The 56,775-nt window shown below is 64.9% G+C and carries 42 protein-coding genes, 3 other RNA genes and 1 pseudogene; 19 read left to right on the top strand and 27 right to left on the bottom strand.

Translation table 11 applies throughout. The features are described from left to right. Positions 1-87: 87 nt before the first annotated feature. Both XdyCFBP7245_RS17490 and XdyCFBP7245_RS17485 read right to left on the bottom strand, forming a co-directional pair. A complete protein-coding gene (locus XdyCFBP7245_RS17490) occupies positions 88-741 on the bottom strand; it encodes a hypothetical protein (RefSeq protein WP_244907848.1) in 654 nt (217 codons plus the stop codon). A 210-nt stretch (positions 742-951) separates the two neighbouring features. Continuing rightward, positions 952-3,081 (bottom strand): ankyrin repeat domain-containing protein, encoded by a 2,130-nt coding sequence (locus tag XdyCFBP7245_RS17485; protein WP_104616780.1) that lies wholly within the window; start codon positions 3,079-3,081, stop codon positions 952-954. A gap of 283 nt (positions 3,082-3,364) precedes the next feature. On the opposite strand from XdyCFBP7245_RS17485, the gene XdyCFBP7245_RS17480 reads away from it, so the two are divergent. Then, entirely contained in the window at positions 3,365-4,285 is a 921-nt protein-coding gene (locus tag XdyCFBP7245_RS17480; RefSeq protein ID WP_104616779.1) for a hypothetical protein, read from the top strand. A 163-nt stretch (positions 4,286-4,448) separates the two neighbouring features. On the opposite strand, the gene XdyCFBP7245_RS24555 is transcribed toward XdyCFBP7245_RS17480, so the two are convergent. Together XdyCFBP7245_RS24555 and XdyCFBP7245_RS24550 are read right to left on the bottom strand one after the other, a co-directional pair. Beyond that, entirely contained in the window at positions 4,449-5,216 is a 768-nt protein-coding gene (locus XdyCFBP7245_RS24555; protein ID WP_244907847.1) for a hypothetical protein, read from the bottom strand. Positions 5,217-5,288: 72 nt separating this feature from the next. After that, entirely contained in the window at positions 5,289-5,852 is a 564-nt protein-coding gene (locus XdyCFBP7245_RS24550) for a hypothetical protein (RefSeq protein ID WP_244907846.1), read from the bottom strand. A 382-nt stretch (positions 5,853-6,234) separates the two neighbouring features. Here XdyCFBP7245_RS24550 and XdyCFBP7245_RS17470 point away from each other — a divergent pair, with 382 nt between their 5' ends. After that, entirely contained in the window at positions 6,235-6,771 is a 537-nt protein-coding gene (locus XdyCFBP7245_RS17470) for a hypothetical protein (protein WP_372469621.1), read from the top strand. Further along, on the top strand, positions 6,713-7,207 hold the full coding sequence (locus XdyCFBP7245_RS24860; protein WP_104616777.1) for an excalibur calcium-binding domain-containing protein: 495 nt from the start codon (positions 6,713-6,715) through the stop codon (positions 7,205-7,207). The genes XdyCFBP7245_RS17470 and XdyCFBP7245_RS24860 overlap by 59 nt, the downstream gene beginning before the upstream one ends. Positions 7,208-7,310: 103 nt before the next feature. Here the strand turns inward: XdyCFBP7245_RS24860 and XdyCFBP7245_RS17460 are convergent, their stop codons facing one another. After that, positions 7,311-8,900, bottom strand: coding sequence for an SDR family NAD(P)-dependent oxidoreductase (locus XdyCFBP7245_RS17460; RefSeq protein WP_104616776.1), 1,590 nt, complete (start codon positions 8,898-8,900; stop codon positions 7,311-7,313). A 445-nt stretch (positions 8,901-9,345) separates the two neighbouring features. Between XdyCFBP7245_RS17460 and XdyCFBP7245_RS17455 the strand changes: the two genes are divergently transcribed. Continuing rightward, positions 9,346-10,320 (top strand): glutathione S-transferase family protein, encoded by a 975-nt coding sequence (locus XdyCFBP7245_RS17455; RefSeq protein ID WP_104616775.1) that lies wholly within the window; start codon positions 9,346-9,348, stop codon positions 10,318-10,320. Positions 10,321-10,341: 21 nt separating this feature from the next. On the opposite strand, the gene XdyCFBP7245_RS17450 is transcribed toward XdyCFBP7245_RS17455, so the two are convergent. From XdyCFBP7245_RS17450 to XdyCFBP7245_RS17425, 6 genes are all read right to left on the bottom strand, one after another. Next, positions 10,342-10,803 carry a DUF4126 family protein gene (locus tag XdyCFBP7245_RS17450; protein ID WP_170068696.1) on the bottom strand — a complete coding sequence of 154 codons (462 nt, stop codon included), beginning with the start codon at positions 10,801-10,803 and terminating at the stop codon, positions 10,342-10,344. 295 nt (positions 10,804-11,098) lie between these two features. Then, the gene (locus tag XdyCFBP7245_RS17445) at positions 11,099-12,028 is read right to left on the bottom strand and encodes a CPBP family intramembrane glutamic endopeptidase (RefSeq protein ID WP_104616774.1); all 930 of its coding nucleotides are present in this window, start codon (positions 12,026-12,028) and stop codon (positions 11,099-11,101) included. A gap of 24 nt (positions 12,029-12,052) precedes the next feature. Next, positions 12,053-12,538 carry a MarR family winged helix-turn-helix transcriptional regulator gene (locus XdyCFBP7245_RS17440; protein ID WP_104616773.1) on the bottom strand — a complete coding sequence of 162 codons (486 nt, stop codon included), beginning with the start codon at positions 12,536-12,538 and terminating at the stop codon, positions 12,053-12,055. Between the two features lie 61 nt (positions 12,539-12,599). Continuing rightward, the gene (locus XdyCFBP7245_RS17435) at positions 12,600-12,800 is read right to left on the bottom strand and encodes a hypothetical protein (protein ID WP_244907845.1); all 201 of its coding nucleotides are present in this window, start codon (positions 12,798-12,800) and stop codon (positions 12,600-12,602) included. A 32-nt stretch (positions 12,801-12,832) separates the two neighbouring features. After that, positions 12,833-13,777: an alpha/beta hydrolase gene (locus tag XdyCFBP7245_RS17430; RefSeq protein WP_244907851.1), complete on the bottom strand. Its 945-nt coding sequence runs from the start codon at positions 13,775-13,777 to the stop codon at positions 12,833-12,835. Positions 13,778-14,054: 277 nt separating this feature from the next. After that, positions 14,055-14,690, bottom strand: coding sequence for a YiiX/YebB-like N1pC/P60 family cysteine hydrolase (locus XdyCFBP7245_RS17425; RefSeq protein ID WP_104616787.1), 636 nt, complete (start codon positions 14,688-14,690; stop codon positions 14,055-14,057). Between the two features lie 211 nt (positions 14,691-14,901). On the opposite strand from XdyCFBP7245_RS17425, the gene XdyCFBP7245_RS17420 reads away from it, so the two are divergent. Then, positions 14,902-15,237: a DUF3817 domain-containing protein gene (locus tag XdyCFBP7245_RS17420; RefSeq protein ID WP_170068695.1), complete on the top strand. Its 336-nt coding sequence runs from the start codon at positions 14,902-14,904 to the stop codon at positions 15,235-15,237. Between the two features lie 167 nt (positions 15,238-15,404). Then, positions 15,405-17,375, top strand: coding sequence for an alpha/beta hydrolase family protein (locus XdyCFBP7245_RS17415; protein WP_104616771.1), 1,971 nt, complete (start codon positions 15,405-15,407; stop codon positions 17,373-17,375). Positions 17,376-17,758: 383 nt separating this feature from the next. Here the strand turns inward: XdyCFBP7245_RS17415 and XdyCFBP7245_RS17410 are convergent, their stop codons facing one another. After that, positions 17,759-20,086 (bottom strand): S9 family peptidase, encoded by a 2,328-nt coding sequence (locus tag XdyCFBP7245_RS17410; protein ID WP_104616770.1) that lies wholly within the window; start codon positions 20,084-20,086, stop codon positions 17,759-17,761. A 417-nt stretch (positions 20,087-20,503) separates the two neighbouring features. On the opposite strand from XdyCFBP7245_RS17410, the gene XdyCFBP7245_RS17405 reads away from it, so the two are divergent. Further along, on the top strand, positions 20,504-21,937 hold the full coding sequence (locus XdyCFBP7245_RS17405) for a GAD-like domain-containing protein (protein ID WP_104616769.1): 1,434 nt from the start codon (positions 20,504-20,506) through the stop codon (positions 21,935-21,937). Between the two features lie 51 nt (positions 21,938-21,988). Here the strand turns inward: XdyCFBP7245_RS17405 and XdyCFBP7245_RS17400 are convergent, their stop codons facing one another. Then, a complete protein-coding gene (locus tag XdyCFBP7245_RS17400; protein WP_104616768.1) occupies positions 21,989-23,080 on the bottom strand; it encodes a DUF1615 domain-containing protein in 1,092 nt (363 codons plus the stop codon). 651 nt (positions 23,081-23,731) lie between these two features. Here XdyCFBP7245_RS17400 and XdyCFBP7245_RS17395 point away from each other — a divergent pair. Further along, complete coding sequence (locus tag XdyCFBP7245_RS17395) at positions 23,732-25,600, top strand: tetratricopeptide repeat-containing diguanylate cyclase (RefSeq protein WP_372469620.1); 1,869 nt, start codon at positions 23,732-23,734, stop codon at positions 25,598-25,600. A gap of 177 nt (positions 25,601-25,777) precedes the next feature. On the opposite strand, the gene XdyCFBP7245_RS17390 is transcribed toward XdyCFBP7245_RS17395, so the two are convergent. Further along, positions 25,778-25,853, bottom strand: a non-coding RNA gene (locus tag XdyCFBP7245_RS17390) — sX9 sRNA. 81 nt (positions 25,854-25,934) lie between these two features. On the opposite strand from XdyCFBP7245_RS17390, the gene XdyCFBP7245_RS24070 reads away from it, so the two are divergent. Further along, positions 25,935-26,090, top strand: a complete 156-nt coding sequence (locus XdyCFBP7245_RS24070) for a hypothetical protein (RefSeq protein WP_158255522.1) — start codon at positions 25,935-25,937, stop codon at positions 26,088-26,090. A gap of 80 nt (positions 26,091-26,170) precedes the next feature. On the opposite strand, the gene XdyCFBP7245_RS17385 is transcribed toward XdyCFBP7245_RS24070, so the two are convergent. Continuing rightward, positions 26,171-26,713 carry a hypothetical protein gene (locus XdyCFBP7245_RS17385; protein WP_104616766.1) on the bottom strand — a complete coding sequence of 181 codons (543 nt, stop codon included), beginning with the start codon at positions 26,711-26,713 and terminating at the stop codon, positions 26,171-26,173. Positions 26,714-27,021: 308 nt separating this feature from the next. Between XdyCFBP7245_RS17385 and XdyCFBP7245_RS17380 the strand changes: the two genes are divergently transcribed. Further along, a complete protein-coding gene (locus tag XdyCFBP7245_RS17380; protein WP_104616765.1) occupies positions 27,022-27,360 on the top strand; it encodes a hypothetical protein in 339 nt (112 codons plus the stop codon). Between the two features lie 146 nt (positions 27,361-27,506). Here XdyCFBP7245_RS17380 and XdyCFBP7245_RS17375 read toward each other — a convergent pair whose 3' ends face one another. Continuing rightward, on the bottom strand, positions 27,507-28,040 hold the full coding sequence (locus XdyCFBP7245_RS17375; protein ID WP_244907844.1) for a hypothetical protein: 534 nt from the start codon (positions 28,038-28,040) through the stop codon (positions 27,507-27,509). Positions 28,041-28,106: 66 nt separating this feature from the next. After that, a complete protein-coding gene (locus XdyCFBP7245_RS17370) occupies positions 28,107-28,958 on the bottom strand; it encodes a class I SAM-dependent methyltransferase (RefSeq protein WP_104616784.1) in 852 nt (283 codons plus the stop codon). Positions 28,959-29,391: 433 nt separating this feature from the next. Between XdyCFBP7245_RS17370 and XdyCFBP7245_RS17365 the strand changes: the two genes are divergently transcribed. Beyond that, on the top strand, positions 29,392-30,267 hold the full coding sequence (locus tag XdyCFBP7245_RS17365) for a DMT family transporter (RefSeq protein ID WP_104616764.1): 876 nt from the start codon (positions 29,392-29,394) through the stop codon (positions 30,265-30,267). Between the two features lie 98 nt (positions 30,268-30,365). Here XdyCFBP7245_RS17365 and XdyCFBP7245_RS17360 read toward each other — a convergent pair whose 3' ends face one another. Continuing rightward, positions 30,366-31,136 (bottom strand): transporter substrate-binding domain-containing protein, encoded by a 771-nt coding sequence (locus XdyCFBP7245_RS17360; RefSeq protein WP_104616763.1) that lies wholly within the window; start codon positions 31,134-31,136, stop codon positions 30,366-30,368. Between the two features lie 298 nt (positions 31,137-31,434). Between XdyCFBP7245_RS17360 and XdyCFBP7245_RS17355 the strand changes: the two genes are divergently transcribed. Further along, positions 31,435-31,650, top strand: a complete 216-nt coding sequence (locus tag XdyCFBP7245_RS17355) for a hypothetical protein (RefSeq protein WP_104616762.1) — start codon at positions 31,435-31,437, stop codon at positions 31,648-31,650. Between the two features lie 452 nt (positions 31,651-32,102). Here the strand turns inward: XdyCFBP7245_RS17355 and XdyCFBP7245_RS17350 are convergent, their stop codons facing one another. Further along, positions 32,103-33,875: an expansin EXLX1 family cellulose-binding protein gene (locus tag XdyCFBP7245_RS17350; protein WP_104616761.1), complete on the bottom strand. Its 1,773-nt coding sequence runs from the start codon at positions 33,873-33,875 to the stop codon at positions 32,103-32,105. A 556-nt stretch (positions 33,876-34,431) separates the two neighbouring features. On the opposite strand from XdyCFBP7245_RS17350, the gene cycA reads away from it, so the two are divergent. Together cycA and XdyCFBP7245_RS17340 are read left to right on the top strand one after the other, a co-directional pair. Further along, complete coding sequence (gene cycA / locus XdyCFBP7245_RS17345; RefSeq protein ID WP_104616760.1) at positions 34,432-35,805, top strand: D-serine/D-alanine/glycine transporter; 1,374 nt, start codon at positions 34,432-34,434, stop codon at positions 35,803-35,805. 284 nt (positions 35,806-36,089) lie between these two features. Further along, positions 36,090-37,001 (top strand): CorA family divalent cation transporter, encoded by a 912-nt coding sequence (locus XdyCFBP7245_RS17340; protein WP_104616759.1) that lies wholly within the window; start codon positions 36,090-36,092, stop codon positions 36,999-37,001. A 177-nt stretch (positions 37,002-37,178) separates the two neighbouring features. Here XdyCFBP7245_RS17340 and XdyCFBP7245_RS17335 read toward each other — a convergent pair whose 3' ends face one another. Further along, positions 37,179-37,874 carry an AIM24 family protein gene (locus XdyCFBP7245_RS17335; RefSeq protein ID WP_005993016.1) on the bottom strand — a complete coding sequence of 232 codons (696 nt, stop codon included), beginning with the start codon at positions 37,872-37,874 and terminating at the stop codon, positions 37,179-37,181. Between the two features lie 121 nt (positions 37,875-37,995). Here XdyCFBP7245_RS17335 and XdyCFBP7245_RS17330 point away from each other — a divergent pair, with 121 nt between their 5' ends. After that, positions 37,996-40,092 carry an NHL repeat-containing protein gene (locus XdyCFBP7245_RS17330; RefSeq protein ID WP_104616758.1) on the top strand — a complete coding sequence of 699 codons (2,097 nt, stop codon included), beginning with the start codon at positions 37,996-37,998 and terminating at the stop codon, positions 40,090-40,092. 461 nt (positions 40,093-40,553) lie between these two features. Here XdyCFBP7245_RS17330 and treA read toward each other — a convergent pair whose 3' ends face one another. Continuing rightward, positions 40,554-42,227, bottom strand: a complete 1,674-nt coding sequence (gene treA / locus XdyCFBP7245_RS17325) for an alpha,alpha-trehalase TreA (RefSeq protein WP_104616757.1) — start codon at positions 42,225-42,227, stop codon at positions 40,554-40,556. 460 nt (positions 42,228-42,687) lie between these two features. Continuing rightward, on the bottom strand, positions 42,688-43,464 hold the full coding sequence (locus XdyCFBP7245_RS17320; protein WP_104616756.1) for a DUF72 domain-containing protein: 777 nt from the start codon (positions 43,462-43,464) through the stop codon (positions 42,688-42,690). Positions 43,465-43,569: 105 nt separating this feature from the next. Between XdyCFBP7245_RS17320 and XdyCFBP7245_RS17315 the strand changes: the two genes are divergently transcribed. Then, the gene (locus XdyCFBP7245_RS17315) at positions 43,570-44,322 is read left to right on the top strand and encodes a DNA-formamidopyrimidine glycosylase family protein (protein ID WP_104616783.1); all 753 of its coding nucleotides are present in this window, start codon (positions 43,570-43,572) and stop codon (positions 44,320-44,322) included. A 226-nt stretch (positions 44,323-44,548) separates the two neighbouring features. Next, a non-coding RNA gene (locus XdyCFBP7245_RS17310) (sX9 sRNA) lies at positions 44,549-44,624 on the top strand. A gap of 95 nt (positions 44,625-44,719) precedes the next feature. Here the strand turns inward: XdyCFBP7245_RS17310 and XdyCFBP7245_RS17305 are convergent. Continuing rightward, a non-coding RNA gene (locus tag XdyCFBP7245_RS17305) (sX9 sRNA) lies at positions 44,720-44,796 on the bottom strand. Positions 44,797-45,147: 351 nt separating this feature from the next. Between XdyCFBP7245_RS17305 and XdyCFBP7245_RS17300 the strand changes: the two genes are divergently transcribed. Further along, entirely contained in the window at positions 45,148-46,164 is a 1,017-nt protein-coding gene (locus XdyCFBP7245_RS17300; RefSeq protein ID WP_104616782.1) for a hypothetical protein, read from the top strand. A gap of 80 nt (positions 46,165-46,244) precedes the next feature. Here XdyCFBP7245_RS17300 and XdyCFBP7245_RS17295 read toward each other — a convergent pair whose 3' ends face one another. Further along, entirely contained in the window at positions 46,245-47,165 is a 921-nt protein-coding gene (locus tag XdyCFBP7245_RS17295; protein ID WP_244907842.1) for a GAF domain-containing protein, read from the bottom strand. A 755-nt stretch (positions 47,166-47,920) separates the two neighbouring features. Further along, the gene (locus tag XdyCFBP7245_RS17290) at positions 47,921-50,800 is read right to left on the bottom strand and encodes a M16 family metallopeptidase (RefSeq protein ID WP_104616754.1); all 2,880 of its coding nucleotides are present in this window, start codon (positions 50,798-50,800) and stop codon (positions 47,921-47,923) included. Positions 50,801-50,904: 104 nt separating this feature from the next. On the opposite strand from XdyCFBP7245_RS17290, the gene XdyCFBP7245_RS17285 reads away from it, so the two are divergent. Next, entirely contained in the window at positions 50,905-53,583 is a 2,679-nt protein-coding gene (locus XdyCFBP7245_RS17285) for a PAS domain S-box protein (RefSeq protein ID WP_244907850.1), read from the top strand. A 347-nt stretch (positions 53,584-53,930) separates the two neighbouring features. Here the strand turns inward: XdyCFBP7245_RS17285 and XdyCFBP7245_RS17280 are convergent. Both XdyCFBP7245_RS17280 and XdyCFBP7245_RS17275 read right to left on the bottom strand, forming a co-directional pair. Continuing rightward, positions 53,931-56,009: pseudogene (locus XdyCFBP7245_RS17280) on the bottom strand (methyl-accepting chemotaxis protein); the annotation flags it as partial. Positions 56,010-56,283: 274 nt separating this feature from the next. Continuing rightward, a partial coding sequence (locus XdyCFBP7245_RS17275; RefSeq protein ID WP_244907840.1) for a cellulose binding domain-containing protein occupies positions 56,284-56,775 on the bottom strand: 492 nt, incomplete at its 5' end.

Below are 56,775 nucleotides of genomic sequence, written 5' to 3'. Positions count from 1 at the left end.
AGCGTCGCCGAACGTCAGTTGCATGGATGATTCCTCAACACGAGGCGAGTAGTGTCGCGCATCTGCCGTGCTTTGTTCAGAGGTTCCTTAGTTCTTTTGCGTGGGCAGCCCTTTCCTGCATAGGGCAAGATTGGTTCGCGCTGCGCGTACGATTGCCAGATAGCGGTCCGCAAGGATCGGTGGCCAGTTCTCCATTACCGCTTCGTCTTCTGTCGCTGCGTCTTCCGCGTAGGCATTCAACGTTTCCAGACACTGCGCGTAGAGCGCGTTCTTGTACTGGGTGATTGCCAGCTCATTGCGGATATCTCCCTCTTCTTCCCATTCCAGTGTCGGCGCACATTGCGCCAGTACCGGGGACAGGGTGGCCAATGCCGTACTGTAGTCCTTGCGGTCGTAATGCTGCTGAAATGCAGCGCGCGTGCGCGCTAGGGCGTTGCGGCTGCAGGCGTCTATGGCCCGCAGGTACGGGGCTTCGAAACCGCCGTTATAGCCGCACAGAGACTTGCATTCGACCGGCGTGTTGGTTGTCACGTCGATACCTTGGGCGGTCGCCGCAAACTGCACGCTGCAGTCCGTGGGCCCCGTGTCGCTTGTGGCGATGTCTTGGTTCCCATCAATCGCGCCTTCCAGAAAGCACATGGCTTGGCCAGTAGTGCTTTCCAAAGAAAACCGTAGCGATTGCTTGTGTCTGGTCAGTCGCAGATGCCCCCATCCCTTTTCGGTGATGTATTCGCCGGGCACAAGAGCGACGCTTGCTACGGGGTGATCCAGGATCGCTGCGGGTTCGGGCGCGCCGTCAGGCGGCTACGCGAGGCAGATGGCGGTGGCAAATGCCGTAGATGCAAGGCATGTCATTGTCAGAAGGCTGATCTTGTTTTTCCTGTCCATGCGTCTGCTGTGGCGTCCTGGAGGTTATGGAGCGATGGATATCGGCATCACCCTTGATGCGCATCACCGCAATGCCGCACGCACCGTCTGCAACGAGGCGGCAAACAGGTCGACGGCGCGCTTGCCATCGTTGTCCTTGATGGTCTTGTCGGCACCCCTGGCCACCACGAGCGCGTAATTGGGCGCGCTCTCGTCATTGCTTTCCTGTTCGGCGGCGTAGTGCAGCAGGGTGCGGCCCCGGGCGTCGCGGGCGTTGATGGCGATGCCCAGGCTCAGCAGAAAGTCGAGAAAGGTCACTTCCTTTGGAAACGTGTGGCGCGGTAACCAGTGATGGGAGGTGAGATTGTGCAACAGGGTTTGCTGGCCCGGTTGCAGGGCGAGCGGGTCCAGCCCCTTGGCCATGATCAGGCGGACCAGGTCTGGCTGGAAACAATAGGCCAGCGACGAACGCCCATCGGCTGCGGTGCGAGTAGCGTCCGCACCCAGTTCCAGCAGCGCGGTGATGGGGCTGTCGCCGTCGAGCGTGTGGGACAGCAAGGCCGATTGCAGCGGCGTGTAGTGCAGCGAGTCGTCGGGGTTCTGTGCGATGGCCTGCGCGTTGATGTCGGCGCCGCCGGCAACCAGCACACGCACTTTCTCGCCGGTGCTGGCGGTGTGCAGCGGAGTGGTGCCGTGGATGTCGCGCGCGTTGGGATCGGCGCCGTACGCCAGCAGCACGCGTGCGGTGGCGACGCCGCCCCAGTCGAGCATGGTGGTGCCGTTGTCCCAGCGTGCGTCGGGGTCGGCGCCGGCATCCAGTAGTGCTTCCAGCATGTCCAGATAGTCCTGCAGGCTGAGGTGGTTGCGCAGCTTGCTGTCGACGTCTTTCACCGCCTCCTTGCTGGCTTGCTGCAGGGCACGCTTGGCGGCGCGATAGCGCGCGCGGGTCGGTGCATCCTTGGCGTGGGCAATCATGGCATCCAGCGCGTCGAGGCTGCCGATGCTGATGCTGTCGACCAGGTGCTGACGGTATTGGGCGCGGGTCATTGCGGCGATGGGCCCGCGGGTGACCACCAGGTCGTGCAGCGGCCAATAGCGCTGATTGGTCCAGCCGTTGACGCGTGCGCCGTGGTCGATGAGCCAGCGCACGGTGGCCAGCGTGCTGTGTTTGACCGCCGTATTGAGCGGTAGCAACCGTGTGTTGAGCGTTGCGCCGGCCGTGAGTAGGCGCGCGATCATGGCCGTGTTGTCGTGCCGGGTGGCGTAGTTGATGGCGGTGGAAAATTCCTGATCGGACGCGATGTGCTCGCTCAGCCAGTCGCTGTCCGGCGTGCAATCGGGCACGGCGCCTGCCAGCAATGCCGCCTCGATACCGGCGAGCGAATTGGCGCGTGCGGCGTCCAGCAATGCGCGATCGGCCGCACTGCGCTCCACTACCGGCACTGGCGGTGTGTCGTTGTCGGGCTGTGCGGGGTCGCGCTCCAGCCAGGCAAGCCACGCCTTGGCGCCGTTGCTGCCGGCATCCAGGTAGAAGGTGTCGTTTTTTTGGCCATTGCCGAAGCGCATCCACGAGGCCCATTCGGTGCCGGCCATGCCCAACGCCGACATCTGGGTAATGAAGCTGAAGAAATCCGGGGCCAGCGCCAGGCCGTGCAGCATTTCCAGCTCGTGCGAAAAATAGCGCACCGGTTGCCTGGTGGGATCCGGGTGCGTGGTGTCGATGGTCAGCCAGTCGCCATTGATGAGGGTGTAGAAGGCGAACTGGTGTTCCCACAGTGCAGGGCTGTTGGGTGCTTCGGACAGGTCGCGATTGGCCAGCTCCTGCTTCCAGTCCAGAAAGACGGGCAGGGCCATCGTGTCGATGTGGGTCAGGCTCCACACCGCGTCGCGGTTGCAGCTCATGGATGGCAGGTCTTGCTGCTCCATCGCGCGCAGGTGCGAGGGCACGTACCAGCCGAAGGTCACCTCTGCCGACAGCTCGCGCAGGACGCGACGCAGCTGTGTCGGGATCGGCAGGTGGTGACGGCGTTCGATCGACAGCAGCTGACGTTCGGTTGCAGGCGGGGCGATCCGCAGCGGCGTCATCTGCCAGTGGCGCTTGCGGGCGATGGCTTCCATCCAGCGCCATTTCGCCTGCCACAGGGTCCAGCGTGTCTGCAGTGCGGTGTCCTGCGGTGTGCAGGCGCCGAGCAATGTGGAGGTGGCCAGGGCCATAAGGCCGGCCTCGAGAAGCTTGCGGCGTGAGAGCGTGATCAGAAGCGGTTCCTTGCGTCTGGCGACGGGGCGAGGCGTCTGCCAGCAAGGATGCACGCAGCAATGCTAAACGCGCGACAAGACCTTGCCGCATCGGCTGCGGGCGCGGGTGGGGATGTCGGCCAGGCGGCCGCTGCAGGTGCTGCATTGCGCTGGAACCCTGGGCGATCTCTGGCCGCGGGTGGGGCCGGGGCGGCGCAGGTGTCGCACGGTTGCGTAGGATAGGCAGCACGGAGGCACCAGCATGGACCCGACATCCCACCACCAGGATCGCCTGGCTTCGCGCACACGGCTCTACGCGCTGTTGGCGCGAGAGGCGCGCACCGGCGTGATCTTTCGGCGTGGGCCCAGCAAGCAGGTGCAGCTCATCCGCTGGGATCGCGCCACCGACAGCTTCGAGCACGGGCAATGGTTCAAGGGCCGCATCTACGAGCGGCGTTGCGATCTGTCGCCGTCGGGGCGGTTGCTGGTGTATTTCGCGGCCAAGCACAAAGGCGATTTCGGCACCTGGACGGCATTGTCGCGCCCGCCGTTTCTGACCGCGTTGGCGCTTTGGCCCAAGGGCGATGCCTGGGGCGGCGGCGGTGCGTTCGAAGATGAGCAGACGTTGCTGCTGAATCATCGCCCGCAGGAAGGTCGCGAGCCGTTTCCGCTACCGACCGGCTTTCAGCTGAAGCACACGATGGCGGTGCGGCCATTCGGGCAATGGTCTGGCGGTGGCGAAGACGAGCCGATCGACAGCGTGCTGCGGCAGCGCGACGGTTGGCGGGTGCTCGACGCCGGTGAGGGGGAGCGGGGCGGCCTGCGGAGCGGGATGCTCTACCGCTTCACGCGCCCGCGCGTGTGGGAGAAGGACGGCGGTGGCGGGCGTCGGCTGCAATCGCTGCTGCATGCCGTGGGGCGTCAGAACGATGCGTGGTATGCGCTGGATCACCGCGTGCTGGATCGCGATGGTGCCGTGCTGGCGGACTTGCCCGGCACCGACTGGGCCGATTGGGACGGTGGCGACCTGGTGTTCGCGCGTGGCGGCTGCCTGTATCGGCTGTGCAAAAGCGATTTTCGGCGCTATCTGGAGGACGGCGAGCAAGTGGTTCGGCTGCTGCATGACTTCAGCAATGCGCGGTTTGCGCCGGTTGCACCCACGGCGGAGGCGCTGCGCTATTGATCCGCTGCGCAAAACGCCAGCGCGCTGCAGAGTTTGTAGCTAACCAAGCGGCAGCATGCGTCGCCGTGCTTGATGCGCCGCGCCGATGTGCCCACCTTGGTGATGGATCGCGCTGCATAGTTTCATTCGCCTGCGCGCCCGCAGACGTGCCGCAGCGTTGCAATCAGGTGCTGTCTTGCGCGCGCAGGTGAGCGAGCAGCAGCGGGTGCAGCACCGGTGGCATCGGCAGCTTGCGCAGCCCCTGTTCCCACTGCTGAAAAAACGGCGCCAGCACCAGGCGATACCAGACACTTCGCTGGCTGCGTTCGGTTTGCCGTGCGCGCAACTGTTCGACCAGTGCCTGCGCGCGTGGCTGTTCACCGCACTCCAGGTGGTAGAACGCGAACGCCAGCAACACGCTCTCGGGGCTGGCGAACAACACCTCAGGCGGAACCACGCCGTTTGCGTCGCCTTCCATCCGTTGCAGCCAGGTGTCGGCGGACTGCTGGAACCAGGGCCCAGCCAGTTGTTCGTCGATGACGCCGAAATAGCGCGCATCCAGGCCGGGCAGCGCAGCCGCCAGGCGGTCCAGCCCGGCGCTTAGCGCGGCGTCGCTGTGGTCCGGTTTCAGCGCCCAGCCGCCGTAGGCGCCCACGTCCGCGCTGTCCAGGATGTCCTTGCCCAGGAAGGCGGTTGCGGTATCGACAACATGCAGATCGTGCAGCTGCGTGGTCGCCGCACGCTGCTGCCAGACCAGCAGGCGTGCATGCTGCATCCCCACCTGGACGATCAGCTCACCCAGATCCGGTTCGTAGATGGTCCACAGACACTGACGGCTGCCACCGCGGTCGCGGATCCATTGCCAGCGATGCTCCTGTTCAACCGGCACAGGCGACCAGCCAGTGGCTTGCAGCGGTGCGCCCAGGCGTTGTTCGACCAGCAGCGGGAGCAACTCGCGGGCACGTGCTTGCTGACGCTGGGCCTTGTCGCGCGCTGCGCGCAGCGCTGTTGGTGTGCGCTTGGGTTACAGGAAAAAACGCAAGCCGATCACGCGATCGATCTCGCCGAGTACAGCGTTGTCGTCCGGCCGCGGCAGGGCCAGGTCTTCGGGCGCGTCACGCCGAGGCTTGAGTCCACGGCGTGCGGCCAGCGCGCGCAGGGAGTGCAGTGTGTCGGAGGCGAGCAATCCATCCAGGGTGGGCGGGATACCGTCGTCGACGTCGAAGGTCTCGTCCAGCCAGCCGTTGACCAACAGGCCATAGCAGTCGGTGAACAACGCGGTGTCATCGGCCTGGTCGGCGAGCATCAAAAGATCACCGAACACAGTTGCCAGCGGCAGCGTTTGGCCGATGTCTGGTTGGCGGTAGACCACGCGTGCCTGGTCTTGCCAGTGCAGATAGACCTCGCCATGCGCGTCCTCCAGCCAACCCGGTGCCTCGGCGGCCAGGGCCTGCGCGCGCAAGGTCGCGTCGTCGATCTCCTCGGCCGCTGTACGCACCAGCACGCCATGACGCAGTAACTCGGCGTGCAGCCGGAACCAGGTCAGGCCGGTGTCGTAGCGCGCCTGCAGCCGAAGCAGGCTACGCATGAGCGCTGCCTTGTGCGTGCGACGCAAGGTGCTGCGCTCGAGCAAATGGATGCAGCGCTCGACCAACTCCTCAATAGCGTGTCGTGACATCCGGGCGTCCTTTGCGTCAACGGTAAACATCCACGCATCATCATGCCAGCGGGGTGGGCAACCGGGTGAGCGGGAGTCGCAGGGGGGGAACTCCTGGCGCTTGGCGCGGATCAGCGTGCCTGTTGGTGCGCTGTTGCGCACTTTCCATATCAGGGCGTCGTCTGTTATCAAGAACTGTCACGTCGCGCCGCTATTACCAGCTCAATGGAATCGCTGGATTGCGATCGTGGAGAATGTGTTTAACAAATTGACTCGATTGCTTGTCTTGTCTCTGGCGTCTGCGGTGCCCGCCATGGCCGCGGAGCCTGCGTCCTCGCCCACCGATGGTGCCAGCGCGCGCATCCGGATGTTTGGTCAAAATGGCATTGGTATCGTGCTGTACAAGGATGCGGTGTGCACGGCCACGTATGGCGAGAAGGTACGCGCATCCGGTTCGCTGAAAAGCGCTTTCGGTTCGTTGATGGGCTCGGTGAAGAATGAGTCGATCGGCATCCCGGAGACAGAAAATACGCGTCATCTGCGCGACCGGAAGATGATCGGTTCCAAGCCGTTCTACAAGGAATACGCGATCGAGCCTGGTAAGCCGGTCGTTGTGGAGGCGGGTGCGAGCTCGCCGGCGCATTGGAGTCAGTCGCCTGGGTACCACATTGGCTGGAGCTGCGGCGCATTGCTTGCTTCTACGTTTGTTCCGGAACCTGGCGCAGATTACGAGGTGGCCTTGAACCTGGATTTTCGTAGCTCGGTTTGCACGCTGGCGGTCAATCGTGTGGATGCGAACGGTCAGGTCAGTCCGGTGGATGTTGCGCCGGTTGCAAAAGACTGCAAGTAACTTGCAGCACATCGGCGCAGCAGAAACAAAACAGGTGCAGCACAAGCGCTGCACGATTGGCCGTGGCAATTTACGAGTGCTTGATCGAATCCCTTCACGCTCGTTAGTGCTGGCGACGTGTATCGCCGCAATTGCCTGGGTAACCCCTGCGGCTGTCGCGCATCCGGGTGGATTGAACAAGCAGGGCTGCCACAACGATCGCAAGAACGGTGGCTACCACTGTCACCGCTCCGCCAGTGGCGAAGGCAAACCGACGGCCGCGGCCGAGCTGCTTGATCGGTCCCCGTGGATCCCATCGACCGGGGCGGTCTTCCGCAATTGCGCAGAAGCACGCGCAGCGGGTGCTGCACCGGTGCAGCGTGGCGATCCAGGATATGGCCCACATCTGGATCGCGACCATGATGGCGTGGGATGCGAACCGTCGCGTCGGCGCTGATGCACCACGCCATCCTGCGTGCTGATCACTGTCACGTGTGGCGCATACGTGTTGCGAGCATGGGCCGTGCATCTGTCCTGGATGCGTGACCCAGGATCACCACTCACCAATCCGTCGGCGCGTAATCCTTCAAAAACTGCCCCCACACGTGCTCGCCGGTGTTGAAGCCGTGGATGATCGGGTCGACGATGCGGGCGGCGCCGTCGACGATGTCCAGCGGCGGGTGGAAACGTTCCTGCTGCACCTTGAGCGCAGCGATGTCGGCGGGATCTTCATCAGTGACCCAGCCAGTGTCCACGCTGTTCATGTGGATGCCGTCGTTTTGATAATCGGCGGCCGAGGTGCGCGTCATCATGTTCAATGCGGCCTTGGCCATGTTGGTATGCGGGTGACGGGTGGTCTTGAAATTGCGGTAGAACTGCCCCTCCATCGCCGAGACATTGACGATGTGTTTGTCGCGCTCGGGCGTGCGCAGCATCAGCGGCTTGAGCCGCGCGTTGATGATGAAGGGCGCGATGGCGTTGACCAGTTGCGTTTCCAGCAGCTCGACCGACGGCACTTCGGCCATCAGCAGGCGCCAGGAGTTGCGTCCGCGCAAGTCGACCTGCTGCAGATCCTGATCGAGACGGCCTTCGGGGAACAGGTGCTCCTGCCCGACCAGCTCGTCGTCCAGCAGTGCCACCTGCGACAGCTCGGCGGCGCGGGTGAGGCCATCGGCATCGGCCAGGCCGCGTCCATGCACGGCCGGCAGCGCGGTAGCCGAGGCTTCGCGCAATAACTCGGGCGTGCGCAGGCCTTCGTAATGGCCAACGAGCTTTTGGACGGCGTCCGGCAGTGCATCCAGTGCGGCGGTTTCGTTGGCCATCATGTGCGCGTAGAACTGCGGCGGGCGGCGCACCGTCTGACAGGCGTTGTTGATGATGAAGTCCAGCCGCTCGCGTGTGGCCAGCAACTGGCTGCAGAACGCCTCGACGCTGGGCGTGTGGCGCAGATCCAGGCCGAACACCTGCAGGCGATGACCCCACTGCGCAAAATCCGGTTCTTCCGCGTAGCGCGCGGCCGAATCGCGCGGGAAACGCGTGGTGACGATGAGCTCGGCGCCGGCGCGCAACAGCTTCAAGCCGGCCTGATACCCGATCTTGACCCGTCCGCCGGTGAGCAACGCCACGCGGCCGCGCAGGTCGGCGGTTTCGGTGCGCTTGAAGAAATTCAGCTCGGCACAGGCCGGGCACATCTGATCGTAGAAGTGATGCAGCTGGGTGAACTTCTGCTTGCACACATAGCAGTGCCGCAGCTCGGGCGAATGCATCGGCTCCGGCGTCTCGGATGCGTTCTCGCCGTTGTGCGCGTCGTGCAGTCCAGCGGCGTGCGGCGGGAATACGTTCGGTGTGCTGAACACCGGCTTGCGCCGCAACGCACGGATACCACGCTGTTCGAGCAGCGCCTCTGCCTTGCGCACCTTCTCCTGATGCCGCTCGCGCTCGCGCTGCTTGAGCAGCTGCCGGCGCGCCTTCGGCTCGGGGTGATAGACCTTGGCCACCACCTGGTGCAGGCGCACGCGGTCGGCTTCGGGCAACGCGTCGAGCACGCTGCGGTCGGCCTCGATGGCCTCCAGTAGATCCAGCGCGGCGCGCAGGCGGTCGGTCAGGGGCAGGTCGTCGGTGGGCGGGGGTGCGGGGGGCGTGGTGTTCAAGGTAGATCCGAAAGAAGCGGCACAGGCCGTGGCAAGGACGGCGGGCAGCCGGGAATGCACAAAGGGACGCAGGTGAGGACGACAGCGGGCTGCCGGCTGGCGGCAAGCGATCGGCCGCAACTCGGGCATTTTCGCCGATTGTGGGGCCGCGGCGCCAATCGACGGGTGGGAGGGGGTGCCAGGTGCCCCGGATACCTGATGCGTGTGCTCTGCGAGAGTTCTGTTGCCAAAGCCATCTGCTCGCGTCAAGCGTCGCCAAGCGCAACAGTGGCCACCTGCAGCCGTCCCGTGATCGCGCGCTAGCAGGCAGCGCATCAGGGAGCGCGCTGCGACCTGCTGAAGCGACTTTTGCGGTAAGCACGCGCTCTGATTGCAGGCCCGCTCACGTGTTTTCCAACATGGCTGGGCTACGGTGCTTGCCTGTTCTGCAGTGCAAGGAAACACCATGGGCCTGCTGGTCGATGGCAAGTGGCAAGACCGTTGGTACGACACCGATAAGAGCGATGGGCGCTTCGAGCGTTCGCAAGCGCAATTTTGCAATTGGGTGACGCGCGACGGCGCAGCGGGGCCGCATGGGGATGGTGGATTTCAGGCGGCAGCGGGGCGTTATCACCTGTATGTGTCGTTGGCGTGCCCGTGGGCGCATCGCGCCTTGATCTTTCGCCGCCTCAAGGGGTTGGAGCCGCTGATCGATGTGTCGGTAGTGAATTGGTTGATGCGCGACCAGGGCTGGACGTTCGATCCCGGCCCGGGTGTGGTAGCCGATCCGATTCACCACGCCACGCGCCTGTACGAGGTGTATCTCAAGGCCGACCCGCATTACTCCGGACGCGTGACCGTGCCGGTGTTGTGGGATCGCGAGCGCAACACGGTGGTGAGCAACGAGTCAGCCGATATCATCCGCATGTTCAATAACGCCTTCGATGAAGTTGGTGCGGCCGAAGGCGATTTCTATCCGGCCCCGTTGCGCGAGCAGATCGATGCGCTCAACGCGCGCATCTACGACACCGTGAATAACGGCGTTTACAAGGCGGGCTTTGCCACCACGCAGCCTGCCTACGAAGCAGCGGTAGCGCCGCTGTTCGAGACGCTGGATTGGCTGGAGACGCACCTGGGTGAGCAACGCTATCTCTGCGGCGCCACGCTCACGGAAGCAGATTGGCGGCTGTTCACGACGTTGATCCGGTTCGATGCGGTGTATGTCGGTCACTTCAAATGCAATCTGCGAAGGATTGCCGACTATCCGCAGTTGTCCGGATTTCTGCGCGAGCTCTATCAGATGCCCGGTATTGCAGACACCGTGAACTTTCAGCACATCAAGGGCCACTACTATCAAAGTCACGACAGCATCAACCCGACCGCTATCGTGCCGATGGGGCCGGTGCTGGATCTGCATGCAGCGCATGGGCGCGGTGGTTGAGACGCAGCCGGCCGTTTTGGACTAACGCTTCGCTGCATCCCGAATGATCAACGTCGCCGCACCCACCGAGATGGCGTCTTCGGCAACACCGGTACTGGTCTGGCCGTAGCGCTCGATCGCACGCATGCGCGCATTGAAGGTGAGATAGGCGGCGGCCACCGCAGTGGTGGCGCCGAGCAATGCCGCGATGCCACGTTGTTCGCGCGGTGCCAATGCGGTGCCGACGATGACACCTGTGGCGATGCGGGCAAGCATGCCGGGCAGCACGATGCGGTCCGGGGCGGTTTTCATCTTGTCGCCGGCGAGCTCGCCGCCAGCCAGTGCCAGCATGCCGGCCGATGCCAGGGGATTGGCGAGCAACGCCGACGCGCCATTGTCGGCGGGAAGTTTGCCGGTGCGTGCCGCGTTGGCCACTGCAGCCAGTGGGGTCATCGAGCGCATGCCGGCGACGGCGCTCATCAAAATGGAGTGGATCAATGCCATGTGCACCTCTGCAAGGGCGCGCCGACGGACTCCCACGTGGAGCCAGCAGGCGCGCATCAGGTTGTTGGTGCTCAGAGCCTAGGAGGCCGGATGTCTGCGCGATGGCAAGGCGGTGCCAGTGTGATGTGTGCTTGCGTAACGACATGACGCGCTCGCTTGACGCGTGGCATCACGTGCGAGCGATAAGTGCCTGTGTGGTCGTGCGCAATGTAGCAGCGGCGGCGGCCATGCCACATTGCGTCTTGACGCTGCCTGGCCATGCAGGCGCGGCAGCGCTTGCCATCGCCAAGACCGGTCAGGGTTGCTTTGCAAAGCTGCCCGCGCGCCACGCCATCCACAACACGGTCAGACCGACCGCCAGGCAGATCAGCACGCCGGGCAGCGAGGCTTCCGGGCCGAAGGCACCGCCGGTGAGCCATTCGGGAAATCCGGGACGGGCCGTGCTGCGGGCGATGGACGGGCCCATGTCGGTTCCGGAAACCGCTGCACCAAACAGATAGCCCTGGGTGAAGTTCCAGGCGATATGCACGCCGATCGACATCCAGATGCGGCCGGTCAATGCGTAGAACGCGCCCAGCAGGATGCCGGCTTCCAGTGCGATGCAAATCGCCGCAAACGCCGTTGCATGCGGGTTGGCGATATGGCCGAAGCCGAACAGTGCAGCAGAGGCGGCGAACGCCACCCATGGGCCGAACGCGCGCCATACCAGGCGCAGAAAGATGGCGCGGAACAACAGCTCTTCGACCACCCCGGCCTGCAAGGCCTTGCGCACCGCTGTCCAGGCCGGTGCCGGGCCGAGTGCTTGAATGTCGTACAGCCCGAACAACGCCATGCTGCCCATGACCGCGGCGAACATGGCCGTGCCAACAACTAGGCCAATGGTCAGCTGCGGCAGCATCGGGCGCAGCGCAAGCTCGCTGGCGCGTCGCCCTTCGGCCAGGTGCACCGCCAACACGTAGACCGCCAATCCAACCGCGATGCCGATCAGGCTCGCGACCAGTTGCAGGGGGCCGGAGTCCTTGGGCAGCAGGCTGCCGATGCCTCTGCCGGCCATGGGCGCCAGCGTTGCGACCACCACCAGCAGCAGGACCGCCCAGGCAATCGCTCGCAGCCAGCGTAGGCGGCCGGGATGCAGAAATTTGCGCTCGCCCAGCGCGATCCGGTGGGGCGTGTGGCTGTGCGTGGCCAGTGCGCTATTGGCAACCGATGGCGTGGGTGCGTGCATTGGGGACGTCCTGTGGGGTGGTTGCTAGCGGGTGGTTGAGCGGAATGAGGCGTCTGAGGCGGCTGCGATACGAGTCGCGAATGAGCGGTGCTGCAAGGCGGCGATGGCTTCAGCAAGGACAGCGGAGAGCGCAACGGACAGCTCCCGATCGAGCTGTGCGGCGGCTGCGTTGGTCGCGGCCCATTGCTGTTGCAACGCAGGCACCATCTTTTTTGCCTTCGGCGTCAGTGCCACGATGCGTTCGCGCGCATCGGCCCCTGGCCTCAACACGGTGAGCCGTTGTCGGGTCATCTGCGCCACGGTCTGGCTGGCAGCGGAGTGGGTGATGCCGATCTCCTGCGCTAGAGCCTTGATAGGCAGCGGCCCGGATCGCAGCAGGACGCGCAGGACGGGTGTGTAGCGCGGCCGCCAGTCCAGCCCTGCAGCGGCGTAGACCGCTTCCAGATCGCCATCGAGCAGCTCGATCAGGTGACGGACCAGGGTGCCTAGGATCGGAGATGGTGCGCTCATGACTCAAATGTATAAGCGCTGTTGTATTTGCGCTATGTGCCCTAAGTGGGGGGCATCAACGTCAGCTGGGTGAGGTGGTCGGAGGTGCTGCGTAGGCTGATGTGCTGTGTTCCGGAGAGAGTGCGGTGGTGGAGAGATCCGGGCGGAGTTGCACGTGATAGCGCTTGACCTCGACCTCGAACCCTGCGCCCGGCAGTGTCGGCGCTGCGGCCATCAGCGAACACGCTGCGAGTGCCAGCAGCGCAATTGCCCGTCGCGACATCGGGACCTTGCATCCAGCCAGCACCCGATGTTTCACCGCTCGCTCCGATCAGGAGTCTTTATCCCGAGCAAGGCCTTCAAGCCGTGGGTGGCGCCGCGTGGCCCGATGGTCAGGTGGTCCTCGTCATTGAGCACGTCCAGCTCGACCTGCAACGACGGATAGTGTCGCGCGCGCAGTGCCTGTGCCATGTGCTGTGCATCGATGACCATGTCGTAATTCTGGTGGTAGCGCACCTGCTCGTACTCGCCGACGTACATGTACACCTGCGCCGGCAGGTCGGTATGCGAGGCGGCAAAGCTTTTTTCCTGCGCCACCATCGCGTGCTCGCCGTACCAGTACGATGGGCTGCCCAGGATGTAGCCGGCAAACATCTCCGGTGTGCTCAACAGGATCTGCGTGCCCAGCAGGCCACCGTACGAATGCCCCAGATACAGGCGGCGCTGTTCGTCGGTTCGGTAGCGGTTGGCAACGAATGGCAGCACGCGATCGCGCAGGTAGCGGATGTAGTCGGCGCTCTTGCCGTGGGTGGCAACGGGCGCTGCGGTTGGGCCATCTTCCGGTGTGGGCGTGTAATCGCGTCTGCGGCTCGGCATGGGCTCGTCGCCGAGTGCGTAGGACAACCCAACCAGAATGAAGTCCTCGATGGCTGGCCCTTCGCCGTTCAAGCGACGCGCGATCTGCTTGACCAGTGGAAACGCATAGTCGCCATCGGTGGCATACAGCACCGGGTAGCGGCGCTGTGGATTGTCCGCATAGCCACGTGGCAGGGCGACGAAGACCTGGTAGGTGCGACCTGTCGCCGGATCGGGCACGTCCCAGACCTGCGTGTCGGCGAGTTCATACGGTTGGCCCTCGCCACGCTGGCTACCGGGTGCGTGAGCGGGCGTGCGCGCTGACACCGTTGGCTGTGGCGTCGCTGCTGTAGCCGGTGTTGGCGGCGGAGCTGGTGCCTTGCCGCAGCCAGCCAGAAGCAATATTCCCAATCCTGTTGATGACAGCTTATTCAAGACAGCCTCCTGCGTGGCGCTAGAGCGAAATGTTGTTGCAGTAGTGCAGATGACATCTAGACGAGGAGACGCGGCGAACCGCGCGCACCAGCTCTGTCGCGTTGGACGCATATATACACCGATGATGTCAGTCGACCTGAAAGAAGCAATAGGCACCTGGCGCCGCACAACACATGTGGGTCCAAAGTCTTCGATGATCGAACGGCGTAGCGCTTCCAACCAGCTAAAACCGCGGGAACACATGCCTTCAGTTCAACGGACCAACTATGCGCAACGCCGCTGCCTTGGCCATATCGTTCGGATTGGTGCCGGGCAGGCCCTGCGGCACGGCCATGCCTCTGCTGCGATAGAAGTCGGACCAGTACGGCGACACGTTGCCGGTCTGCAGGTTTTTGAAGTTCATCGGTTGCAGCGCAAACACCTGATGTGCACGAAAGGCGCGCTCGATGAAGTCCGAGCAGTAGTAACGGTTGTCGTCCTGCACGTAGGTCTGGTTGTACGGTTTGCCGAGCATGCGCCGCGCCTGCGCGATGGCGTCGGCAATGGCGGGGCGATGCGCGGGGGTGAGCCGGTATACGACGATCTGCCGCTGCTTGGCGGTGGCCTCATCGATGAATGCCTGCAGCGGTTGCTCGCGCGAGCCTTGTTCGTCGGCATGCAGTACCACCCCGGTATCGCCGGCATGCGCCACCAGCGCGACATGGTCGAAGCTGGGTTCACCCTGCGTGGCGGTGGCGTCGTCGATGGCGCCGCTCAGGCCGCTGCGCGCCGCGGTGACGAATAGCAGATCGCCATCGTGCACCTTTCGCGCCAGTGCCGTCGCGGGAAGTAACGCGAGCAACAGTAACAACAGCAGAGCGATACGCATTGTGTGAGGCTTCAGGACGGCGGTGCCGGCATTATCGCCGGGATGCGCTTGGATGCGCCGAGCCGTAGGACGCTGCGTGCGTGTCGCGACCACCAGCAAGCGTGGGACGTGTACTGGCAGCGCCACGTGCCGGTTCACTTGGCCTTGCCTGTAAACTGCTGCTGCCAGCGGGCGTCGCCGCCGCCATCGCGTCGCGGCAATCCTTGAGTGTCCACTGGAGTGTTGCATGCGTTCTGCTGCTGCGTTGTCGCCGATGGGTCGCCTGTTTGCGGTTGGCGCCTTGATCGAAGGCGTGACCTGGGCCGGGCTGTTGCTCGGCATGGTGCTCAAGTACGGCACACAAACCACCGAGGTGGTGGTGTGGCTGTTCGGTCGCCTGCACGGCGGCGCCTTTCTCTTCTACGTGGTGGTGAGCGTGCTTGCCGCACTGAGGCTGCGTTGGCCGTGGTGGGCCTGGGCGCTGAGCCTGCTGGCCGCGCTGCCGCCGTTGGTGACGGTGCCGTTGGAGATGTGGTTCCGGCGCATCGGCTTGCTTGGCCAGCGGCCGCCGTCTGTCGGTTGATGCGGAGCATGCGTTTAGGCCGCTTGCGGCATCGCCCGCAGTAGGTTCGGGCGCAGTAGGCCAGCCAGTCGCAGGTTTGCAGCATCACCGATTGCGCTGATGGGGCAGGGACGCGGCGGCAGGCGTTTGCCACCATGCGACTCTCAAGGACAGGTCGTGGTGGCACTATGCGTGGTTGGACGATAGGCGTGCTGAGTGTGCTGGCGTGGGCGGTCGTAAGCCCGGGATATGCGCAGAGCGCGTCGGAAACCGTGGATCTGGCGCCGTATCTCAAGAGCGACCAGTTCGAGCGGATCAAGATCTCACCGTCCGGTGCGTATTTCGCACTGACCATGCCGCTGGAAGATCGCACCGTGCTGGGCATCGTGCGGCGGCAGGACAAGGTGGCCACGGCCAAGGTCACCGGCGGCGTCAACAGCGTGGTGGACGATTTCTGGTGGGCCAGCGATGAGCGCATCGTGGTGTCGATGGCGCAGCGGCTGGGCTCGCGCGACGAGCCGGTGGCCATCGGCCAGCTGCATGCCATCGATGCCGACGGCAAGAATGGCCGGCTGTTGGCCAGCCCGTATGGGACCAATCCGGACATCAACGGCGCGCAGTTGAAGATGGACCTGGACCCGGCGACCTACATGCTGGACACCTTGCCGGGCGACACGCGCAACATCCTGGTATCGGCGGTTCCGTTCGTGGGCGATCCCAACGTCCGCATCGACAAGCTGGATATCCAGACCGGCCGGCGCACGACCGTGGCGACCTCGCCGGTCCGTCGGGCAGGGTTTGTGACCGACCAGCAAGGACGTATTCGCTTTGCCAACGGCCTGGACATCAGCAACGTCAGCAAGCTGTATTACCGCGACAACGACGACGCGCCGTGGCGGCTGATCAACGATGCGGCCACCAGCAAACGGCGTGAGTTTCCGCTGGGTTTTTCCGCCGATGGCAGCCGCGCTTATCTGCAGGTGGAGCAGGCCGCCGGCACCGACGTGCTGGTGGCGTGGGACCCGGCAACCAGCAAGGCAACACCGCTCTTGCACGACGATACCGTGGACCCGTATCACATCCTGCGCGATCTGGACGGCACCACGCCGATCGGTGCGTCGTATATGAGCGATCGCGTGCGCAATCGCTTCTTCGACGAAACAGCGCCCACCGCCAAGTTGTATCGCAGCCTGGAAAAAGCCTTCGACGGCAACGCGGTCTATATCACCTCGGCCACCAGCGATCGCCGTCTGGTGCTGGTGTATGTGTGGAGCGATCGCAACAACGGCGATTACTATCTGTTCGACACGGTCAGCAAGAAGGCCGACCGCGTGTTCAGCCGTCGCGAATGGTTTCCGCCCGATGGAGTGCCGGCGACCAGGCAGGTGAGCTTCAAGGCGCGCGATGGCCTGGTGCTGCATGGCTACCTGACCCAGCCATTGCATGCGCAAGCCGGCACGCCGCTACCGTTGATCGTGATGCCGCATGGCGGCCCGTTCGGGATCTTCGATAAATGGGAGTTCGATGACGATACTCAGTTGCTGGCGGCAGCCGGTTACGCGGTGCTGCGCGTCAACTACCGCGGCTCGGCCAACTATGGCGACGCGTTTACCCAGGCCGGTGCCAAGGAGTGGGGCGGACGCATGCAGGACGATGTCACCGATGCCACCCGCTGGGCCATCGGCGCCGGTATTGCCGACGCATCGCGCATCTGCATCTATGGTGCCAGCTACGGCGGCTATGCAGCGCTGATGGGCGTGGCCAAGGAGCCGGCGCTGTATCGCTGCGCGGCCGGTTATGTGGGCGTCTACGATCTGGACATGATGGCGCGCGATACCGGGCGCTCCGCGCGTTGGGCCAAGAACTGGACGGTCGATTGGCTGGGCGCACGCGACACCTTGGCTGCGCGCTCGCCGGTGACCTTGGCACGGCAGATCAATGTACCGGTGTTTCTGGCGGCCGGCGGCAAGGACGAGCGCGCGCCGATCGAACATACCAAGGCCATGGAGCGCGCGTTGAAGGGCGCCGGCGTGCCGGTGGAGTCGCTGTACTTCCCCAACGAGGGTCACGGCTTCTACACCGAAGCGCATCGACGAGAGTACTACACGCGCTTGCTGGCGTTCTTGAGCAAGCAGCTGGGTGGTGCGACGGCGAAGTAATCGGTTGGCGTCCCATCAGGTGTTGCCTGATGGGGCGCGTTATCGAGAGCGCTTGCTGTGGTGGTGCGTGAAGCTTGATGCGCTAGCTGCATTGCGCATTGCGCATTGCGCCTGCATTTTTTCGCGTTGCTGGGTTGCTGTGTTGGGGGGCTACGGGTCTACAGGTAAGGCATCGCGGCCGGCGCCGCTCCTACGGTTTTTGGGGCTTTGCAGGTTTGTGCGAGCGATGCTCGGGTGCATTGCGAATCTCATGTTGCGCATTAGACAGCTGCTGCACGACGGAGCAGGCCAGCTGCATCACCGCTTTCCTGTGCACTTCCCCCCTTTAATTGCTCTGGCAGCACGGCACCGTCGATGGTCGACGATGCCGTGTCCAGCATCAATCACCTCTCCGGCACAGGCTTCATTTGATACTGCGCCGGCGGCGTGGCACCGAGCAGGTATTGCACGAAATAATCCCAGCGGCGGCGGGTGACATACGGGGTCATCTCGCCGTAGCCGTGTTTGGCGTTGGGCAGCATCAGCATGTCGAAGTTCTTGTTGGCCTTGATCAGCGCATCGGCCACCAGCAGGGTGAGATACGGCGGCACGTTGTCGTCCAGCGTGCCGTGCACCAGCATCAGCCTGCCTTTGAGCTTGCTGGCGTGCGTGGCGTTGGCCTGGTCGTCGTAGTTGGAGGTGCCGTCTTTGTTGACGATGTGCTCGCCGTGGTACTTCTCCGCCCAGTCGTCTTCGTAGCCGCGGTTGTCGTGGTTGCCGCTTTCCGACCACGCCACCTTGAAGAAGTCGGGGTAGCGCAGCATTGCGCCGGTGGAGGCGTTGCCGCCGCCGGAATGCCCCCAGATGCCGACACGGGTAAGGTCCATCCATGGGTAGCGCTGCCCCAGTTCCTTCAGTCCGGCGACCTGGTCGGGCAAGGTGTTGTCGCCCATGTCGCCGTACCAGGTGTCGTGGAAGGCCTTGGAGCGCCACGGCGTGCCCATGCCGTCGATGGCGATGACAATGAAACCGAGTTCGGCCAGCGATTGATTGTCGCCATGGCCGGCATAGAACCCGCGGCCGCGGACCGAGCCGGTCTGCGGGCCGGGGTAGATGTAATCGATGACCGGATACGTGCGGCTGGCGTCGAAGTTGCTGGGCTTGAACATCAACCCGTACAGCGTGGTCTTGCCATCGCGCGCCTTGACCGTGATCGGCTCCGGCGGCACCCAGCCGGCGGCCTTGAGGCGGGTGATGTCGGCAGTGGCTATCGTGCTGATGCTGCGGCCGTCGGCGGCGTCGCGCAGCAGCGTGACCGGTGGCGTCAGCGAGGTGGAATAGGTATCGACAAAGCGCGCACCATCGGGCGATAGCGCGACGCTGTGGTCGGCCACTTCCGGCGTGAGCAATACCGGCGCGCCGCCATCCAGGCTCACCTTCCACAGCTGCTGGTAATACGGGTCCACGCCCGGCGAACGGCCGACTGCCATGAACCAGGCGGTGCGTGTCGCCGGGTCTACGCGCAATAGCTCGGTGACGTTGCCTTGGCCAGTGGTGATGGCGTGCTTGGGCTTGCCGGTGCGCAGGTCGTAGAGAAACAGCTGGCCCCAATCGCTGCGCTCGGAAAACCACACCGCCTCATTGCTGGCCGGCAGATACGCCCAGTTGGCGGCCACCTGGCCGCTTTCGTAATAGGTCTTGGCGGTTTCGTCGAACGCGGTGCGGACCTCGCCGGTGGCGGCATCGGCGATGCGGAACCAGGTCTGCTTGTGGAAGCGCGAGGTGGAGGCGAATGCCAGCGTCTTGCCGTCGGGTGCCCATTTTGCATCGTCCCAGGCGCCATCGTTGCCGCAGCTGACGTCATCGCACAAGGTGGAGCGGTGTTGGTCCGGCGGCATCTTCAACCGCACCACGCTGCGCGATGGCACATCGATGATGACGCGCTCGATCATGGTCACGTCCTTGTCGCCGGCCAGCGGGTATTTCCATGCCTGCAGCTCGGGGTGACCGAGCTTGGTACTGACCAGGTACATGTCGCCGGTCTTGCGCTGGTCCTGCTGGAATGTCGCTATTTTGCGCGAGTCCGGCGACCACGCCACGATGGCGCGATCGCTGTGCTGCCAGCCGGCGTTGTCGGTGGCGTAGCCGAAATTTTCCACGCCATCGCGGGTGAGCTGGGTTTCCTGGCCGCTGGCCAGATCGCGTACCCACAGGTTCCAGTCGCGAATGAAGGCCTCACTGCGCTTGTCCGGCGACAAGACGCCAGGTTCCGGTTTGTCCTTGGCGTACAGCTTGCTACAACGCGCACGCGCATCGCAGACCACGGCGGTATCGCGCACATCGAAGCGGTAACGACCATCGGCGGTGACCTTGACCACCGGCGCGAAGGTGTCGGCCTTGAGCGGTTTGTCGCCGGTCTTCAATAGCGTGTTAAGCGAAGCGACCAGCGCGGACTGTTTGAAGATCGGTGCGGTCTTGCCGGTGGCGGTATCCAGCTGCAGCAGCCGATCGCCCTTGGCATCGTGGTCGACATAGACCAGGTGGGTGGCGTCCAGCCAGTCGATGCGTGAGGCGGTGTGATCGACCAATGGCTGGGTGAGGTAGCTGATCAGACGCTCGGCGCGCGCATAGTCGGCCTCGGTGACGCTGGGCGGCTGCGCACTGGCGATGACCGGCAGGACGGCCAGGGCGAGGGCGGCGAACAGCTGCCGCATCGGAAACGGGGTGGGCATGAAAGACTCTCCGGGACGAAAGGAGCGCGCAATGCGGCCGGCGCGACCGTCCGATGCTACCTGCCACGTGGGCCGGGTGCCTCTGCCAGAAGTCGTGTCTGCGCCGTTTTCGACGGTGGCAGGCCGCACGCGTTTGGGCGACCGAGTGAGCGTGGCCGACGCGGGGCGGACCTGTGATCGAGCGGTTGCCGAGCGGATCGCCCGGCCCGGCACCGCCACAGCGTGACCGTGAGGTTCGTCGAGCGCGATGCCCATCGAGGGAGATCACACCCGTGGACCGCACGCGCGCTGCGTGATCGGCCAGCCACTGACGACGGGAATGTCACGCTATGCAATAAGTTTCTCGGCGTCCACACAGTGCCATGCGGCACGATTTGGGTTTACTGAACGCACGCAACGTTGACTGGAGGCCGTCTGATGTCATGGTTCCGCCGCTTGGCACTGTCCCCCTTTATCAAGGCACACCCGCCGCGCAAGACGCAGCCTGCCCCGGCGGATCTGATTGCCGCCTATGCGCCGGTGCTGCCTGCCAGCCTGCTTGAACTCTGGCGCCAAAAAGGACTGGGGCACTATGGCGACATGCAACTCGCGCTGATCGACCCCCGGCAATGGCAACCGGTGCTGGATCGCTGGATCGTCTCGCCACCCGATGCGGTGCGGCGTATTCCGATTGCGCTCACCCCCTTCGGCGCGCTGCTGTACTACCGCAAGCTGACCGCCACCGACGAAGACGTGGTCTACCTGGACCCGGTCTCCAAAGCCGCCGCTGACCTGAGCTGGAGCCTGGACGACTTCTTCAACCAGTCCCTGTGCGAGGCGGAATTCTGCGACTCCCTGATCCCATCGGCCCTGCTCGCCGCCGCGCGCAAAGAGTGCGGCGCACTGGCTGCGGGCGAGGTCTACGAGATCGATCAGATGCTGTTTTCGATGCAGATGTTGCGGGTCAACAAGGTCGATGCGTTGGCGCTGCACAGCCGGCTTCGCGATGCTGTCGACGGCCCTGCAACCGTCGCCGATGCACCGACGACCAATGGCGACGCATTGCCCGCAGAGCAGCGCTCTCTGTTTGAGGGCATCTTCAACGCGCCACACTCCGGCAACGATCTGCACGGCGTGTACCTGTCGTCGTATATCGATTGGCATCGCATGCTGGCGCTCGAGCCCAACGGCCAGTATCGCCTGCTGTTCTGGAAAATCGATCATCGCAGTCTTGCACGCACCAATGTGCGTGCGTATGCGGGCCGCTATGCGGTGACGCATACCGAGATGGGCGACGAACACGTGACGCTGGACATCCGGTTGCGCAGCGACTCGAGTGGTAGCGATGCCAACGATGCGCAGCTGGTGGTCATGCGCTCGGGTACCGACATGTTTCTGTTGCGTAGCGACGAACTGGCAGACATGGCAACGGCCATGGATGGCTCGAACACGCTGGGCCGCAGCGAGTACTACTTTCGCAAGGTGAGGTTGAGTGATGCATTTGTCGAGGAGCCATCCGATGGACGCGCTGCGCCGCCGCTTGCCGACCTTCCACGCGCGTTACAGCAACGGGTGAATGCCGAAGCGATCATCGCCACCATCACCCATGTGGACGACGTCGACCCCGACGCTGAAGACGACGGCGCCGGCACCGTCATGTGCACACTGGACCGAGGCCAAGACGATGGGCTGCGTATGAACATGCCGCTGCGCTCGCCGCCAGACACGGGGCGTGGCCTGTATGGCTGGGTCTGGGAGATGCACCCTGCAGCCTGTCGGGTCGGCATCAACTATCAACGCGGTCGCGATGGCAAGCTCGAACAGGGTCCTGTTGTGGGCGATGTGTTGACCAGCCGCCTGAGCGGGGAATGAGATCCCGGTGCGCTGCGCAGGCCGTGCTCGCAGCGCTGCCAAGCCAGTCGCTTACTTGCTCATGCAGCGCGTCCAGCGCTCATTGACCCGCTGCGCAAACCAGGCAGTGGTCAGCGTGCGGGTGATCTTGGGGCTATCCAGGGTGATGCCGGGCAGCACCGCACGCGGCAAGGCCTTGCCGGCGCTGCGGTCGGCCAGCGCGAACACCTGGCGATACAGGGCGCTTTGTTCGAACTCCAGCGTGTTGCCGGCTTCCAGCGCACTGCGGATCTGGCGGTCGCTCAGCGCCAGCTGGCTGCCCAGCGAGCGCACCGCGCGCTCGGTGCCACCGGGTGACTCCAGGCTGGCGCCGGGCGTGAGCAGGTCGCCGTCCAGTGCGAGCGCGATGCCGCTGGCCTTGCTCAGTGCGGCCTGAAACGCGGCATTGCGGCTGGCATACCAACCGGCGTTGAAGTCGGCAAATCGATACAGCAGCGCATCGTAGGTCGTGGGGTAGCCCAGCAGATGGGTGGTGCCGAACCACAGCCCGCCACGGCGGCTGAACACCTCGTGGCGGACCGAGCTGTCGGGCGGATACGGGTAGCGTGCGGCATGTTGTTCGGCGAAGGCGATGCTCACCTGCATCGGCCCGGCGGTATGCACCGGATTGAGCCCGTCGAACAGGCGCGCGCCCAGCGGCACGCTGCCGGTGAAGTCTTCGAAGATGCGGCTCAGTTCCTGCTCGGTACGCGCCGCGGCGATACGGGTGGCGTAACTGCGGCCATCCGGCGAGGTGATGCGCAGGGCGGCATCGACCATGAAAGCCGGGATGTGGTGCGCACTGGCGCGGCGGTCGATTTCCGCGCGCGAGATCTTGCCCAGGTTGGGCACCGCGGGGTTTGCCTGGTAAGTCGATTCCTGCTCGGTCACCGCCAGCACGGCGCAGATGTGCTCGGCGCTGGTGTCCAGTGCCTGCGACGACAGCGCGACATACACATCGTTGGCCCAGCCGTTGCGATCGGGCAGGTTGGCCGGCAGGCGCCGTGCGATGTCGGCCTTGACCGCCTCCGGCGAGCGCTGCGGCGCACGCGGCGCCTGGGTGGCGCAGGCCGACAGCAGCGCGATGGCGATCAGGGTGAGCAGGCGGGGCAGGGGCAAGGTCACGGCGTCTCCAGACGATCAGGGGCGGCAGCTGCCGTGCCGGAGTTTACGTGGCCGCGCCGTGGCGTCCGTCATGTGGCTGCCAAGCGACAATGGCCGCGCGCTGTGGCGTGGCCATTGTCGTCAGACCGTGGCCGCCCGATCGTGGTGCCTGGTGTGGCATCGGCATCGCGTGCGGTAGCAAGCCCGTATCGATCCCAAGCGCTCGTCCCGCATCCACTGCGGCCCACGCAGCGCTTGCAGGCACGCAGCGCTGACAGAACGGGGACCTGGGAGTGCGCGTCGCAAATCAACCGCGCCCACTCGCAACGCCGTTGCATCCCGTGCGCCGAACGCCTGCTCGCTCGGCCTGCCGGCCACCCTGCGCGCCCAACCGCGTCATCGACCGGATTCAAGACTTGCGCATCCCGGCCGATAACGGGCTCGACCATCAAAAGCGATCACGGCGTCTGCCGTGTTCGCCGGTCACCCTTGCAGCCGTACGACATCGAGCGCGCGCATCGCCGCGCAGCTCACGCGATTCCACCGCTGTCCGACCACGGGAGTGCCTTCAGATGCCGCAGCAAACAGCTAGCCCCGGCCAGCTCAGGTGCCGTGCCGTGGAGAGCGTGCGCATGCAGTGTGGTCCACCCTCCCCGTGATACGCCAATGAGCATGCCTGCGATGGTCTGGCGCCGCCTGCTCGCTGCGTGCTTGTCGTTGTCGGTCGGCGTTGTGGCCTGGGCGCAGCCGCAACCCTGGAAAACCATTGAATTGGCCACGCTCGACGACCCGATGCGGGCGTTGCAGATGTCCCAGCGTGCGCTGCAACAGGCGCGCGTCGATGGCGACCGCGATGCGCAGTTCTGGGCGCTGCTGGCGCAGTCGCGCGTGTTGATCTCGCTGGAAGACAGCGAGGCGCGCCAGGCCGCGCTCACCCAGGCCCACGGCCTGCTGGACCAATTGCATGGCAATGCGGCGCAGGCGCGGCTATGGCTAGACATCGTGCAGGCGCTCAGCGACGTGCGCGAAAACCCCAACCGCAGCATGGTGGCGCGGCTGAACGGCTTACGTCAGCAGGCGCGCGCGTTGCGGCGCAGCGATCTGTTGTGCGAAATCGAAGCGGTCGACATGTGGAGCATGCTGGCCTCCGGCAGCAGCGACGAAGCCTGGAGCGCCGCGCAGACCAGCTACCAATGCGCCACGCGCGAACACCTGCTCAGCGTTGAGCTGGATGGCCTGACCCAGCTGGGGTCGTTGGCCAGCCGCGTCGCAGGCCGCGTAGCCGACGACAACGATGCGCAGGATTACCTGCAACGCGCCCTGGCGCGCCTGCACGACCAGCCGGCGCGCTTTCAGCGCAGCCTGATCGAATACGAATACGGTGCCACGCTGGCACTGCAGCAACCGGCCGCCGCATTGCTGCACTTCCGGCGCGCGCTGGCGCTTAGCCGTGCGCTGGGCGATCAGGCCGGCGTGGCGGCAGCGCTGACCAGCGCCAGCGAAGCCTTGATCAAGACCGGCGATGCCGCAGCGGCGCTAGCGATGGCGCGCGAGGCGCTGCCGTTGATGCAGGCGCAGGGCAATATCGGCCGGGTGGCCGCCTGCCACGCCATCCTGTTGCAGGCCTTGACCGCGCTGAAGTCGCCCAGCCTGGGCAGCGCGATCATCGCGGCCAAGGCGGCCGACGACCCGAACCTGACCTTGAGCGGGCGTGCGGAGCTGGTCGATGCCATCGCCCAGGCGCTGGCGGCGGAAGGGCGCCATGCCGAGGCCTACCAGGAGCTGCAGCGCGCCAACGCGCTGCGCGCGCAGAACCTGGATCGCCAGCGCGACACGGTGATGCTACGGCTGCAGGCCCGCTATGAAGATGCTCGTCGCGAGGCGGAAAATGCCGAGTTGCGCCGACGCAGCGAAACCGCGCAGCTGGCATTGCAGGCGCGCGAAGCCGGTCAGCGCGCCTTGTGGGTCGCGCTATGCGCCGCGTGCCTGCTGCTGGTGGGCGCGTTGATCGTGCTGGCGTTTGTCGCACGCCATCGCCGACAACTCTCGCGGCTGGCCATGCGCGATGAACTCACCGGCCTGCCGAACCGACGTGCCATCCGCGCCGAGGCGCAGCAACAGATCGACCATGCCCTGCGCACCCACACGCCCTGCATGCTGGCGCTGATCGACCTGGATCACTTCAAGCTGATCAACGATGTGCACGGCCATGCCAGCGGCGATGCGGTGCTCACCGCGCTGGCCAGCGCCTCGCTGCTGGCGTTGCGCGCCCAGGATCGCCTGGGCCGGCTGGGCGGCGAAGAATTCCTGCTGGTGCTGCCGGGCTGTGGTGCGGACGAAATCCCGGCGGTGTTCGCGCGGTTGCGCAATGCGGTGGCGGCGATCCAGATCCCTGGCTTGCCCGCAGAACAGCCGGTGCGCTTCTGCATGGGCGCGGTGAGCGTGACCCCGGCGGCAGGATTGGACGTGCTGTTGAGCCAGGCCGATCTGGCGCTGTATGCCGCCAAGACCGCCGGACGCGACCAATGGGCGGTGTGCTGAGCTTGCGGCGCGGCGCGGCGCGGCGTGCAACGTGTGACTGGCGCGTCGAGAGCGCTGTAAGGCGAGCCGATACGCTCGGTGGGTGCTGCACGAGCGGCAGGCATCCGGGCGGGACGGCCTGCGCATCACCCCACGGACCGAGATCGGCCCGGTGCTGGAACGGCGTGGATTTAGAGCGGCTAGCAAACCGTAGCGAGCAGTCGTCAGGTGGGTGTGGACGGCGCGGAGAAACCGGAGTGTACGGGTGGTACATGCCGATTCCGAGCACCGGCCGCGCCCGCCTGGCGGCTGCACAGTCGTTTTGTTAGCTGCTCTTAGCGGCCGCGATGAGCCCTTGGGCAGCTATCTTGCCGTGGATCTGATCCACGCCACGACCGTGCCGAATGTCGTTGTCTGCGACGATATCGCCAGCTCGGCGGCGTCGATGGCGTGTGCGATCGCAAGCGATGCAGTGGCCGGTGTCGCAATCATTACGTTGAAATCGGTTTGAGTTGCTGATCTGTGCGTGCGCATCGCTCGCCCGCGCAGGCCATGCTGACCTGTGCGGGCGACCGATGGCCGCAGGTGTTGTTAGCGGGATTCGCGCAGCGGAATCTTGTGCTCGGTGGAATACGCGCGCTGGGCGGTATTCAAGGCGTCCATATCGGTGTTGAGCTGGGTGGAGACCGCTTCCAGATCCTTGGCCAACGGCTCCAGTTCGGCGTTGGTGTAGCCATTGGGCAACGAGGCGACGCGCTCCAGCGCGGCCATCATCGCGTCGGCGCTCTTGAGATACGCCGACAGTTTGGTGTCCAGGTCCTTGGCGTTGTCCGGCACGCCCGAAGCCATGGCGGTATTGGCCTGCGCATTGGCAGCCAATGCCTTGCGCTGGCTGCCCAGTGCGGTCTTGTAGCTGTCCAGCGGCTTGTGCGCGACGGCATCGGTGATCAGGCTCTGCCCGCGATCGCCGGACACCCACGGGTCGATGATGGTCACGGCGCCGTTCCAGACCGACACGTTGTGCAGCAGGTAATCGCTGGAAGAGAGCTTGGATGCGCCGGAGGTGGCGCCGCCGCCGCACGCCGAAAGCAGCAGGCCGAGAGAGACAAGCAAAAGGGTGGTGAACGTCTTCAAAGGGAGATCCTTGATACAACGCGGTTGCCATGCAGTGGCAAACCCGCAGGAACTCAAGGAAGCGTCCGGACATCGGCAGCGCGGTGTTGCAGGCCATCTTCCTTGAGACGAATGCAGCGTGGAGCGCTCCATGCACGCGGCTGCGTACGCTGCGCGGGCAGTATAGCCGCACACCGTGTGCATGCACGTTGTAACGACAGGTCAGTGGCGGCGCGTATCGCTGCCAACACGCACAGGGAACCGTCACCGGACGCGTCGCTTGCGCTGCCCCACGTACACTGCGCGCCCCGCAACGGTCTGGAATCAAGGTGAAAAAGCGTCGCACTGTCTCGCAACCGGCGCCCACCCGTGCGGAATCGACCATCCAGACATGGCTGGTGCGCGCAGTGGTGCTGGCGGTGGCGATCGCTTGTGTTGGACGGCTCTGGCTGCTGCTGGATGCGGTCTTCAAGCAGCGCTATGTCAGCGTCATCCGCGGTCGCCCGACCAGGATCTTTTATGCCGACAGCGACCCGCAGCGATTCTGGATCTCCATCGGCTGGGATGCCGCGCTGACCTGCACGCTGTTGGCCGTCATCGTCTGGTTCGCTTATGCCGGCTGGAAGTCGCATCGCCGTCGACGTCGTCAACGCCGGCGAGCGCGGTGATCGTCCCGCCAGCACCCGCCTGCGCGTGACGTATCGGATGCAGTGAGGTGTTGCAGGGATGCACGCATCTGTTGGCGGTGGCAACCAACGCGGCGTGCGAACGCGGCAGGTGCGTTGCCGCAGCGCACGTGTGCATGCCGCCGCCCTTAAGGCCTGCGTTGCCTGCGCGCAGGCTGTTGCGCGTCGCGGTTGGGCCAGGTGTCGTAGCTGTAGACAAATTGCTTCTGGTCGGCGCCAGCGGTGGGATCGCAATGCCACGAGTTGGCAACGATGCCCGGCTCCAGCACCCCATCGACCTCGCGCACCGCTTGCGACTCGAATGCGCAGATAGGCCCATCGCGTGCGACGTCCCAATCCGCGCGTGCGGTCGGGCGCGCATGCTGCACCAGCACGATGTCGCTGCCATTGAAGTGGTGGACCTGCGCGCCGTGCTCGCGGTTGATGCTGAAGTAGCACGGGGCATGCACGCCCAGTGGCAGCGCCTCGTCATCGCGCAACACGGCGCATTTGCCATCGCGCTCGCCCAGCCGGATCAGTCGCCCCGCCAACGTTGCGGTGGTCACCGGATACCGCGTGGTGACGTCCGACATGGGCTGTGCCGGCGCAGTCTGCGCACAGACCGGCGCGCACAGCGCCATCAACAACGCGGCCAAAGAGAAAGTACCGAGGCGAGTGCGCATGCAACGTCCGTGTCGAGGGCGGTGCAGTATCGCAGATCCGCACGGCGGCATTGCCGGGCGAGGAGACTAGCGCCGCACAGGCAGGGTGGCGAGCACGCCATCCAGCGCGAGTTGGGCGGCGAAGCCGGCCTTGGTCAGGCGCTTGGCCACTTCATTGGGCACATCGCGCCCGCTGGTGAGTTTGTTGGGTGCACCGGTGTAATGAAACAGCCGCCCGCCACGGCGCAGCACGCGCGCCAGGTGATCGTAGAACACCTGCGAATACAGCTCGCCGGCGATGCCGAACCGCGGTGGGTCATGCAGGATGGCGTCGACCGAATCGTCCGCCAGCGTGGCGATCTGCTGCGATATGTCGGCATGCGCAAGCTGCAGGCGCCCGTCGGCATCGGCCGCCTCCGGATTGGGCGACCACGGGTTGAGGGTGCGTAACCACAACACGTCGGCGTTCTTTTCGAAGGAAAGCAACTGCGCCACGCCGTCTTCCAGCGCGCAGGCCGCGAAGTATCCAAGCCCGCCGCAGGTGTCCAGTACGATCTTGCCGCGCGGGTTTACCAGCGCCACCTTGCGCCGCGCATCCTCGAACGGCGAGATCTGCGCAGACGGCAGCATCTTGATGCCATCGATCTCGAAGGTGGGCGCCCCCCATTCGGTGGGCACCAGTTTGATCAGCGCACTGCCAAAGCGCGAGATCGGCGCGAAGTCGTCGCCTCCCCAGAAATACACCGTGCGGTCCTTGAGCTTGCCCGGATAGGGGAAGCCCATGCCGCGCCACTGCCAGGTCTGTGCATCGAGCTGCACGCTATCGCTGCTGCGGCCCAGATCCAGCGACCCAGTCCACGTGGCAAGGCCGGCGCTGCGTGCTGCCAGCAGCGCCTGGGCATCGGGAAGGGTGAGCAACGGTCCGGAGTAATGGGTCACGTGGTCGCAAAGGAAGAACTTCGCGGCATCGTACCCGACGCGGCGACGACTTAAAAACGTGGTGATGCATGCGCGATGCATCGCGGCGGTTGCAAGCGCTGGCCCGGGAACGGCGATACGTGAGCGCGGTGCGTGCCCAAGGGGGCGGGTCTGGTCTTCGATGACGGCAGTTGTGCCCAAGTCCCGCGACTGCCGAGTCCTTGCGCGAACTCCACGGAAGTTCGGTGATGCACGGTCTGGCAGGTGCGTGGTGCACGCCTGGTCAGGGTGCGCGGCCAGACGCTTGGGTCGGCACTCTTCGCACAATCCAACGTGGATGCCTTGGGGCCGGGTAGCGAGATCATCCGGCCAACAGGCCGCACGCACCCTGCATAATGGCTCGGTTCCCCGCGCTCCTTACGCGAGGGGTGTCATCGAATTCAAGAGGCGCGTGATGCTCAAAGGTGTGCTGCTCGGTTTTGCGTGTTATGCGGCTTATTCGATCAGCGATGCCTTCGTCAAGCTGCTCGAAGGCACGCTGCCGGTCTACGAGGTGCTGTTTCTTGGCGCCTTGCTGATGCTGCTGGCGGTGCCGTTCCTGAAGAAGCCCGACGACCAGCTGCGCGAACTGGTCATGGCCAAGCAACCGGCATTGTGGCTGCTGCGCGCGCTCACCGGCGCCATCGGCAATCTCACCTCGGTGATCGCCTTCACCACCTTGCCGATGGCCGAGGCGTTTGCGCTGATCTTCTTGATGCCGATCTTTGTCACCGTGTTGTCGGTGGTGTTTCTCAAGGAAGAAGTGCGTTGGCGGCGCTGGACGGCGGTGATCGTCGGTTTCATCGGCGTGCTGATCGTGCTGCGCCCCGGCTTTCGGCATCTCACCCACGGCCATGTGGCGGCGATCGTGTGCGGCCTGGTCGGGGCGATCTCGGTGATCGCCCTGCGCATGGCCGGACATGGCGAGAAGCGCTTGACGCTGTACGGTGCCGGCGTGATCGGGCCGTTGGTGATGGGCGGCATCCTGATGCTGCCGAGTTTCGTATGGCCGTCGCTGTATCAGTGGGGCCTGCTGGCCGGCTACGGCCTGCTCGCGGGGCTGGCTGCCATTTGCATGATGTACGCCACGCGGCTGGCGCCGGTCAGCGTGGTGGCGCCCACGCAATACAGCCAGATGTTGTGGGCGATCGCATTCGGCTACTTTCTGTTCCACGACCATCTGGACTGGCCGATGGGCGTGGGCATCGCGCTGATTCTAGGTGCCGGCCTGTTTACCTTGTTCCGCGAAGAACAGGTATCGCGCTGGTGGCGGCGGACCAAGATTGTTTGAGGGCGGCGCGGTGCGCCGCGGGAATGGGGAATCGGGAATCGTAACGGCGTTGCTGCGCAAATTCTGGTGAGCTTAGGCTTGCTCTTGCGATTCCCGATTCAAGGCCTCCGCCAGGCCTCAACAAGACGAACATACTCGCCGCTGGCCTTGCTCAGATGCAGCCACTGGTCCACATAGGCTTTCCATGCGCTGTCGTCGCGTGGAAGCAGGAAGGCTTTTTCGCTGTATTGCAGCGGTTGCTCCGGAGCCACGGCGCATAGGCCGGGGAGCCGTGCCTGCTGGTAGAGCGCTTCGGACGCGTCGGTGATCATGACGTCGGCACGCTGGTCCAGCAGCTCCTGGAAGATGGTGGTGTTGTCGGCAAACAGCCGCAGCTGCGCGCGCGGCAATTCGCGCCGGGCAAAGGCTTCGTTGGTGCCGCCTGGCGGTTCGACCACGCGCACCTCGGGGCGATTGAGTTGCGCAACGCTGCGATAGCGTGCCTGGTCGGCGCAGCGCACCAGCGGGATCTTGCCGTCCACATCCAGCACCGCGCTGAAGCTGGCCTGGCGCTGCCGTTGCAAGGTCACCGAAATGCCGCCAACCGCAATGTCGCATCGGTCGGCCAGCAGGTCCGGTAGCAGTTGCGGCCAGCTGGTGCGCACAAAGCCAGCCCGTACGCCCAGGCTATCGGCCAGCGAGTGCGCCAGCGCGATATCGCTGCCTTCGAAGCTGCCGTCGGCGCGCAACAAGGTGTAGGGGCGATAGTCGCCGGTGGTGCACACCCGCAACACGCCGGCGTGCAGCACTGCATCCAGCCGCGAGCCCCGCGGAGCAGCGGACGCGATACCGCAGGTCAGCAGCAGTGCGAGCAGGATGCGATAGCGCATGGCATGGCCTCGAAGATGAGCACGCATGATAGCGGTGGTCGGCCGGGCAGCACGCTGGATCGTTGCGACGTAGCCGGTGGCATGTGATGTGTCTGCACCTGAGCGCTGCTTGCGGTCGGTCATTGCGGTATCCACAGCGACGCTAGGCGAATGCATCGCTGCCTGCGTTGTCCGTGGCCGCCGCGCCTTGTTGCTGCACCACGTCAACACGGCGTTACGGCCACTGGCGTCTGTCTCACAACCCGGTAGCGTCGCGCGGCCTAGCGTCGATGCATCACCCGAACGCACGGAGCCACCCATGCACCTCACTCCACGGACTGCACGCCCGATGACCACCTTCACGGCAGGCATGTTGGCCCACGGCACCCCCGATCCGGAGACGAACGGGGACGAGATCCCGGTCGAAGAGCAGGCGCCGCAACAAGGCGGCTTGCGCGAGGAGGTGGGCAATCTCGAAGAGGATGACAGCAACGTGCTGCCCGGACGTGTTGGCGGTGGCCTTGCTGGTGGGTGAGGGCTTGATGGCAAGCTGCGCAGCCATGCTGATGGCAGATTGAAGCGGGTTAGTTGTGCTCTGCCGGGCTGGTTGCGTTCTTGATGCGGCGCTTGCTGTGAGGTCGCCAGATCAAAGGTTTTGCGTGGAAGGTGCCTTTGCGAAGCGAGCAGAGACGACTGAAGTGAGCAGAGACGACTTCAGTCAACGACGAAAGTGCAGATGCTTCGCCCTGACTTTTACTGCACCCCCGGGTAGGTCCCCGGCCCGCGTATGGCGCGGGCGCTCCAAGGTTTGCAAGCCAGCGGTGCAAGCAGTGCACCTCGCCTCGCCTGGAGAGGGGCGTCGATCGCTGCGCCGCGCGAGGTTGCATGACGAAGCTAAGCTGAGTCACGCATTTGCACGCGACCAGAAGCGCGCGCCAAATTAGATATCAATTACGTCACGACCGATCCCAAATCCCGACTTCCCAATCACGGAAACTGCACACTGCAAGGCTTGAAATATGCCGGGTGGCTGCCGTCTTCGTAGAGCGCGGGAATCGTGTCGAGGATCGCCTTGCCGCGGATATCGGTGATGCGGATGGACAGCGGTTGATTGCCCAGTTGTTCGCCAAGGAAATGGTTGTAATCCATCTTCTGCAGGCTCTTCCAGGTGGTGCCTTGTTTCACCTCGAACTTGACCACCGGGTAGGCATGGTTGCGCACCTGGATCGCGGCCCACCAGCGTGAGCTGCCTTCCTTGATGCGGTACTGCACATTGCCGGTGACCGGTGCGCGGATCACCTTCCAGCTGATCGGGATGTGCCCGTCCACCATGTCGCCGATCGCCGCGAAGGCGTTATGCGACAGGTCCAGACCGCCGGAGGCGCCTTCCGGATACAGGTCGATGACGTACACGGTGGTCTTGCCCTTGGGGCCGGTCACTTCCAGATAGGCGCCGGCCATCGCCGCTTTGATGCCGCCGAAGTTCAGCTGTGTCGGGTTGAGTGCGGTGATGAACGCGGTGCTCGGGATCGGATCCAGCAGCAGTGCACCGCCGGAATAACCAGAACCGGTGTACGTTGCGGTGCCGGTGAAGGTGCTGTTCCAGGGCGTAGCCTTGCTGGCGTTCTTTGCGCCAGCACGTTTCGCCGATGCGGCGACAGACGCTGCCGGCGCGATGCCCCAGGCCTGGTGCAAGACCTGCAGCTTGTCTGCGCGCGGGCTGCCATCGTGCGCCAGCAGGCCGCCGTTGTTGGCATTGCCTACTTCCCAGCTGCCGAGAAACGCGCTGCGCAATCCGCTGTTGGTCAGGTAGGTGCTGAGTGCGGTTTGCCATGTCGGGTCGCGCGGATCGCCATCGCCCAGACCACCGCCAAGACTGACCGGGACTACGGCGTGGTTGCGCGCAAATTGCCCGAAGTCGCGCTGCCAGGTGGCAGGCAATGCCTGTGCAAAATCCGGCGCAGCAAATGCAGTGGCCGCATCGCGATCCGGGCCGGCCAGCTTGGGCATCAACACCAGGCGTTGCGGTGCGATGTGCAGCGGCGCGCAGGCCAACGGCTGCAGATTGCTGCCAGCGGCCTTGCGTGCGGAATCGCTACACAGCGCGTTGCTGCCGACACCTTCCACGCCGACCACCCAGCGCGGCGCCTGCGCCAGCACGGCGGTAGCCGCATGCGATGCGACGCGATTCCAGTCCGCCTCTGCGGTATTGCCTGCCCAGTTGGCATTGCGATACCCGCTACTGCCAAGATCGATGCCGATCACACCGGTGGCGTCGCGGTAGCGACGCGCCAGACCGGTCAGGCCGCGCATCCATGCCTGCTGCTGTGTGCCCAGTTGCGGTGCACTGTCATCGCAGCGGCCATCGGCAAACGCAAACATCACCTGCATGCCGCGTTGGCTGGCGGCATGCACCACCGCATCGAGCAGTTGCGATGCATCCAGCCCACGCAATGCCGGGTCGCCGGCAACCTCTGCCGCCGCCACTGGGGTGCCCTGCAGCGCTGCCGCGCAGATGGGCACGCGCACGGCATTGATGTCGGCGGCCTGCATCTGATCCAGCACCTGCGCCAGCGTGCTGTCGCGCAAACCGACAGCCGCCAATGCAGTGCGATCAAAGCCGGGCCAGGTCACCCCGCGAATCTGCAGTGCCTGGCCTTGCGCATCGACAAGTCGGCCCTGCGGATCGACCTCCACGGCCAGTGCGGTCACAGGGGCGAGCAGTGCGAGCGCGAGTAATAGATGGATAAGTGTTTGCATGGAAGTCTCCTGGAGGCGAGCGATGCAGCAGACCAGCGATTGCCGCGTGCGGTCCGTGCGCCCAGTCAAGGAAGCGGGCTGGAGTGTGCGCAGCACCGTGAGCAGACGGCCGCACTGGGATGGGGGTCGCTGTTTGTGCGAAATGCCGCACGACTGTCATCTGGCTCTGCATAGTCGTCTCAGATGGCGAGCGTGAGACTGGCTGCTTGCATGACAGCCACACGCTGTAATGGATGGATGACAGTCGGTGGGCATGTGGACCGGCAGCGTCGTGCAGCGGCGGCGCATGGCAATGCCAGGGGCGTCGAAGTCTTCCACGCTGACATCGAAGCGTGCCGCTGGCAAATGCAACGGAGGGGCCTCACCAATCGATGCGCTAGCAGATGGCTATCGGCCGTTGCGCTGCGTATCAGAGACCACCACCGCAGCATGTTGAAGCGGGCCGCTGCATTGTGTGCCTGCTTCGTTCATGCGAACGGAGTGCGCATCAGACGCTGGTGCCAGCCGGCGCGATCTCGTATTTTTGACGGCTTGTTCACTTGCTGGTGCCGTCCCCATGTCCGATCTGTCCGCACCCGACCAGTTGCAACGCAGCCTGTCCAATCGCCACCTGCAGTTGATTGCGATCGGCGGGGCGATCGGCACCGGGTTGTTCATGGGTTCGGGCAAGACGATCAGTCTGGCCGGTCCATCGATCCTGTTCGTCTATCTGATCATCGGCGCGATGCTGTTTTTCGTGATGCGTGCGATGGGCGAGTTGCTGCTGTCCAACCTGGACTACAAGTCGTTCATCGATTTCTCCACCGATCTGCTCGGGCCATGGGCCGGATTTTTCTGCGGATGGACCTACTGGTTCTGCTGGATCATCACCGCCATCGCCGATGTGATTGCCATTGCCGCGTATGCTCAATTCTGGTTTCCGGGATTGGCGCCGTGGATTCCGGCGATTGCGTGCGTGCTGTTGCTGCTGACGTTGAATCTGGTGACGGTGAAGCTGTTTGGCGAGATGGAATTCTGGTTTGCGCTGATCAAGATCGTCGCCATCTGCGCGTTGATCGTCACCGGCGCAGGTCTGGTGGTGTGGGGCTTCCGCTCGCCGTCCGGCAACGTGGCTTCGCTGAGTAATCTGTGGAACGACGGCGGTATGTTCCCGATGGGCATCGGCGGGTTTTTCGCCGGGTTTCAGATCGCGGTGTTCGCCTTCGTCGGTATCGAACTGGTGGGCACCACCGCTGCAGAAACCGCCGACCCGCAGCGCAATCTGCCCAAGGCGATCAACTCGATTCCGGTGCGCATTTTGATCTTCTATGTGCTGGCGCTGATCGCGATCATGGCGGTCACGCCGTGGCGGCAGGTGGTGGCCGACAAGAGCCCGTTCGTGGAGTTGTTCGTGCTGGCCGGTGTGCCGGCGGCAGCGAGCCTGATCAACTTCGTGGTGTTGACCTCGGCCACCTCGTCGGCCAATAGCGGCATCTTTTCCACCAGCCGCATGCTCTACGGTCTGGCCGAAGAACGGCATGCGCCGAAGGGGTTCGCCAAGCTCTCGCGTGCGGCGGTGCCGGCGCGCGGTCTGCTGTTCTCCTGCGTGTGCCTGTTGCTGGGGGCGATGCTGGTGTATCTGATCCCCAACCTGGTCACCGCATTTACGCTGGTTACCACCTTGTCGGCGGTGCTCTTCATGTTCGTGTGGTCGCTGATCCTGTGCGCCTACATCGCGTACCGGCGCAAGCGCCCGGAGCAGCATGCCGTCTCGGCGTTCAAAATGCCTGGCGGTGTGCTGATGTGCTACGTGTGTCTGGCGTTCTTTGCGTTCGTTCTGGTGTTGCTGACCTTGCAGGCCGATACGCGCCAGGCCCTGCTGGCCAGCCCGGTGTGGTTCCTGATCCTGGCGGTCGGCTATGCGGTGAAGCAGCGGCAGATGCGTGTCTGACAGATAAGCATGGCATCGCTGGCACGGCGTGACGTGCCGGCTTGGTCTGCGCGGCACTGCACTGCACTGCACTGTGAGGCCGCGCACCGCTCCGCAGGCAGCCAATCTGGTTGGCTCGCTCGATCTGTGCCGCAGGCAGGCATTCGCAATGCGATTCCATTGCTTGAGTGGCTACACGTCGCCGCGATGAAGGCCACTGTCAGCTGAGCGTGCCGGTGCGTTGGCGTTGACGCCGATGAAGCGGGGCCGGATGCTCGCGGCCATCCACTGCCACGGCCTGCCGCATGCTCACGATCCATCCGATTGCCGGAACCCACCACGCACAAGGTTACTGGGTCGACCTGTGCCAGCCGAGTCCGCAGGAGTTGGCCGACACCGCCAAGCGGGTGGGGTTTGCGCTGCCCGACCGTGCGGCCATCGGCGAGATCGAATTCAGCAGCCGGGTGCGCCGCCAGGGCGATGTGCTGTTTCTCAATGTGCCGCGCTTCCAGGACGACGATGGCCCGACCGCGCCGCTAGGGTTTGCGCTGTCGCCGAGCATGCTGGTGACCCAGCGCGAGCAGCGCATCGGCTCGCTGGACGCGTTGGTTGCGCGGCTGGAGCGCGAGCCCTGCCACAGTTCCGACGACTTGCTGCTGCGCATGTTCGATCAATTGGTCGGGCGCCTGGCAGACCGCCTGGAAGCGCTCGAAGCCCAGGTCACCGAGACCACGCAGCAGGTGTTCGACAACCCGCACACCACCAAGGATCTGGAGCGCATGCTGCACCAGGTGGGCGGTATGGGCCGCCAGCTGGGCGGGCTGCACAACGCCGGGCAGGGCATGCTGCGCTTGATCACCTATCTGGACGGCGCCGCGCCGGACTGGTTCGCCGCAGATGCGGCCAAGCGCATCGGAATGCTGCACAAGGACCTGACCACCTTGAGCGAATTCCAGCAGCACATGGACGACCGCATCGAGTTCCTGCTCGACAGCGTGCTGGGCATGATCAACATGGACCAGAACAACGTGATGAAGGTGATGGCGGTGGCGTCGGTGGTCGGCATTCCGCCCACCGTGCTGGTCGGCATCTGGGGCATGAACTTCGCCTACATGCCCGAGCTCAAGGGGCACGATGCGTATTTCTGGGCGCTGGGCGTCATCGCACTGAGCGTGGTGATTCCGCTGGCATGGTTCCGCAAGCGCGGCTGGGTGTGATGCACGCCGCTACCTCGTAGGAGCGCACCCGCTCGTAGGAGCGCACCTGGGCGCGAGGGTAGTGGCGATAAACCCACATCGCGTCCGAGTGCGCTGCTACACGACATGCGCCAATAACGCACTGCGCATGCAGATGAAGTGCCCAGCCACGCAACCGCGCGGCTGGGCACCATACGATCAGCCCTTGGCCTGGAAACTGGCTTCTTCGTACGGCTGCACCACCACCCAGCCTTCGCCGGCGAAGCGCATCTGCAGACTTTCGCCCGAGCCGCGGCCGAACAGCGTGCCGATCGATACATCGGTCACCAGCTCCGGCGTCAACGTGCCCGACCACGCCACCGTGGCATTCGGGTCGGTAAACACCGGGCCGCTGGCGGCAGTCACCGGCAGGGTCAGCGGTTCGTAATGCGAGGTGATCGCCACAATACCGTGGCCGCTCAGGCGCACGTTGAACAGGCCGCCGGAGAGCATGCCGGCCACTTTGCGCATCATCGTGATCTTGTGTTCGACGCCGGGCTCGAATGCCAGCACATCGTTGCCGTTGACGAAGATCGCCTCGCCATTCAAACGTAGCAGCGTGACCAGCTTGCCGAGGTCGGCCAGATACACGCGGCCCTGGCCTTCGGCCTTCATCAGCTGCATGCCTTCGCCGCTGACCGCCTTTTTCAGCAGGTTACCCAGCCCCTGTTCCAGCAAGCCCTCGCGGGTGAACTTGACGTTGCCGGTGCGCGCGACCATGGCGCCTGCCTTGGACCACACCATGCCATCCAGACGCACTTCCAGCAGATGCGGGTTTTCCAGCTCGAACGGATCGGGGCTGACGTCCTTTTCCTTGGAGTGGGCGAGAAATTCGTTGAGCGAGCGTACGGCCATGGGTCCATCCCTAGGGAACCTCTGAACAACTCGTGGCGTTGTCGCACGCGTGGCGCCGCGTTCAACGCTCCACGTTGCCGAACGCGTTTAAAGTGCGGTTCCTCCCATACACGCGACTGGCATGGCAACACGAGGCAAGCTGTGGATCTGCGCAGTGCTGCTAGCAACCGCGACCGCAGTGCTGGCGACCTGGTGGTGGGTGCCCGCGCCAACGGCAGTGCCGCAGGCACAGGGTCCGGCTGCAACCCCATTGGGTTGGTCGGCGCAACTGCAGTGGGTGGCCGGCAACGGTGTGCGTGGCGCGCAGGATGGCCGCGCGGCCGAAGCGCAATTTGCCGACCCCTATGGCCTGGCGATCGACGCGCACGGCACGCTGTACATCGCCGATGGTGGCGACAACAACCGTCTCCGCACCGTACTCAACGGCAACGTGCAGACCCTTGCTGGCGGGCGAGAAGGTTTTGCCGATGGCATCGGCGCGGCCGCAGCGTTCAATACGCCCTCGGGGATCGCCTTCGACACCGCCGGCAATCTGTATATCGCCGACACCGGCAATCACGCGATCCGCAAGCGCACGCCGCAAGGCGTGGTGACCACCCTCGCTGGCGACGGCAGTGCGGGATTTCGCGATGGTGCGGCGGCGCAGGCGCGCTTCAATGGGCCGATCGGCGTGGCGGTGGATGTGCGCGGGCGCGTCTACGTCGCCGATACCTACAACGACCGCATTCGCGTCATCGAGCCCGGCGGTCAGGTGCGCACGCTAGCCGGCGGCGCCTTGCCCGGCATGGCCGATGGCGTCGGCGAGCAGGCGCGCTTCGACACCCCGACCGATCTCAAAGTAGATGCCCACGGTGCAGTGTGGGTGGCGGACATGCGCAACGATGCGATCCGCCGTATCGCCGCCGATGGCAGCGTCATTACTTTGGTCGGCGGCGATCCCGCCGACCGCAGCCCGCTGTTGTATCGGCCAATGACGCTCGCCATCACCCACGACGGCGTGCTGTACGTGGGCGATGCAAGCGGTCGCGTGTTGCAGGTGACGCGCGCCGGGCATGTGGTGACGATGAGCGGCGAGAATGTGATGCAACGCCTGTCGCGCCCGGCGGGGATTGCGGTGGATGCGCAGGGCGCGGTGTATGTCAGCGATGCGGGAAGCGCACGCGTGCATCGGCTGGTGCCGGCAACGGCGGCGAACGTTGACGACACGCCCGTGGTCGGGCCGGCCGACGCGCAGCCCTTGCCTGTCACCCAAGGCCGCTGGCCGTTGCAACCGCAGACCGGCTGGCACGAGGTGGTCGGCACGCTCGGCGAAGTGCGCGGCAACTACCAGGGACTCAGCCGCGATCATCTGCATGCGGGCCTGGATATCCGCGGCGATGTCGGTCAGACGGTCTTTGCGATTGCCGATGCCAAGGTATCCAGCCCCCATGCCAGTTGGGGGCTTGGGCAATTGAGCGAAGGGATGGCGCTGGATACAATCGGCTACCTCCATCTGCGCGTGGGTCGTACCGCGCAAGGCAAGCCGCTGGACCCGCAACGCTTCCATCTGCTGACGGATGCGGACGGCAAGCCCGAACGCATGCGCGTAGTGCGCGGCACGCGGTTTCGCGCCGGCGATGCGCTGGGTACGCTCAATGGCATGGCGCATGTGCATCTGACCGTGGGCGCCAACGGCTTCGAGCGCAATGCGGTGCAGCTGGGGTTTGTGGGCTACGCAGATCATGTGGCGCCGCGCATCGACAAGGTGAGCCTGCTCGATGCTGCGGGTCAGCCATTGCCGGTGACCAAGGGCGTGGTGCAGGTGCCGCGCGCGGCGGCGGTGCAGATCGTGGTGGAGGCCTGGGATCAGGTAGATCGCAATCTGCCGCGGCGCCGGTTGGGGCTGTACGCGCTGGGCTACCAGGTGCTGGATGCGCAGGGCGTGGCATTGCCGGGCGAGGCCGCGCCGCGCATGACGATCGTGTTCGACCGCATGCCCAGCGACCCGGATGCCGTCTTGACCGCCTATGCGCCGGACAGCGGCATCACCGTGCACGGCAGCGCGGTGACGCGGTTCCGCTATCTGGTCAGCAACACGGTGCGCGATGGCCGTCTCGGCAGTGGGCAGTGGCAAGCCGGTGCGTTGGCGCCGGGCGACTACACACTGCGCATTACCGCACGCGATTACAGCGGCAACACGGCGACGACCAACCGCGATCTGCGCGTGCGGGTGGAATGATCCGCGGCGATGGCGGCGGTGATTGATGGCAGGGCGGAATCATTTGAGTACGGTGCGGTGCAGTGCGCTGATGTCTCGCCTCGTTCTGGTGCCGCCTCGATGATGCAGCAGCCTGTGCGCTTGGTCGCGTGCCCAGTGGCACAGGTTGCTGACGGGCGCAGATGCTGCGTTGAACAGCGCACCGTGAGAAATACGTGGCGCGAATGCGGCCGGCGCGGGATGCATGCCGACGACAGCCGATGCGAGATGTCGCAGCTCCTCAAACCCGTCTCTGATGTCTCGTCAGCGCCTGCATATGCTGACGGACGCGAAGTGCAATCGCCGTTTCAAGCGATGTCGCCGCATCAAGACGATAGCAGCCGCGCGTGCGCACGCGTTGCGGCAACCACCTGCTGGCTTGCTGGCGGTGCAAAACCGATCACCGTGATGCCCGAGTATTGCCCGGCATCACAGCGGGACACTCAGCGCGTGGTCGCTTCGTTCTTGCGCACACGCTTTGCAGGCGCGGTCTTGCTGTCGGTGCCCGGATACAGATTCAACAGCATCAAGGTCACGCCATTGGTCCATCCGAAACCGTCCTGCAATGCGTATTCGCCGCCGCCGCCACCAGCCGCAGCAGCGTCCAGGCCGTATTTTTCGACCAGCTTGTGCTCGCGTGCGAACAGCGCCTGCACCTGGGTGAGGAAACGCTCGCCGATGGTGCGCGCGAGCGCGTCTTCGCCGTAGCGGCGCAGGCCGTCCACCGCCACCCATTGCAGCGGCGCCCAGCCATTGGGCTCATCCCATTGCTGCCCGGTCTTTACCGCGGTGGTGGCCAGGCCGCCGGGGCGCAGCAGACGCGCGCGCACCACGGTGGCGGTGCGCTTGGCATGCGCGTCCGACGCCAGGCCGGCAAACAGCGGGTACAGCGCGGCGGCAGTGACCTGGTCGCTCAGCGTGCGGGTCTGCCAGTCGTAGTCGGCGTAGTAGCCGGCCGCGTTCCACAGATGCGCGTCGATGGCCTGCTTGCGCTGCTGCGCCAGTGCCGCGTAATCGAGCGTGCACTCGGCGCCCGGCTGCGTGCAGGCCTGGGCCAGGGTGCGCTCCAGGTGATACAGCAGGCTGTTGAGATCGATCGGGATGATGGCGGTGGTGCGGATGGTGCGCAGGTTCTGTCCGTCGGCCAGCCAGCGGCTGGTGTAATCCCAGCCACTTTCGGCGCCGGCACGCAGGTCGCGGTAGACCTCGGCGGCCGGGCGGTCCTTCACTTCGGCGGCGGTGCGGGTGTCGTGCAGCCAGGCTTCCGGGCGCGGCGTGTCGCGCTCGTCCCAATAGCGGTTGAGTACGCTGCCGTCGGCCAGGCGCACCACATGGCGCGCGGCCTCGCCGGGCTTGAGCCCGTCGCTGCCCTGCATCCAGTAGGCGTATTCTTTTTGCAGCTGCGGCAGGTACCGCTGATACACCGCCTCGCCTTCCACGCCGGCCTGCAATTCCACCATGTAGGAGAAGAACGGCGGCTGCGAACGGCTGAGGTAATAGGTGCGGTTACCGTTGGGGATATGCCCGTAGGTGTCGATCAGGTAGGCGAAGTTGTCCAGCATCTGGCGGCTGAGCGTGGTCTCGCCGCTCTTCACCAGGCCAAGCATGGTGAAGTAGGAATCCCAGTAATACACCTCGCGGAAACGCCCGCCCGGCACCACATACGGATGCGGCAGCGCCAGCAGGCTGCTGTGCGGCGGCACGTGGGTCTGGCTGCGCACCAGCTTCGGCCACAGCAGGTCGATATGCTCGCGCAGCGCGGTGTCCTGGCGAATGGCGTCGGTCTGCACCGGCGGCGATTCTTCGAAATTGGCATCCACGAACTTGCGTAGATCGAAGCCCGGGTGATCGTGCTGCGCCAGATAGTCGGCGTTGATCAGGGCCGGGTCGCGCAGCGGCAAAAAGTCGACGAAATGCTTCTGGTCGTCGAACAGCTCGCCGCTCTGCACCGCCTGGAACAGTTCCGGGTAGGCCACATCGGGCGTCGGCGGCGTGGACGCAGGCGCGTTGACGACCGGAGTATCCAGCGGCGCGGCAGTCAGCGTGCACGGCGCAACGAACATGCTCAGCGACAGGCCAAGCAGCGACGTGCAGCACGGGGGCGCGGCAGAACTCATGGCATCTCCAGAACGGGCAGTGGCGTAGGGCATGGTAAACGACCGAAGTGGCGGGCGGGACCGCGTGAGGTGCCGGAACGCCGACAGACTTCGCGCAGTGACAACGGGATTCAGCAAGGTGATCCGGCGCGCTGCCGCAACGTGCCCGATGAAGGCGTATCGGCGCCGATTCAGGCAGCTTGAGCGCAACGACGGCGGACTGCGTCGGGTGTCATCGCTGCAAGAAGTGCGCCAGGTCGGGCAGGCGGCCAGCGCTGCTGCGCCGGCTCGGGGCGCCGTCGATGGAGGCACTGGGGTCATCTGCCGCGTAGCGCTTTGCGTGGCGCCGGCGACCTGGCGCATATAGGGCCTGGGCATTGGTGTCCCTGACGCGCCGGCCTGTACAGCTGGGACCGGCGTGTCGACGTGCAAGCGTCGGCGGGCGATGGCGCAACCGCGTGCAGCGGGCGCTGTCGCAGGCCTACACCCCGCGTTCGACCCCCAGCATCGCCTGCAGCCTGCGCGCGTTGGGCACGGCCAGGCCGGCGGCGGTGTTGTCGAAGATCACCCCGCGTTCGGCTGGCGGCTGCCGCGCAAGGTGTGGCGTGGCGCGCACTGCATCGGCCAGCGCCTGCAGCGCGCGCTCGTCGTCGCTGCTGTAATAGACGCGCGCGCTGCCATGCCAGCGCCAGTAGGGCGGGGCGACGCTCGCGTCCGGTGTTGCTGCCTGGGGTACCGGCGCAGGGTCGGCGGCGCAGCGCGCGATGCGGTGGCGCGTCGGCAGCGCCACCGCCGCTGGCAGCAACCAGCTGGCGTGGCGCGGCTCGCAGACCACAGCGCCCTGCCAGCGCCGCCGCCGCAGTGCGAAGAACCTGGCCGCCACCCGTGCATCGAAGGCGGCGCTGGGCGGCAGTTGCACCAGCAGGCACTCGAGTCGCGTGCCCAGCGCGCCGGCTTGCGCCAAAAACGCGTCGAGCAACGGGCCGGTACCGCGCAGGCGCGCATCGTGGCTGATGCTGCGCGGCAGCTTGACCGAAAAACGGAAATCTTCAGGCACGCTGTCGGCCCAACGCGCGTAGGTGCTGGCGCGATGCGGGCGATAGAACGAAGAGTTGATTTCCACCGCGTCAAAGCGCGTTGCGTAAGGTTGCAGCACCGTGGCGCCTGTGCCGAAGCGCGCGCGGCCTACGGCGGGAATCGACCAGCCTGCGCAGCCGCAACGCACACGTGTATCGGCGATCGGAAAGCGAGCGGGCATGACAGGGAATGCGCTGTGCGGCAGCCCTCTATGCAGGTCCGCCTGTCAGCATTGCGTGTGCGTCGCGATCACGGCCAACTCACGATCGCCTTCGATACTGGACGCATGCCAGAAGGTCCCACACTCGTCATCCTGCGCGAAGACACTGCCGCGTTTGTCGGCCGCAAAATCCTGCACGTGAGCGGAAACAGCAAGCTGGACATCGCGCGCCTGGATCAACAAAAAGTGCTGGCCCTGCGCAGTTGGGGCAAGCACTTGCTGATCGAATGCGCGCAGTTCAGCGTGCGCATCCACTTTTTGTTGTTCGGCAGTTATCGCATCAACGAAGACAAGCCCAATGCGGTGCCGCGGCTGAGTCTGGAATTTTCCAAGGGTGAGCGCCTGAATTTTTATGCATGCTCGGTGCAGTTCATCGAACGCCCACTGGATGAGGTCTACGACTGGACCGCAGATGTGATGAATCCGCTGTGGGATGCGGCGCAGGCACGGCGTAAATTACGTGCCGCACCCGGCATGCTTGCAGCCGATGCCTTGCTGGACCAGACGATTTTTGCCGGGGTCGGCAACATCATCAAGAACGAGGTGTTGCACCGCATCCGTGTGCATCCGCAAAGCGCAGTGGGTGGGTTGCCGGCGCGCAAGCTCGGCGAGCTGGTGACCCAGGCGCGCGCGTACAGTTTCGATTTCTACACCTGGAAGAAAGCCTTTGTGCTGAAGCAGCACTACCAGGTACACACCAAGACCAGCTGCCCGCGCGACGGCGCGCCCCTGCAGTATCGAAAACATCTGGGCAAGACCGGACGACGCGCATTTTTCTGCGAGGTGTGTCAGCGGCTGTACCGGGCAGAGGACGCATAGGCGCAGTCGGTTCGCTTGCCGATTGCTGCGTAGATGGACCCATTGGTGCGCGGCTGCGAGAGGGTCTGGATCAGGTGTGTGTCAGCACTGCATGTCGAGGCGAACTCTCAGCGAGCCGGTCGCGGACATCGGCAGGTGATTGCGCGTTGGCATCATCGCTATTAAGAGCAGCTAACAAAACTACTGTGCAGCCGCCAGGCGGGCGCGGCCGGTGCTCGAAATCCTCATGTACCACCCGTACACTCCGGTTCCTCCGCGCCGTCCACACCCACCTGACGACTGCTCGCTACGTTTTGTTAGCCGCTCTAAAGCCGCCCGAACTGCAGGCGATTGTGCGATGAGGTGCCCTGCATCATCCAGCGCAGCGCATGCACGTGGATGGTGTCGAACGTAAAGCGGCGAACAGAGCGGGGCGAGCGGTCGTCGGATGGGTGAGGACGGTGCACTCAGAACCGGAATGTATGGGTGCGACATGGTGCGCTGCGCACGCCTGGCGACGAGTCCCATCGTTCTGTTGGCCGATCGTCTGCCGGTGCCGGCCGATGTACAGAAACTGGCGCGCCTAGACGTGCCGAGGTGCGCTCGTGTCATGCAGTGAGCGGGCCTGGCCTGCCGGCAGGTCATCGGATACCGAACATTGCGCACGTCGGCCGATGAGGCGAACGGTTCAGCCAAAGCGTGCGCTCAATGTGAATGGCGGCTGGTCCCTTTCGGGCAGACAACGAATTTCAAACGCGCGTAAGCGTCGCTGCCGCTAGATTTGCGCGTTCCGCATCGGGGTTGGTGGTGCGGTGCCCGTCTCTCACCTTATCGGTCTCCCGCATTGTGACTACCCGCAGGAAGGAAGCGCTTGTCCCGCATGTTGCTGCAGCCGCATGCACGGGCGCGATCCTGTTTTTTCTTGCGTGCCTGTTGCTGTATATGCCGGCTCCGCGCCCGACCGCACAACAAGACGAGAGCCTGCAGGTGTATTTCCTGCCGCGTCCGCAAGTGACGCAGCCGGCGCCGGCCGAGCCGCCGCCGCAGGAGCAGCCCAAGCGGCAACAACGCGCCACAGCCGCTTCCGCATCGGCTGCCCGCCGCGCGCCACCGCCCACGCGCACCCCGCCGCCGCAACGCCAGGTCGCCGCCGCCAACGCGCCGGCCGATGCATCGATGGCAGCGCAGCTGTATACCCGCGAGGGCCGTCTGCGCATGCCGCTCGACACCAAGGTCGACCCGATGGCGCAAGGCGACGCAGTGCCGCCGGGCATGACCGACGCGCGGGCGCAGGCCAAGGCACGCAATGTGATGGAACGGGGCAACCCGGTGCAGTACCAGGACACGCGCTTTGCCAAGGATTGGAAGAGCGACGGCACGTTGGGCGATGTGGCGATGCAGGAAATGAATCGCGGCATGAAGAAGTTCAACGACATGCTCAACGGGCCGCAGACGCAGGTGGCCAAGGCGCGGCCGCCGCCGGATGTGCGCTTCAATCCTGCATTGGCTGGAAATCAGGCCGAAATGGGCAGCGAAGCCACCGGCGATGCGTACAAGGCCGCGCCGATCGCGCACGAAACCTTACCCGACCTCAAGGGCGAAGCCAGCCGCCGCATCCGCGAGGCATTGGTAGCGCTGGAACAACGCAGTGCCCACTGCGATGCGTCCAAGCGCAAATCGTTGTTGTCGCCGGTCCGCACGCATTTGTCCGACCTGGAGCGCGCCGAACACGCGCTCAACAACGGCGCCGATCCGGTGATGGCTGCACAGCTGTTGCCACGTCAGGCAGACAGCGCCTACGACCTGGCCCGCCGCGCGCTGTGGTATGCCGACCGGCAATTGAAGCAGTGCGCGGTGGGGTAGGTGGGGCATTTACGGTGCGCTGTAAATTTGGCTCAAAGGCAGGGCGTTCGTACGGGGTGGTACGGCAGCGGCGAAGCCGCCTACGCCAGACTCTGCCGGTAACGATCCTTCTCTGCGCTCAGCGCAATTTCCGCGCGTAAAAAGACCTGGCCGATCGGTTCGTCGGCGCGGGTGGCTTGTGCTTCGCCGAGTAAGACCGTCAGCCCGAGTGCATGTTGCAAGTGCGCGACGTCGCGCAGCTGTTGCAGCGTGCGATCGGCATCGGGGCCACGTAGGACGGCGATGAATTCCGCGCTCTCGGTGACCCGGTCGATGCTATTGCCCGGCCCCTGCACGAGTGCGGCAAATGCCTGGTCGAGCTGTTGCAAGCTACGGCCAAGCAGCCGTTCGCTCTGGCGTTCGGCCAGGGCGGCCAGCTCCTGCACTTCCAGAATCACCAGCCGGTACGGCGCTTCGACATCCAGCGCAGTTGCCGCGGCGGCGGCCGGCTGCAGGATGGCCGCGCGCTCCTGGTGCAGCGCTTCCTGGCGTGCGTCCAGCAAGTTCATGGTGACGCGAGCCAGCGCCTGCAAGCCGGTGCGCTGCAGGTCGTTGAGCGTGCGCGGTTCGATATCGAGCACGCACACGGTGCCCAGCGCCACGCCTTCGGTCGTCACCAACGGCATGCCTGCGTAGAAGCGTGCGCCGGTGTCGCCGGTGACCACGGAAATATCGCGAAACCGCGGGTCCTTGGTCAGGTCCGGCACTTCCAACAGGTGGCTCGGGTCGCGAATGGCGTGGTCGCACACCGCCTGGCTGCGATCGGTCTGTTGCAGCCCCAGACCCAGTTGGGCCTTGAACCATTGGCGGTCGCGATCCACCAGCGACATCAGCGCAATGGGCGTATCGCACAGCGATGCGGCCACCCGAACGATGTCCTGATACGTCTCTTCCGGCAGGCTGTCGACGATGCGATACCCATCGAGGACCTGCTGGCGGGAGGCTTCATCTACCGTCGGCATCTCTTTCATCGAATCGGCCAATTACTTGTCGAGGACAGCCGCCAACCTTACCGGAGCGGCCGATAACATGGCGTCGATATTTAGGGCGGCTAAGAGGCGGCGAGCGGTTGTCAGCTGCGTATGGGCGGCGCACTTAGAACCGCACTGTATGAGCGGTGGATGCCGTAACGCAGACCGGCCGCGCCCGCCCGGCGGTGAGCGCGGTCGTTTTGTCGTTCGCTCCAGCAGTTGCCGCCGCTGGAAATCGAAGTGCTGCACGGATGCGTGGGGTGTGGCGTACGGCTCAGCTTGAGCGGGCCGCAATGCCAAGCGCCGATGGTCCAGCTGCGGCTACTGCTGATTGCTAGCCGCCAGCAGTCAATCAACGAAACAGTCGAGCGAGCGATCGAGCAATCAAATAGCCGCTGGCCCAAACATAGTCGGGCGGCGGTGTGGTGCGGATAGCGTAACGGGCCGATTGCAAACGGCGCACGACTAGCCGACCAGTCGATCGACCACGCGAACAGCCGGGCAATCCATTGCCCGGCTGACCACTGGCTCGGTCACTGCTCAACGGGCTACTCCACAACCGGCCAAACAAGCGAACAGGCGGCCAATCCACGGTCGGCAACCAACCAATCGAACAACCTAGCGACCAATTGATCGATCGACCGGCCAACCGACCGACGAATCACCTAAACCATCCATGCCGAACCAACCCACCACTGCCCCCGCCCGTCTGCATCTGGCAAACGGGCGGGGGCACGGGCACCGAGTCAGCGCTTGACCGGCTTGCCGTCGGCGTCCAGCACCTGCACTTCGCCCAGCTTGAGCGCGCGCACCGGGGCTTCGATCTTCTTCAGGTCGCCCACGATCACCCAGGTCATTGCGTCGGGCTTGATGATCTGTGCGATGGCCTTCTGCGCGGCCGGTTGGTCGATCGCTTCCAGGCGCGGCTTGAGCGTCTGCACGTAGTCGTCCGGGCGGTCGAACTGCACGATGCCCTCGATCGCGCCGAGCACGGCGGTGGTGGTTTCGTAGCTGCCGGGCAGGGCGCGGATGCTCTGGTTCTTGATCTTTTCGATCTCCTCGTCGGTCAGCGGCTTGTCGCCGACGATGGCCCGGGCTTCCTTGAGGATCTCGTTGGCCGACTCGGCGGTCTTGTCGGTCTGCACCGGTGCGGAGAACAGATACGGCCGCTGGCCCTGGGCATCCATCAAACGAGTGCCGGCACCGTAGGCCCAGCGCTTGTTCTCGCGCAGGTTCATGTTCAACCGCGAGGTGAAGGTGCCGCCGAAGGCATCGTCGGCCACGCCAATGGCCAGGTTGTCCTGGGTCTTGGTCGACGGTGCCAGCAGGCCGGCCAGGATCACCGACTGCGGCGCATCCGGCCGGTTGATCAGGTACACACGCGGTTTGGGCTGCACGGCCACGTCGACCAGGTTCTTCTTCGGCAGCGGGCTGGCCGGCGCCTTCCAGTCGCCGAATGCGGCATCCAGCTGCGGGATGATCTGCGCCAGCGTGGTGTCGCCGGCGACCAGGATGCGCAGGTTGTCCGGGCGCAGCCACTGGCCATGGAAGGCTTGCAGGTCCTTGGCATTGAGGCTCTTGATCGCCGCCTCGGTGCCGCTGCCGGTGAGCGGGATCCCGTACGGATGCTTGTCGCCGTACAGCAGCGGCGGCAGCGCACGCAGGCCCAGGCTGGTGGGTTTGGTCTTTTCCTGCGCGATGCCGGCCAGCCACTGGCCACGGATGCGTTCGATGTCCGACGGTTTGAACGCCGGGTTGCGCACGATGTCGGAGAACAACTGCAGCGATGGCTGCAATTGGTCGTTGAGGGCATTGAGCGAGGCGCTGCAGCTATCCAGATCGCAGCCGACGCCGGTGATCGCGCCCAGGCGCTGCTTGCGCTGGGCCACTTCCACCGAATCCAGCGACGCGGTGCTCTCGTTCATCAGGGCGGCGCTGAAGCTGGCGGTGCCGAGCTTCTTACCCTGGTCGGCGGCGTAACCGGCGTCGAACAGCAACTCGACCTGGGTAACCGGGATGGTGTGGCGCTCGGCCAGTACCACTTCGATGCCGTTCTTCAGCTTGCCGCGCTGCAGTTTGGGGAAGCTCAGGTCAGGGAACTGGGTGGTCTTGGGCACGCCGGTGCTGCGATTCACGTTCGAAGCGGTGACGGTGTACTTGCCCGCGGCGGGCAGCTTGGGCGCCGGCTTGCCTGGTTCGGCGGCGCGCGCGACCACCGCCTTGTCTTCGGCAGCCGGGTCGAAATCCTTGCCGGCCGGCAGTACGGTGAGCAGATAGTCGCCCTTGCCGAACCAGGTGGCGGAGGCCTGCTTGACGCTGTCCACGGTGGCGGCCTGGCCGCGCTGCAGATCTTTTTTGTAGGCACCCGGGTCGCCGCGATAGACCTGGCCCTCGGCCAGGAGCACCGCCTTGCCGGTGAAGCCACCGACCTTTTCCAGCCCGCGCACGAAGCCGGCGCGGTAGGCCACCTGCGCGCGCTGCAACTCGTCGGCAGTCGGGCCTTGTGCGATGAATTTCTTGAGTTCTTCGTCGATCACCGCCTCGACCTTGGCTGGGTCCACGCCGTCCTTGACGTCGGCCTGGATCTGCATCTGGCTGGACAGCGCAAACGGCTGCACCGAGGCGGACACGTCATCGACCAGCTTGTCCTGATAGACCAGGCGCTGATACAGCCGCGAGGTCTTGCCGCCACCCAGCACGGTGGTGGCCAGATCCAGTTGGATCATGTCGTCGGTGCCCAGCTGCGGCGCGGCCCAGGTGCGGTAGATGCGCGGCTGCGACACATGGTCGTGCTGCACGCCGCGCTTCTGCGCGGCCAGCGGGGTGACCCACGGCTGCTGACGCGCCACCGGCTTGCCGGACGGGATATCGCCGAAGTACTGCAGTGCCTTGGCGCGCGCCTGTGCCACGGTGATGTCGCCGGCCAGCACCAGGGTGGTGTTGGCGGCGCCGTAGTTGTCGTTGAACCACTGTTTGACGTCGCCCAGCGAGGCCGCGTCCAGATCTTCCATCGAGCCGATGGTGTCGTGCTGGTACGGGTGGTTGGCCGGGAACAGGTTGGACAGGATGTTCTGGTCCACGCGGCCATAGGGGCGGTTTTCGCCCTGGCGCTTTTCGTTCTGCACCACGCCGCGCTGGGTGTCGAGTTCTTCCTGGCCGATGGCGCCGAGCAGGTGGCCCATGCGGTCCGATTCCAGCCAGAGCGCGGTATCCAGCGCGGTGGTCGGTACGGTTTCGAAGTAGTTGGTGCGGTCGAACCAGGTGGTGCCGTTCATGTCGGTGGTGCCGACCTGTTCCAGCGGCGCAAAGAAGCTGCCCTTGTTGTTTTCCGAGCCGGAGAACATCAGATGCTCGAACAGATGCGCAAAGCCGGTCTTGCCGGCCGGCTCGTCGCCGGAACCGATGTGGTACCAGATGCTCACCGCCACCACCGGCGCCTTGTGGTCCTCGTGCACCACCACGGTCAGGCCGTTGGGCAGGGTGAAGCGGGTGTAGGCGATGTCGGGAATGGCGCTGCTGTCCGCGGTCTTGGACAGGCTGGCCGGGGCGGCCTGTGCGACGGGCGGAACGGTACCGGCAGCGACGCCGAGCACGCCGGCGATCAACAAGGACAACGGACGCAGCATGTGACACTCCAGAGCAGGACAATCGGCCGAGGGTAGTGGCTGCTTGGCGAGGCCGCAAATGCTGTTCGGCATGGGGGGTGGGATAGGCCCCAAAGCAGCCACGGCTGGGTGCACTCAAGTTGATCGTCGCCTCGCCGTTACCTGGTGCGACCTACCTAGCCCACACGCCGCCCGCCGATCACGCCATGACCGTCCTGTTGCCGCCCGTGCCGATTCCCGCCAACGATGCTTTGCGCGTGGACGCGGTCCGCCGTCTGGGCGTGCTGGACACCGAAGCAGAGCCCGAGTTCGACGATATCGCGTGGCTGGCGGCGCATGTCACCGGCGCGCCGATGGCACTGGTGTCGCTGCTGGATGCCGACCGGCAATGGTTCAAGGCGCGCTGCGGCACCGACCTGGAAGGCACACCGCGTAGCGTGTCGTTCTGCTCCTACGCGGTGATGGGCACCGAGTTGATGGAGATCCCCGATGCCGAGGCCGACCCACGCTTCGTCAACAACCCGTTGGTGATCGCCGCACCCGGGGTGCGCTCCTACGTCGGCGTGCCGCTGATCGGCCGCGAAGGCTATGCCTACGGCACCCTGTGCACGCTCAGCACCCAATCGCGCGTGCTCGAGGACCATCAGAAACAGGCGCTGATCCGTCTGGCGCGGCAGGCGGTCGGCCAGCTGGAAGCGCGTCGCGATCGGCGCGATGCGCAGGCGCAACGGCAAACCTTGAGCATGTTGCTGGAAGCCATGCCCGACGGCGTGGTGGCCTGCGGCACCGACGGCCTGCTGCGCGAGTTCAACAACGCCGCGCGGCAATGGCATGGCACCGACCCGCGCGTGCTGCCACCGGCGCAATGGGCGCAGCATTTCGATCTGTACAGCGCAGACGGCAACGCTCTGCTGCCCACCGAGGCCATCCCGCTACTGCGTGCCTGGCGCGGCGAGCACGTGCGCAATGCCGAACTGGTGATCCGTGCCAACGGGCAGCCTCCGCGCAGCGTGCTGTGCAATGCAGATCCGGTGGTCGGCGACAAGGGCACTGCGTTGGGCGCGGTATGCGTGATGCACGACATCACCCAGCTGCGGGATGCGTCGGCGGCCTTGTCTGCCGAGCGCGCGCGGCTGCAGGCGCTGGTGGATGCCTCGCAGGACGTGGCGATCATCGCCTTCGACCCGCAGGGGCGCATCGAGTTGTTCAATCCCGGTGCCGAACAACTGCTGGGCTACGCGGCCGACGAAGTGCTGGGCAGCTGCCCGTCGCGGTTCCATCTGCAGGCCGAGCTGGAGCGCCACATGGCCACGTTGGCGTTGTCGCCGCTGGCGTATGTGGAACTGGCGGCGGCGGCCGCCGGCAATGTGCTGACCGAAGAACTGTGGACGCTGGTGCGCAAGGACGGCGAGTTGCGCCGGGTGCGGCTGTGCTTCAACGTCATCCACGATGCGCAACAAGGGCTTGCCGGGTATCTGGCCATGGCCATCGATGTCACTGCGGAGCTGCAGGCGCAGGCCGCCGCGCAGCTGGCCGCCGAACGCTTCACCGGCGCCTTCGAAACCGCACCGCAAGGCATGGCGATCGTTTCGCTGGAGGGCGCCTGGCGCGACGTCAATCCGTCCTTGTGCAGCATTCTCGGCTACCCGCGCGAGCAATTGCTGCGCACGACCTTCCAGCAGATCACCCACCCGGACGATCTGCAAATGGATCTGCAACTGGTGCAGGAATTGATCGCCGGCAAGCGCGACAGCTACAGCCTGGCCAAGCGCTACATCAGCCAGCAAGGCGCGGTGATCTGGGCGCAGTTGTCGGTGTCGCTGGTGCGCGACGGCAGTGGTGCCCCGGTGCATTTTGTGTCGCAGATCCAGGACGTCACCGAGCGCCATGTGGCCGCCGAACGGCTGGCCGAGAGCGAAGCGCGCTTGCGCGCAATCAGCGATGCCACCCCGGCGCTGGTCAGCCAGTTCGATGCCAGCCAGCGCTGCCTGTTCGCCAACGAAGCGCACCGAGATTGGCTGGGCGTGGAGCCGGCCAGCCTGGTCGGCGCGCCGATCACCCATCTGCTGGGCGCGCCGCTCAGCGCGACTGCGCGCACCGCATTGGCGCAGGTGGCCGACGGGCAGCGCGCCAGTTTCGAGCACGTGTTGCGCGTGGGTGGCAACGCACGCGATATGGAGATCACCCTGGTGCCAGGAACCCGACGCCTGCTGGGCGGTGCGCAAGGGTTCTTCCTGATGGCGCAGGACGTTACCGCCCACAAGACCTTGCACCGCCTGATGCACGAGCGCGCCACCCGCGATGCGCTGACCGGCCTACCCAACCGCCATGCCTGGACCGAGGCATTGCAGACCGCCGTGCTGCAGGCGCATCGGTTGCAGCGCGCGGTGGCGGTGATGTTTCTGGATCTGGATGGCTTCAAACGCATCAACGACACCTACGGCCACCGCGCCGGCGATGCGGTACTGGTGGAGTTCGGCCATTGCCTGCAGCGCGCGGTGGAAGGCCGTTACCTGGTGGCACGTCTGGCCGGCGACGAATTCGTGGTGCTGCTGGACAATCTGCAGACGCCCGACGCCGACTGCGCGCGGGTTGCCGAGCGCATCCGCCATGCGGCTTCCGCTGGCGCCCTGTTCGGCGAGCAGCGGCTACCGATCCAACCCAGCATCGGCATCGCCTGGCAACACGGCGACCAGGCCGAAGCGGCAAGCCTGATGCATGCCGCAGACGAAGCGATGTATGCCGCAAAGAATGCGCGCTGCAGCAAGGACGCAGCAATGAACCGCCGCGACGCTGCGCGTTGAGACAAGCGGCATTGGTAATGCGTATCTTGGCTTGTCGCCGCATATTGGCCGACGGGGCACCATCACCCTCCCAGCGGGAGAGGGGCTTGAGCAGCGGAGTGCGCGCGGTTCATTCTCCCCTCGGGAGAAGGTGCCCGAAGGGCGGATGAGGGTGCGTCCGCGCGAAGCGCAACCGCAAGCCATCCCGCTTACCACCCAGCTTGTTCGACGTGATGCAACAGCACGACGTGGCTCGCTCCACGTGGTGCTGTTGCATCAAGACTTGGCCTACTTGCAGTAGTGTTGCTGCACTACTACGCAGCCTGCTCGACGCGATGGCGCTGCATCGACGCAGGCTGCGCCGGTGCCAGTTGGAACACGGCCACTGCGCGCGTCAGATCCGCTGCCTGATCTTCCAGGCTGCGCGCCGCCGCAGTGGCTTCTTCCACCAGCGCCGCGTTCTGCTGGGTCATTTCATCCAGCTGCATCACCGTGGTGCTGACCTGCTCGATACCAGCGCTCTGCTCGGTGCTGGCGGAGGTGATCTCGGCCATGATGTCGGTCACGCGTTTCACCGAGCTGACCACCTCGGTCATGGTGCTGCCGGCCTGCTGCACCAGCGCCGAGCCTTGCTCCACCTTTTCCACCGAATCGGAAATCAGTTGTTTGATTTCCTTGGCCGCACCGGCCGAGCGCTGCGCCAATGCACGGACCTCGGTTGCGACCACTGCAAAGCCGCGGCCTTGTTCGCCGGCGCGCGCGGCTTCCACTGCGGCATTCAAGGCCAGGATATTGGTCTGGAAGGCGATGCCATCGATGACACCGATGATGTCGGAAATACGTGCCGACGATTGCGTGATCGCCTGCATGGTGACGACCACTTGCTGCACCACACGGCCGCCGCTTTCGGCGACATCGCCGGTGCCTTTGACCAGTTGATTGGCCTGGCGCGCGTTATCTGCATTCTGACGCACGGTAGAGGTCAATTCTTCCATCGATGCAGCGGTTTCTTCCAGGTTCGCGGCCTGATGTTCGGTACGTGTGGACAGGTCGGTGTTGCCGCTGGCGATCTCACCGGCGGCGGTATTGATCATCTCGGCCGAATGCTGGATGCCCTGCACGATGCTGGTCAGCTGGATTGCGGTGCGGTTGGCGGCATCGGCCAGGCGGCCGAAGGCACCTTCGTAGTGCGATTCCACCCGCTGCGACAGATCGCCGTCGGCAATGGCGGCCATGATGCGGCCCACATCGTCCAGACCGGCATCGGCCTGCTGCATCAGGCGGTTCAAGGCCTGCACCATTTCCGCAAACGCAAACTGATAGCGCGACTGCTCGCCGCGTGCGGAGAAGTCGCCACGCGCGGCGGCATCGGCCAAGCGCGCGATGTCGCTGTTGATCGCCGACAGGTTGCTCTTCACGGTATCCAGCGCTTCGTGCAATGCCGCGCGCTGGCCGGGCAGGCGGCGCATGTCGCGGCGTAGATCGCCGCGGCCGTATTCGCTCATCACATCCATCGCTTCGTTGATCGCGTCCAGATGTTCGAACACCACCGTGTTCACGCCATGCGCCAGGCTGCCGTAATCGCCGGGAAAATCCTCCGGAATGCGGTGCGCGATGTTCTCGCCCTGCTGCAGGCGAATCATGGTCTGCATCTCGCCGTTGAAGCGCTGCAGCTGGTTTTGCATCTGCTGCATGCTGTGCATCAACTGGCCGGTTTCATCGCGCGATTCCACCCGGATGTCGTTGTCGAACCGGCCCGAGGCAATCGCCTCGGCGGTGCGTGAGGCGGCGCGTAAGGGTGCGGCCATCGCCGAGGCGATCAACCAGCACAGGCCGATCACCATCGCAACCAGTGCGCCGCCGATCAAGGTCAGTGTGCGCGTAAAGCCCCACGCCTGCACCTGGATGTCTTCGGCGTACACGCCCATCACCAGCACCCAGTTCCAGGCAGGAAACGTCTTGGCATAGCTGATCTTGGGCAGTTGTTCTTTCTTGCCCGGCTTGGGCGCGTCGTAATAGCTGAAGCCATCGCCGCTGTCGATGGCGGTCTTGATGTCGCGATACACATACTGCCCGGCATCGCTCTTGTAATCGGACATGTCGGTGCCGACCGGGCGCTTGGGATGCATCAGGATGCGCATCTGCGGGTCGACAATGAAAAAGTAATCTACGCCATCGTTGGTGCGCATGTCGGCCAGCGTGGTGCGCGCCGCGTCCTTTGCCTGATCGGCGGTCAGCTCGCCGCTTTTGACCTTGTCGGCGTAGTGCTACATCACCGTCAGGCCCATCTCGACCTCGGTCCTGACGCTGAGTTTGCGCGCCTCGACCAGATCCAGATATTGCAGACGTGCCGCAGCGACTGCGAGCAGGATCACGCCCACAGTGAGTAGCGTGCACAACAGGACGAATTTTCGGGTCAGCGGGAGATTGGCAACATGGCGACGCAACAGGGAAACAACGGGCATGGCAACGGTATCCAGAACGCGCCGCGCAGGGCGCTATGTCATGGATAGCGGCTGATTCACATGCGGGTTGAATATTGATTGCGGCAGCGCCNGGTGCGCTCCTACACGGGTCTGTTGTCTGTAGACAGGTCGCAGGCACCGCACATCGACCATGTTGCTTGCTCGATCAATCGCGACGTGGCGCCATCTCCTGAACATCCAGACGTTCGATCGCGCGATACGACGGCGGGCACGCAGTGCGTACCCGCCTTTCACATCAGCTTGCTGCGCAGAAGCCGAACTCGGCCGTTGCACCGGCGGCCAGCGTGCGGTTGAAATCCACGCCACTTGCGCGCAGGGTGCTGCCGCTCTGCGACCACACCACATTCCACGCGTTGTTGACCGTGCCGGCGACCGGCACCGTCACCGACCAGGTGCCGCTGCCGGTACCGGTGTTGGTGACCTGCACGCGGTTGCACGCGCCGCCGCTCCAGCTGCTGTCCACGATGACCTTGGTGCTGAAGGTGCCGGTGCCCGGGGTCGGCGTAGGCGTAGGCGTAGGTGTCGGAGTGGGTGTGGTAGTGCCCACGGTGCCCCACAACGTGCGCAGCAGCGTCATCTTGTCCTGGCGCACGGTGGTCCAGTCGTCACGCAGGATGCCGCCGGTATCGCCGCTGTTAGGGAACCTCTGAACAAAGCACGGCAGATGCGCGACACTACCCGCCTCGTGTTGAGGAATCATCCATGCAACTGACGTTCGGCGACGCTG

This window comes from Xanthomonas dyei (assembly GCF_002939865.1).
Taxonomy (GTDB): domain Bacteria; phylum Pseudomonadota; class Gammaproteobacteria; order Xanthomonadales; family Xanthomonadaceae; genus Xanthomonas; species Xanthomonas dyei.
The sequence above is the reverse complement of the archived record's forward strand: the minus strand, read 5'-3'. Positions and strand labels throughout refer to the sequence as shown.

Bases quoted from the DNA above. Each gene is read 5' to 3' on its own strand.
- XdyCFBP7245_RS17485 (WP_104616780.1), bottom strand. From the start codon at position 3,081: ATGGCCCTGGCCACCTCCACATTGCTCGGCGCCTGCACACCGCAGGAC.
- XdyCFBP7245_RS17480 (WP_104616779.1), top strand. From the start codon at position 3,365: ATGGACCCGACATCCCACCACCAGGATCGCCTGGCTTCGCGCACACGG.
- XdyCFBP7245_RS24550 (WP_244907846.1), bottom strand. From the start codon at position 5,852: ATGCGTAGCCTGCTTCGGCTGCAGGCGCGCTACGACACCGGCCTGACC.
- XdyCFBP7245_RS17470 (WP_372469621.1), top strand. From the start codon at position 6,235: ATGGCCGCGGAGCCTGCGTCCTCGCCCACCGATGGTGCCAGCGCGCGC.
- XdyCFBP7245_RS24860 (WP_104616777.1), top strand. From the start codon at position 6,713: ATGCGAACGGTCAGGTCAGTCCGGTGGATGTTGCGCCGGTTGCAAAAG.
- XdyCFBP7245_RS17455 (WP_104616775.1), top strand. From the start codon at position 9,346: ATGGGCCTGCTGGTCGATGGCAAGTGGCAAGACCGTTGGTACGACACC.
- XdyCFBP7245_RS17450 (WP_170068696.1), bottom strand. From the start codon at position 10,803: ATGGCATTGATCCACTCCATTTTGATGAGCGCCGTCGCCGGCATGCGC.
- XdyCFBP7245_RS17445 (WP_104616774.1), bottom strand. From the start codon at position 12,028: ATGCACGCACCCACGCCATCGGTTGCCAATAGCGCACTGGCCACGCAC.
- XdyCFBP7245_RS17440 (WP_104616773.1), bottom strand. From the start codon at position 12,538: ATGAGCGCACCATCTCCGATCCTAGGCACCCTGGTCCGTCACCTGATC.
- XdyCFBP7245_RS17435 (WP_244907845.1), bottom strand. From the start codon at position 12,800: ATGTCGCGACGGGCAATTGCGCTGCTGGCACTCGCAGCGTGTTCGCTG.
- XdyCFBP7245_RS17420 (WP_170068695.1), top strand. From the start codon at position 14,902: ATGCGTTCTGCTGCTGCGTTGTCGCCGATGGGTCGCCTGTTTGCGGTT.
- XdyCFBP7245_RS17415 (WP_104616771.1), top strand. From the start codon at position 15,405: ATGCGTGGTTGGACGATAGGCGTGCTGAGTGTGCTGGCGTGGGCGGTC.
- XdyCFBP7245_RS17410 (WP_104616770.1), bottom strand. From the start codon at position 20,086: ATGCCCACCCCGTTTCCGATGCGGCAGCTGTTCGCCGCCCTCGCCCTG.
- XdyCFBP7245_RS17405 (WP_104616769.1), top strand. From the start codon at position 20,504: ATGTCATGGTTCCGCCGCTTGGCACTGTCCCCCTTTATCAAGGCACAC.
- XdyCFBP7245_RS17395 (WP_372469620.1), top strand. From the start codon at position 23,732: ATGCCTGCGATGGTCTGGCGCCGCCTGCTCGCTGCGTGCTTGTCGTTG.
- XdyCFBP7245_RS17375 (WP_244907844.1), bottom strand. From the start codon at position 28,040: ATGCGCACTCGCCTCGGTACTTTCTCTTTGGCCGCGTTGTTGATGGCG.
- XdyCFBP7245_RS17365 (WP_104616764.1), top strand. From the start codon at position 29,392: ATGCTCAAAGGTGTGCTGCTCGGTTTTGCGTGTTATGCGGCTTATTCG.
- XdyCFBP7245_RS17360 (WP_104616763.1), bottom strand. From the start codon at position 31,136: ATGCGCTATCGCATCCTGCTCGCACTGCTGCTGACCTGCGGTATCGCG.
- XdyCFBP7245_RS17355 (WP_104616762.1), top strand. From the start codon at position 31,435: ATGCACCTCACTCCACGGACTGCACGCCCGATGACCACCTTCACGGCA.
- XdyCFBP7245_RS17350 (WP_104616761.1), bottom strand. From the start codon at position 33,875: ATGCAAACACTTATCCATCTATTACTCGCGCTCGCACTGCTCGCCCCT.
- cycA (WP_104616760.1), top strand. From the start codon at position 34,432: ATGTCCGATCTGTCCGCACCCGACCAGTTGCAACGCAGCCTGTCCAAT.
- XdyCFBP7245_RS17340 (WP_104616759.1), top strand. From the start codon at position 36,090: ATGCTCACGATCCATCCGATTGCCGGAACCCACCACGCACAAGGTTAC.
- XdyCFBP7245_RS17335 (WP_005993016.1), bottom strand. From the start codon at position 37,874: ATGGCCGTACGCTCGCTCAACGAATTTCTCGCCCACTCCAAGGAAAAG.
- XdyCFBP7245_RS17330 (WP_104616758.1), top strand. From the start codon at position 37,996: ATGGCAACACGAGGCAAGCTGTGGATCTGCGCAGTGCTGCTAGCAACC.
- treA (WP_104616757.1), bottom strand. From the start codon at position 42,227: ATGAGTTCTGCCGCGCCCCCGTGCTGCACGTCGCTGCTTGGCCTGTCG.
- XdyCFBP7245_RS17320 (WP_104616756.1), bottom strand. From the start codon at position 43,464: ATGCCCGCTCGCTTTCCGATCGCCGATACACGTGTGCGTTGCGGCTGC.
- XdyCFBP7245_RS17315 (WP_104616783.1), top strand. From the start codon at position 43,570: ATGCCAGAAGGTCCCACACTCGTCATCCTGCGCGAAGACACTGCCGCG.
- XdyCFBP7245_RS17295 (WP_244907842.1), bottom strand. From the start codon at position 47,165: ATGCCGACGGTAGATGAAGCCTCCCGCCAGCAGGTCCTCGATGGGTAT.
- XdyCFBP7245_RS17290 (WP_104616754.1), bottom strand. From the start codon at position 50,800: ATGCTGCGTCCGTTGTCCTTGTTGATCGCCGGCGTGCTCGGCGTCGCT.